The organism is Shewanella glacialimarina (assembly GCF_020511155.1).
GTDB classification, from domain to species: domain Bacteria; phylum Pseudomonadota; class Gammaproteobacteria; order Enterobacterales; family Shewanellaceae; genus Shewanella; species Shewanella glacialimarina.
Map to the genome: position 1 here is coordinate 4260001 of NZ_CP041216.1, position 57273 is coordinate 4317273.

Below are 57273 nucleotides of genomic sequence, written 5' to 3' on the forward strand. Positions count from 1 at the left end.
ACGCTGTTAACAAAACAAAGAGCGGTTTGAAAAGTCTTTATATACTGGACTGAGGTTATTTATTACGTTTTAGTAATTCATCAAGCTGCTGTTTATCTTCAGCTGACATCTCGGCATGGGCATATTTTACATTTCTCTGGCGGCGAATAAGTATCGCGCCAACAATGAAGCCTATAAATAGCAGCGCAAAAGGACCAATCCAAAGAACATATGTTTTTGGATCAAGTCGCGGATTATAAAGTACAAAGTCACCATAACGACTTGTCATGAACTCTACAATTTGCTCATCTGACTTACCATCATCAACCATCTTATAAACTTCTAATCGCAAATCTTGCGCGACTGGCGAATTAGAATCGACTAAGTTTTGGTTTTGACATTGTGGGCAACGCAACTCATGTGCGAGTGAAATAGCACGCTTTTGATTACTGGGTGTTTTGAATTCATAGGTATCTACTGGTGTAGCATGGACCACTACACTAGATAACAAACCAATAACTAACGCGAACGATAAATTAACTAATTTCATTACGCAGCTCCATCCGCTTTAGCTTCAGCTTGTAGCTGCTGAACCATTGGATATAAGGTATCTTGCCAAATATTTTGATCAATTGGGCCTGCATAGCGAAATCGTATAATGCCATTATGATCAATGATAAATGTTTCTGGCGCACCATATACCCCGAGATCCAAACCTAAACGACCATCTTTATCATAAAAGTTGATTGTATATGGGTCCCCTTCGCGCTGTAGCTCTTTTATTGCCAGTGCTCGCTCGTCGCGATAATTAATACCATATATAGGCATAATATTACGACGAGACAACATAGTTAAAAAAGGATGTTCATATTTACATGCAGGACACCAGGTGGCCCACACGTTTAATAATGAAACTTGACCTTTTAAATCAGCTTCAGTCAACAGTTCACCAGGGGTTTCAAGTCTCTCAAGTTGGAAAGCCGGTACCGGCTTCCCTTCTAATGCTGAATCCAGCTTTTGTGGATTAAGGAATAAACCTTGATATAAGAATATTCCCATCACCAAAAATAAGGCTAGAGGTATAAACAGCACCAACTTTTTCATAAATTCTCCGTTTTTAAGCTGTCGCTAACTTTTCTTTTGCTTTGTCGTTCACTTCGGCAGCCGTGCTCTTTACGCGATAACGCTTATCTGATGCAGCAAGGAAACCACCAATCATCATAAAGATTGATCCGAACCATAACCAACGTACAAAAGGTTTGTAGTTTAGACGTACAGCAAACTCGGTCGCACTGATTGGGTCACCCATGGTGACATATAAGTCACGGAATAAACCCCAATCGATACCGGCTTCTGTCATGTCCATTGTACGAACATTGTATTGACGACGATCCGGTTTTAATAAGGTAATGTATTGATCATCTTGATAGATTTCTATTTGACCTTGTTGTGCTGTGTAGTTTGGACCAACGACATTCTTAGTTTCAAGATACTTGAATGTGTAACCCGCTAACTCTTGACTGATTCCTGGCCCCATGCGAACACTTTTCTCTATTGAGTAGTTCGATACCATAGTAGCACCAACAATTGAGACGGCAATACCTAAGTGGGCCATGATCATTCCAAGTTGGCTACGCCCAATACGGGTTAAACTGATGCTGCCATCTGTTCCTTTAACCATATTGTATGCAGCGCGGAATGTCGATAATGTCACCCATGTTGCCGCAGTAATGCCAAGTACAACCCATATATTGAATTCGCCGCCCATGAGGAAAGGTACAGACAAACCGATCACTGCTGCAACCATTGCAGGCACAAGCAATTGACGCTTGATCTCGCCTTGCTTTGATTTCTTCCAGCGAATGATTGGACCAATACCCATAAAGCCAAACAGTACTAACACGATTGGAACGAATACCGCGTTGAAATATGGAGGTCCTACAGAAATTTTACCCATACCAAGCGCATCTATAAGCAACGGATATAAGGTTCCAAGTAGAACGGTACCTGCAGCTACGGTTAATAGTACGTTACAAACCAACAACATGGTTTCTTTAGACTTGAGTTCAAATCGAGCAGGACTGCTCATTTCGCTGGCACGGAAAGCAAACAGAGTTAAAGAGCCACCAACGGCAATTGCCAGTAGAAGCAGAATAAACATACCACGGCTTGGATCTGCTGCAAATGAATGCACCGATGTGAGTACGCCGGAACGCACAATAAAGGTGCCCAGTAAGCTTAATGAGAAAGCAAAGATTGATAGCAAAACAGTCCAATTACGGAATGCACCACGCTTTTCAGTTACCACTAAAGAGTGAACCAATGCTGTACCTATTAGCCAAGGCATAAAGGAAGCATTTTCAACTGGATCCCAGAACCACCAACCACCCCAGCCTAATTCATAGTATGCCCACCAAGAGCCTAGTGAGATACCGCCAGTTAAGAATACCCAAGCAGCCAACGTCCAAGGACGAGACCAACGAGCCCAGGCTGAATCTAAACTACCACTCATTAGTGCAGCAATAGCGAAGGCAAAGCTTACCGAGAAACCTACATAACCAAGATACAACATTGGTGGGTGGAAGATTAGTCCCACATCTTGCAACATTGGATTTAAGTCGCGCCCTTCCATTGGTATTGGAAATATACGTTCAAATGGACTGGAGGTTAGAACCATAAATAAGGTAAAACCAACAATAATCATTGCTAGTACTGCTAATACCCTCGCAGTAAAGACTTCTTCTAAGCCTTTACTGAACATGGCTACAGCTGTCGCCCAAACTGACAATGAGAATACCCAGAATAATAATGAACCTTCATGACCGCCCCATACTGCAGCAATTTTAAAGAAGATGGGTAATTGTGAATTTGAATGATGTGCAACATAGGCGACTGAGAAGTCATCAACCGCAAAGCTGTAGCCCAATATAACTACTGAAACTAGAATAAAGAAAAACATACCGTATGCAAGAGGCCAGGCATATCTCACTAAATATGCATCTTTCTTGGCAGCACCTATTAATGGAACACTGGCTAATAACATGGCAAATGCCAAACCTATTATCAGTGAAAAATGTCCAATTTCTGGAATCATGGGTATTCCTTAGTTATAAAAACATTGATTTGATATCGACAAACCACGTTAATGCAGGTGATGAGCATACGTTACTATACTCACATTAGCTTAAGCGAATTTTAAATCATTTTAGAGCTTGCCAGCTCACATGTCTGCCACTTTCGTGCAAAACTGGGTTACTTGTCTCATTATCGGTACGCAGTAAGATCAAAAGTCTCTAATCACAATCACACAGCGATAAGACTAACAAAATGATCTAAAGTTTCTACCATTTAATGTGATCAATTTAAATTGTGAACCAGTGCTCAACTCTCAAGATTGAGCTTTATATCTTCCTTATATTACTATTCAATTAATAATCTTTACGTATAATCGTGTAATCAAGCTCAGCGGAACCCCCGCTTTTCTATAAACTAAAAGTGAATATTGAAACGATGACCACATTTTGGATTCTTATCGCGCTTGTCCTTATTATCGGTTTAATGATGATTTGGGTACCTCATTTTCGTCAGACAAAGTTACTTCAAGCTGAAGAGTCTGGCGTCCGTAAACAAACTAACCTTGAACTTTTTAATGAACGTTTAGGCATTCTTGAGAAAGAATTACAAAACGATTTACATGATCAGAATGAATTTGACGCATTAAAGCAGGAACTAGAAATTAGTTTATTGCAGGATATGAAGCATAAGGGTGATGACTCACTTGCTGCTGCAAAACCAAAAGGTATTTTATGGCCCTCTTTGATGACCATAGTAGTGTTGGGACTAACAGGTTACTTCTATCAGCAGCTTGGTGCGTATAATGAACTGGCAAATCCGCCACAAGCTAATAATCCGCATCAAGGCATGAGTAATGAACAAATTATGGCTCAGCGTGTGCAGATGATGGAGGCAGATGTTCAACAAGCTCCTGAAAACAGCCAAGCATGGTTTAGCCTAGGTCATGCTTATATTTCAGCAAACCAATATAATAAAGCTGTTGCTGCATTCGATAAAGTCATGGAATTAGTCGGAACCCACGCTGAATTACTAGGCCCTAAAGCAACGGCGATGTATTACCAGGCAGGTCAGAAGCTCACGCCAGATATTCAGGCTATTATTGAGCAGTCATTAGCTTTGGATGCACAAGATCCATCTACATTATTACTTGTCGGAATGGACGCCTTTTTTAATGCTCAATATCAAGATGCAATTAATGCATGGCAAGCTATTTTAGATAGTGACCGTAGTGATGTTGACCGCACAGCATTAATGAATGCTATTCAGTCTGCTAAAATGAGTATGCAATCAGATACGGGAGCCATGCCAAATGATGATGCCCACAGTGCTGTTAAAAATAGCGCCACTGAAGCAGGTACAACAATTGCAAAAACTGTCAGTGTTATGGTCGAAGTTGCACCGGAATTAGCATCTAAGGTTGGGCCAAATGATCAAGTATTTATTTTTGCTCGCGCAACTCAAGGACCAAAAGTGCCTTTAGCGGCGACTAAAGTCAATGCTAGCGATTTACCACTGACCATTACCTTAGATGATAGTACTTCTATGGGAGGCGATGTAAAATTAAGTGGTGCTAGCGAGGTTGAGATTATTGCCGTGCTATCTAAACATGGCAGCGTCAAACCACAAGCGGGTGACATGAAAGGTATTGTGGATGCTGTTAAGGTTGGCGGTAAAACCACGCTGGTATTGAACACAATAGTTCAATAACTTAGATATTAAGGAAAACTTATTAGGTTCTACTTAATATAAGATTTTACGACAAATTTGCTTGCAGGCATCCATAAAAAAACCGGCTATTAGGCCGGTTTTTATATTCTTAAAGAAGTATTACTTAGACATGAACTCAATAGCGTTCTTGTAATCTTCGTCAGAACAGTCAGTACACATACCACCTGGTGGCATTGCATTTAAACCTGTCTTAACAGAGTTTACTAGCGCATCAACACCTTTAGCTAAACGAGGTTCCCAAGCAGCAACATCGTGAGATTTAGGCGCACCGGCCACACCCATGCTGTGACATACTTGACATGCCTTGTTATATACAGCTTCACCTTCTTGAGCAAATACATTCGCAGACAAAGTTAAGGCAGCTACTGCAGTCATTGCTAACAATTTTTTCATGTTCAACGTTCCTAATTGCAAATAAATACAAAGCTCAACACTGCCTGTTATTTTTAGAAGGCAGACTATTTTTAGCTCTACTAGGTTACTACATACTGCAAAAAATCTCACCTTTTTGTGATAACAATCTCACCTTGGCATTCAAACCAGCCAATATTAACCAGTTCAAGTAATATATTAGCAAATGTTGAAAAAACTCGCATTTTATTAATTTTATTGGAACTATATCAAATTGCGAGCACTTAATGGTAGCTAAAGGTAACTGCATAATACTGTTTATGTTAATATCTTTTTAGTCTTTATTCGTCGATTAAATAGAGGGTTCAGTGACAAAAATAACATCATCCACTCCCTTGATCAGTGCAAACAACCTAACATGCATTCGCGAAGAGCGTTTATTATTTGACGAGCTTAGCTTTGATATCATGTCTGGGGATATCGTTCAAATTGAAGGTCCAAATGGCTCCGGAAAAACAAGCTTATTGCGTATTTTAGCAGGCTTATCCCGTCCTTATTCAGGGGATGTACTGTACTTAAAACACAACATCATTCGATCGCGTGATGAGTTTAATGAAAATTTACTTTATTTAGGGCACCTAGCCGGCGTTAAAAGTGAATTAACCGCAGAAGAAAATCTTAACTTCAATTTAAGAATCAGTGGTTATGATGACTATAGAACGTCTGACATTTTAGCCAAAGTAAACTTAAGCGGGTTTGAAGAAGCATTAGCAGGACATCTATCTGCAGGGCAACACCGTAGAACAGCGTTAGCAAGGTTATGGCATACCAATTGTAAAATATGGATATTAGATGAGCCTTTTACCGCTATCGATAAAAAAGGTGTTGAAGAGCTAGAGCAACTCTTTTTAGAGCATGCTAATAGCGGTGGATGTGTAATTATCACAACTCATCAAGATATGAGTTTAATTGCTGAGCCTAATCTTCGTAAAATCACTCTCGATTATCGTTTTGTATAAGGCTCAATAATGAACAGAGGTATTAGCTACAGCAGCGCGTTTGTGACCTTGTTAAAACGTGATTTGAAAATTGCGGTTAGACATCGTGGTGACATATTTAACCCACTGTTATTTTTTATTATGGTGGTAACTCTATTCCCACTAGGAATTGGACCAGAACCCCAAGTACTAACACGTGTAGCTCCAGGCATAATATGGGTAGCAGCTCTACTGGCATCAATGCTGTCACTGGAAAGGCTCTTTAAAGCGGATTACAGCGACGGTAGCTTAGAGCAAATGTTACTTAGTCCTCAGCCGCTAGCGATTATGGTATTGGCTAAGGTCTTAGCTCATTGGATTTTAACGGGTGTGCCATTAATACTCGTGTCACCATTGTTGGCGGTATTGCTTCATTTAGAAGGTAATAGTTATGTTGCTTTAATGGCTACCTTAGCGTTGGGAACACCGGTTCTGTCACTATTAGGCGCAATTGGTGTGGCTCTTACTGTTGGGCTCAGTAAAGGTGGTGTATTACTAACCCTATTAATATTGCCTTTATATATACCAGTGTTGATTTTTGCTACAAGTGCTATCGATGCTGCAGGGATGAATTTACCTTATGATGGTCAGCTAGCAATTATTGCCGCTATGCTGGTTGGTTCGTTAATCATGGCACCATTCGCAATTGGCGCCTCCTTACGTGTGAGTACAAATTAATATGTGGAATAAGATGTGGAAATGGCTTAATTCATATGCAGACCCTGAGCGGTCTTACAATCTAGCTGGAAAAATGCTGCCCTGGTTTGCATGTTTAGCAATTGCAATGATAGGCGTTGGTACGACATGGGGCTTGCTATACGCACCAATGGATTACCAGCAAGGTGATAGCTTCAGAATAATATATATACATGTTCCAGCTGCATCCATGTCAATGGCAGCCTACATGGGGATGGCAACCGCTTCATTCATAGGTATCGTCTGGCAGATTAAAGCCGCCGATTGGGCTGCTGCATCTATTGCGCCTATTGGTGCAGTGATTACTTTTATCGCATTATTTACTGGCGCTGCATGGGGAAAACCTATGTGGGGTACATGGTGGGTTTGGGATGCTCGTTTAACTTCAGAACTAGTACTATTATTCCTTTACTTGGGTGTTATTGCACTTTACGCCTCATTTGAGGACAAAGTATTGGCAGGAAGAGCTGCAGGCATATTGGCCATTGTTGGGGTAATCAATATTCCAATTATCAAGTATTCAGTTGAATGGTGGAGCAGCTTACATCAACCTGCCACAATCAAGATTACAGAAAAATCTACAATGACTGGAGATATGCTCTATCCACTACTTATCAATATTGCTGGATTTGGCATGATGATAGGAGCATTAACCATAGTAAGATATAGAGCAGAAGTATTGGCACGTAACGGAATGCGTCCTTGGGTTCGTGATTTAGCTAACGCGGAGGCGACAAAATAATGCAATTCGATACATTAGCAGAATTTTTAGATATGGGCGGCTATGCGTTCTTTGTATGGTTAGCTTACGGTGTAACATTTGGCAGTTTGGCTATTTTGATCATTCATAGTCTTAGCCAACGGAAAAAAGTTCTTATTGAGATATCTAAAAAGATTATCAGAGAAGAACGATTAAAAGAATCGAGAGGTAATAAATCGTGAACCCAAGACGTAAAAAAAGACTCACACTGGCAGTAGCTTTAATCGCAGGTGTCGCAGGTGTCGCTTCACTTTTACTGTACGCGTTAAATACCAATTTGAACTTGTTTTATACACCATATGAAATTGTACATGGTAAGAATGACACTGGAGTTAAGCCAGAGATTGGACAGCGTATTCGCGTAGGCGGCATGGTCACTGTTGGCTCTATGATACGCGACCCAAGCAGTTTACATGTGGAATTCGCGGTACATGACTCAGTAGGTGGCGAAATCATTGTGACATTTGACGATCTTCTTCCAGATTTATTCCGCGAAGGCCAGGGAATAGTCGCTCAAGGCGTATTAGTGGAATCAGGTAAGCTGGAAGCAACTGAAGTACTTGCAAAGCATGATGAAAATTATATGCCACCAGAAGTTGCTGAAGCGATGGGACAAACCCACAAAAAACTAGATTACCCAGAAGGCGCAGAGCCAAAGGGCTATAAATATCAGTAATTTTTATTGAGAAACTATAAATTCAAAGCCTATAAATTAATAGAGTTGAAATAGATATTGGTTCTTATAACTAGATAAATAATCTCTTTGAATAAAAAGACTGAATCCAAAAGATTCGGTCTTTTTTATATTCGTATAAAAAATTATTGGTCAAGTTAAATTTGCCGCGGTTTTAGTGCGATTCAAATATAAACGGTCTGACTCATTTGGCGTTACGTCAGTGTAATATTTGAACAACTTCCACAACGACTCAAATTTTGTTTGTAGTGATCGAGCTGAAGAGGCATTAACTTAAAGCTTTTATGTCGCAAGCATTGGTAGCTGTTATTCATCCTATTCTTTAGCACAGGTGACTCGAATACTATATTCGAATCTTTAGTCATCAATTCTCAATCTGGCGAACAAGACAATCCTCATCGACTTATTTGCGAGTAAGTGGAACTAAGGTAACCGCAAAATAAGCATAATTATTACAGTTCCAAATAGACACCAGAAAGCCAAATCATAATTTAATTTCATAAAATAAAGACAAATTATCGATTTAGCATGTTTGAGAGTGCAACAAACGCTTATGCAGCGTTCCGATGAGCATGCTGAAGCTACTGAAAGCTTACTAAACTGTACATTTTCATTAGATTACACACTTGATAACAACTGATATTAACCCGTTGTTAGTTACTAAAGACTACTGTGAACGTAAAAAATTGCAGATAATGCTAAGTAGAATAAAACAAGGGATAAGAAAGCTGAAAAGTGGATATAAAAAAACCGAGCCTAGGCTCGGTTTTTAATAAGTAATTAAAGATTAATTACTCTGCGGCTTCAACTTCAACAGCTTCAGCAGCTTCAGGACGACCTACTAACTCGATGTAAGCCATTGGGGCTTTATCACCGGTACGAAGACCGCACTTAAGAATACGAGTGTAACCACCAGGACGTTCCTGGAAGCGTGGACCCAATTCAGTAAATAACTTACCTACAACTTCAGCGTCGCGGGTACGAGCGAAAGCTAAACGGCGATTTGCAACGCTGTCTACTTTAGCTAATGTTATTAGAGGTTCAACTACGCGACGCAATTCTTTCGCTTTTGCTACAGTTGTCTTGATTATCTCATGACGAACTAGTGAGCATGCCATGTTACGGAACATAGCTTGGCGATGACTGCTGTTACGATTTAGTTGACGACCACTCTTACGATGGCGCATGACTAATCCTTATAACCTTAATCTGTACTAACCTGAGACTTATAGGTCGTCTGCTAAACTAGCTGGAGGCCAGTTTTCAAGACGCATACCTAACGACAGTCCGCGAGATGCTAAAACGTCCTTAATTTCAGTAAGAGATTTCTTACCTAAGTTAGGGGTTTTCAACAACTCAACTTCAGTGCGTTGTACCAGATCACCGATGTAATGAATCGCTTCGGCTTTCAAACAGTTAGCCGAACGTACAGTTAGCTCTAAATCGTCGACAGGACGCAACAATATCGGATCGAATTCCGGTTTATCATCTTCCTCAGGCTTAGCTGCAGGCTCACGTAAATCAACAAAGGCATCTAGCTGTTCGGCTAAAATAGTTGCTGAGCGACGAATTGCCTCCTCAGGATCGATAGTACCATTAGTGGTCATATCGATTACAAGCTTATCTAAGTCTGTGCGCTGTTCTACACGCGCAGCTTCAACATTGTATGCAATGCGAGCTACAGGTGAGAAAGACGCATCAACCAACAGGCGACCAATTGGACGATCGTCGTCTTCGGTTTGTGCACGAGCCGAAGCAGGTACATAACCACGACCACGTTCAACACGGATACGCATGCTGATGTCATTATTACCAGTCAAATGACAGATAATATGATCAGGATTCATGATGGTAACATCGCCATCATGCGTGATATCTGCTGCTGTAACAGGGCCTGTGCCGGACTTACTTAACGTAAGCATAGCCTCGTCTTTACCCTCGATAGTTACCGCTAAACCTTTAAGATTTAACAATATCTCAAGGATATCTTCTTGTACGCCTTCCTTACTGCTGTATTCGTGCAGTACGCCATCAATCTCGACTTCTGTAACAGCACAGCCGGGCATAGATGACAATAGGATGCGACGCAACGCGTTACCTAAGGTATGGCCAAAACCACGTTCTAGCGGTTCTAGTGTAACTTTGGCGCGAGTTGAATTAACCTGCTCAATTTCAACGAGACGCGGTTTAAGAAATTCTGTAACAGAACCCTGCATTGTGTCCTCTCTTGTTTGTTAGCTTTACTTAGAGTAAAGCTCGACGATCAGCTGTTCGTTAATATCCGCAGACAAATCGCTACGTTCTGGTAGACGCTTGAAAGCACCTTCCATTTTCGCATTGTCGACTTCTACCCATGTAGGCTTTTCGCGTTGACCAGCCACTTCTAAAGCCGCTTTAATACGAGCTTGAGTGCGTGATTTTTCACGGATGCTTACAACATCATTCGCAGACACTTTGAATGACGGAATGTTAACTACACGACCGTTAACCATAATAGATTTATGGCTTACTAGCTGACGTGATTCTGCACGAGTAGAACCGAAACCCATACGATAAACTACGTTATCTAGGCGGACTTCTAAAAGTTGTAACAAGTTTTCACCTGTATTACCTTTTAAACGTGCAGCTTCTTTGTAGTAGTTACGGAATTGCTTTTCTAACACACCGTAAATACGACGAACTTTTTGTTTCTCGCGTAACTGAGTACCATACTCAGACAAACGTGGCTTACGTGCGCCATGTTGTCCAGGTGCAGTTTCCAGCTTACACTTTGATTCGATTGCTCTCACACCGCTTTTTAAGAAAAGGTCTGTACCTTCTCGGCGGCTGAGCTTGAGCTTAGGACCCAAGTATCTTGCCATGATCTTTCTCCAACTATCCTATAACGTAGTGTTATACACGACGTTTTTTAGGTGGACGACAACCATTGTGAGGGATAGGTGTCACATCAGTAATATTGGTTATTTTATAACCAACTGCGTTCAGTGCGCGAATCGCTGATTCACGTCCTGGACCTGGACCCTTCACAAAAACTTCAAGGTTTTTAACACCATAATCTTGCGCAGCAATACCTGCACGCTCTGCCGCAACCTGTGCAGCAAACGGGGTCGATTTACGTGAACCACGAAAACCAGAACCACCTGAGGTAGCCCAAGATAAAGCATTACCTTGACGATCGGTAATGGTTACGATTGTGTTGTTGAAAGACGCATGGATATGAGCCATGCCATCTGCAACCTGTTTACGTACGCGCTTACGCGGAGAACGTGACGGAACTTTAGCCATTTTGGTTTACCTTCCCGTTACTTTCTGATTGGTTTACGTGGACCTTTACGCGTACGCGCATTGGTCTTAGTACGTTGCCCACGAAGTGGCAGGCTACGACGATGGCGGAGACCACGATAACAACCAAGATCCATAAGACGCTTGATGTTCATTGAAATCTCACGACGTAAGTCACCTTCTACAGCATATTTGGCGACTTCTTCGCGTAGGATATCTATTTGAGCTTCGCTCAATTCCTTGATCTTAGCATCTTCAGCAATTGAAGTAGCAGCACAGATTGCTCTTGCGCTTGTACGTCCAATACCAAAAATAGCAGTCAATGCGATGACTGTATGCTTTTGATCAGGAATGTTAATGCCAGCGATACGGGCCACTATGCACTCCTTAAATGTTAAAGGCTATCTGCGAAAAGCCCGAAAGGATACTCGACAGACAACAAATTTGCAAACAATATTTTTAGTCAGCCCATTATTGGGCTGACCAACTTCTTACTTAGCCTTGACGCTGTTTGTGTTTAGGTTCAACACATATAACGCGAACAACACCACTACGCTTGACGATCTTGCAATTACGGCAGATCTTCTTCACGGAAGCTCGAACTTTCATTTCATCACTCCGTAAAAGCTAACTTATTTTCCAAAGCGATCTAAATTCGCTTTGTTGACTAGATTAGCTTTCTTCATCACAGACTCATACTGATGAGACATCATATGGGTCTGAACCTGAGCCATGAAGTCCATGATCACGACTACTATAATTAGTAGCGAAGTACCGCCAAAATAGAACTGTACTTTCCACGCAATTAACATGAACTCCGGAATTAAGCAGATAAAGGTAATATACAACGCACCCGCTAAGGTTAAACGTGTCATTACTTTATCAATGTAACGCGAAGTCTGTTCACCGGGACGAATCCCAGGAATGAATGCACCACTCTTTTTCAAATTATCAGCTGTTTCGCGTGGATTAAAAACCAACGCAGTATAGAAGAAACAGAAAAAGATAATTGCTGTCGCATACAATAATGAATACAGCGGTTGTCCAGGGGACACAGCTAAAGCGAAATCGCTTAGCCATGACATAGACTCATTTTGTCCAAACCACTGAGCCAGTGTGCCTGGAAACAAAATAATGCTGGATGCAAATATTGGTGGAATTACACCTGCCATATTTACTTTAAGTGGTAAATGAGTGCTTTGTGCAGCAAAAACCTTACGGCCTTGTTGACGTTTAGCATAGTTAACAACGATTCGACGCTGTCCACGTTCCACAAACACTACAAAATAAGTTACAGCAAATACAATAACCGCGAGCAACAGTAGTACCAATACATTCAAGTCACCTTGACGCGCCTGCTCGGCTGTTGAGCCGATAGCCGATGGTAATCCTGCAACAATACCTGCGAAAATTAATATCGAGATACCATTACCAATACCACGTTCGGTAATCTGTTCGCCTAACCACATCAGGAACATAGTTCCTGTGACTAAACTTACAACAGCAACAAAGTAAAAACCAAATCCAATATTGGCCACGAGGCCAGGAACTAAATTCGGTAAACCTGTCGCGATACCGATAGATTGCAATGTACCCAGTACAAGTGTGCCATATCTAGTATATTGACTTATCTTTTTACGCCCTGACTCGCCTTCTTTTTTCAATTCAGCAAGTGCAGGATGCACAACAGTCAATAACTGCATAATAATCGATGCCGAAATATACGGCATGATACCTAATGCGAAGATAGAGGCACGCTCTAAAGCACCACCCGAGAACATGTTAAACATGCCAAGGATGGTATCTTTTTGCTGAGCAAAAAGCTCTGCTAATACAGCTGCGTCAATACCAGGAATTGGTACAAACGAACCGGCTCTAAAGACGATAATCGCACCAATCACGAACAGAAGGCGAGTTTTCAGTTCAGATAAACCACCTTTCGCGCTTTTTAAATCAAGTCCTGGTTTTGCCATCGACGTATTATTCCTCGATCTTGCCACCGGCAGCTTCAATAGCTGCACGTGCACCTTTGGTTACCTTTAGACCTTTTACAGTCACAGGGCGCTCAATGGTACCTGAAAGAACGATTTTCGCAAACTGGATATTGCGAGTAATAACGTTCGCAGCTTTCAGAGTGTTTAAATCGATGACATCACCGTTAACTTTTGCTAGTTCGAGTAAACGAACTTCAGCTGAAACCAAAGCTTTGCGAGATGTAAAGCCGAACTTAGGTAAACGGATTTTAAGAGGCATTTGACCGCCTTCAAAACCTACACGCACACCGCCGCCAGAACGAGACTTTTGTCCCTTATGACCACGACCTGCTGTTTTACCTAAACCTGAACCAATACCTCGGCCAACACGCTTAGGAGCAGATTTAGAACCTGCTGCTGGAGATAGAGTATTTAGACGCATTATCCTAATTCCTCCACCGAAACCATGTAGTAAACCTTGTTAATCATACCGCGAACTGAAGGAGTATCTTCAAGCTCAACTGTATGACCAATACGGCGCAGACCTAAACCTGTTAGGGTAGCTCGGTGTTTTGGTAAACGACCGATACTGCTTTTGGTCTGTGTTACTTTAACTGTTTTAGTAGCCATGGTGCATTATCCCCGAATTTCGTCAACATTCAGGCCACGTTTAGCAGCGATTTGAGCAGGTGACTTCATGTGCACCAACGCATCGACTGTAGCGCGAACGATGTTGATCGGGTTAGTAGAACCGTATGCTTTTGACAGAACGTTATGAACGCCTGCTACTTCCAATACGGCACGCATTGCGCCACCGGCAATAATACCGGTACCTTGTGATGCAGGTTGCATGTACACAAGTGATCCAGTATGACGACCTTTAACTGGGTGATGCAGAGTACCTGCATTCAACTCAACGGTCACAATGTTACGACGCGCTTTTTCCATAGCTTTTTGAATCGCTGCTGGAACTTCACGTGCTTTACCATAGCCATAGCCAATCTTACCGTTACCGTCACCCACTACTGTTAGTGCTGTGAAGCTAAAGATACGACCGCCCTTAACTACTTTAGAAACACGATTAACTGCAATCAATTTTTCTTGCAAATCGTCTTTTTGCTGAGCTTCTAATTTAGCCATTTATAACCCCTTAGAACTTCAGGCCAGCTTCACGAGCAGCGTCTGCTAATGCAGCCACACGTCCGTGATACTTGAAACCAGAACGGTCGAACGCAACAGTAGCCACGCCCTTCTCGATCGCACGCTCAGCAACTAGTTTACCAATTGCTTTGGCCGCATCTACGTTTCCGGTACTCTTTAGTTGCTCTTTAACTGTTTTTTCAACAGTTGAAGCGGCAGCTAACACCTGAGCTTCAGGACTAATAACCTGAGCATAAATGTGACGCGGTGTACGATGTACAACCAGACGATTCACGCCTAGCTCTTGGATCTTCTTACGTGCACGAGTAGCGCGACGTAAGCGAGATGTTTTCTTATCCATATCGCGTTACCTACTTCTTCTTAGCCTCTTTACGGCGTACAACTTCGTCGTCATAGCGAACACCTTTACCTTTATAAGGCTCTGGTGGACGGTAACCACGAATGTTTGCAGCAACTTGACCAACCAACTGTTTATCAACGCCTGTTAGGACGATTTCAGTTTGGCTAGGACATTCTACTGTCACGCCTGCGGGTAGCTTGTGTACTAATGGATGTGAGAAACCTAATGTTAAGTCCAAGTCACTACCAGCGATCTTCGCACGGTAACCTACACCAACAAGTTTAAGTTTTTTCACAAAACCTTGAGATACACCAACAACCATATTGTTTACTAGTGCACGTGCAGTACCTGCCTGTGCCCAAGCTTTTTCAAAGCCTTCGACAGGTAGAAACTTAACTTGTGCATCTTCGATAACAACATTTACCGCATTGTTGATTACTCGAGTCAGACTTCCTTTACTGCCTTTGACAGTTAAAGTCTGTTCGTTTAAAGTCACCTCTACGTCAGCAGGGATAGTGACTGGTGCTTTTGCAACACGAGACATTACTAACTCCTTACGCTACGTAGCAGATAACCTCGCCACCCGAGCCAAATTGGCGGGCGGCACGATCAGTCATCAAGCCTTTAGAAGTGGACACAATTGCGATACCCAGACCGCCCATAACCTTTGGAAGTTCGTCTTTACCTTTGTAAATACGAAGACCAGGACGGCTTACGCGCTGGATAGTCTCAACGACTGGTTTGCCTTGAAAGTACTTTAATGTAATTTCTAATTCAGGCTTAGCTTCATCTGCTACGGCGTAGTCAGTAATGAAACCTTCATCTTTAAGTAATTTCGCAATTGCTACTTTTAACTTAGCTGAAGGCATCTTTACAGATACGTGGTTAGCAGCTTGGCCGTTACGAATACGGGTTAACATATCCGCAATAGGATCTTGCATGCTCATATTAGCTTACTCCGTACAAGTGCTTACCAGCTGGCCTTACGTAGGCCAGGAACTTCACCGCGCATGGTTGCTTCACGTAATTTAATACGGCTTAAGCCGAATTTACGTAAGAAGCCATGTGGGCGACCAGTTTGATTACAGCGATTGCGTTGACGCGATGCGCTTGAATCACGTGGTAGTGCTTGCAACTTAAGTACCGCATCCCAACGATCTTCTTCCGAAGTCTCTGGGCTGCTGATAGTAGCTTTAAGTGCTAGACGCTTTTCAGCATACTTAGCTACGAGCTGTGCACGTTTTGCTTCACGTGCTTTCATAGAAGTTTTAGCCATTATGCTACCCTTATTTCTTAAATGGGAAGTTAAAAGCGGTCAACAAAGCACGACCTTCTTCATCATTTTTCGCAGTAGTAGTGATAACAATATCCATACCACGAATCTTATCGATTTTATCGTAATCGATCTCAGGGAAGATGATCTGTTCTTTCACACCCATTGCGTAATTACCACGACCGTCAAACGCTTTAGCGCTTAAGCCACGGAAATCACGAATACGTGGGATTGCAATGTCAACTAGACGCTCTAAAAATTCCCACATGCGCTCACCGCGCAGGGTAACTTTACAGCCTATAGGGTAGCCTTCACGGATTTTAAAGCCAGCAACTGATTTACGAGCAACAGTTACAATTGGCTTTTGGCCAGCGATTGCAGTCATGTCACGAAGCGCATGCTCCATAACTTTCTTATCTGCAACAGCTTCACCAACACCCATATTAAGGGTGATTTTATCAATCCGAGGGACTTGCATGACACTGCTATAACCGAACTTTTTAGCTAGTTCAGCGATCACAGTCTCTTGATATTTATCATGCAGTTTCGCCATCGTTTACTCCAAATTACTTAACGAGTTCGCTGTTCGATTTATAAAAACGGACTTTTTTGTCGTTTTCAAATCGGAAACCAACACGATCTGCCTTGCCTGTGGCTTGGTTAAAGATCGCTACGTTTGATGTTTGCATCGGTGCTTCTTTCTCGATAACGCCGCCAGCTACGCCCAATTGTGGGTTTGGCTTTTGGTGTTTCTTAACGAGATTGATGCCTTCAACAATTAATTTACCAGTAGGTAGAACTTGAGAAACCTTACCGCGTTTACCCTTGTCTTTACCTGCTAATACAATCACTTCGTCTTCACGACGGATTTTTGCTGCCATTTTGAAAGCTCCTTACAGTACTTCAGGTGCCAGAGAGACAATCTTCATAAATTGCTCAGTACGCAATTCACGTGTCACTGGTCCAAAGATACGAGTACCAATCGGTGCAAGGTTTGCGTTAAGCAATACCGCTGCATTCCGATCGAAGCGAATGACAGAACCGTCTGGACGACGTACGCCTTTCTTAGTACGGACTACCACCGCGTTATATACATCACCTTTCTTCGCTTTAGCGCGAGGAATCGCTTCTTTAACAGAAACTTTGATAATGTCGCCGATACCGGCATAACGACGATGAGAGCCACCCAAGACCTTAATACACTGAACTCTACGTGCGCCACTATTACATGCGACGTCTAGAGTCGATTGCATTTGGATCATTTTAAGTGCTCCGCTATCGTTACTACACAAATCCCAATATTGGGACAATATTTAGCCAAAAATGAGGATAGTTTTACTCAATTTTGGCGCGCAAGTATAACACCACAATATCGGATTGCATAGTAAAAAAACAAACGGCTCCAAAATAAGGAGCCGTTTAGATTAACCTAACATAAAATTAGGCTTTGGTTACTACTTCAGCTAGGGTCCAAGACTTAGTCTTAGATAGAGGACGACACTGACTAATAGTCACTATGTCACCTTCATTACACTGATTAGTTTCGTCATGTGCATGGATCTTAGTAGTACGCTTGATGTACTTCCCATAAATAGGATGTTTCACTTGGCGCTCAATAGCAACAGTAATAGATTTTTCCATTTTGTTGCTAATTACTTTACCTTGCAAAGTACGGATTTTATCAGACATTACGCACCTGCCTTAGAAGTAATAATGGTCTTAACACGTGCAATGTTACGACGCACTAGTTTCAACTGATTCGTTTGAGTCAATTGACCAGTAGCGTGTTGCATACGCAGGTTAAACTGCTCACGCAGCAGACCAAGTAATTCAGCGTTAAGTTCTTCAACGCTCTTTTCTCTTAGTTCGCTCGCTTTCATTACATCACCGTCTTAGTTACGAAGGTAGTCTTCAGAGGTAGTTTAGCTGATGCCAAAGCGAAGGCTTCACGAGCCAACGATTCAGGTACACCACCCATCTCATAAAGAACCTTACCAGGTTGAATCTGACATACCCAGTATTCAACGTTACCTTTACCTTTACCCATACGCACTTCAAGAGGCTTAGAGGTAATTGGTTTGTCAGGGAAAACTCGAATCCAAATTTGTCCTTGACGTTTAACATGACGTGTCATGGCACGACGTGCAGATTCGATTTGACGAGCAGTTAAACGGCCACGGCCGACTGCTTTCAAACCGAAAGTACCAAAGCTAACTTCAGTACCGTTCGCTAGACCGCGGTTGCGGCCTTTGAACATCTTGCGAAACTTCATACGTTTAGGTTGCAGCATTAAAGTTTCTCCTATTTACCACGAGGCTTACGCTTAGGTTGCTGCTTTGGCTCTTCAATAGCAGGCATCATACCGTCTAGAACTTCGCCTTTGAAGATCCAAACTTTAATACCAATCACACCATATTGCGTGTGACTTTCAGCTGTTGAATAGTCGATATCAGCACGTAAAGTATGTAAAGGTACACGACCTTCACGATACCATTCTGCACGTGCGATTTCAGCACCACCTAAACGGCCGCTAACTTGAACCTTGATGCCTTGAGCACCAATACGCATTGCGTTTTGAACCGCGCGCTTCATAGCACGACGGAACATAACACGGCGCTCTAATTGCTGTGCAATACTGTCAGCAACAAGCTTAGCGTCTAATTCAGGCTTACGGATTTCAGCGATGTTGATTTGAGCAGTAGTGCCTGTGATTTTAGACACATATGCACGTAGTACTTCAACGTCTTCACCTTTCTTACCAATCACAACACCTGGACGGGCAGTGTGAATAGTAACGCGGATGCTTTTCGCTGGGCGTTCAATGACAATCTTAGATACTGATGCGGCCTTTAACTTTTCAGTTAAATATTGACGCACTTCCCAGTCGCTGTTCAGATTATTTGCATAGTCTGATCCATCTGCGTACCAGGTAGAGATCCAAGGCTTAGTGATACCCAAACGGATACCATTAGGATGTACTTTCTGTCCCATTGCTCTCTTCTCCTAGCGATCTGATACAACCACAGTAATGTGGCTGGTACGCTTCATGATACGATCAGCGCGACCTTTGGCACGTGGCATGATACGCTTCATAGTTGGGCCTTCATCTACGAAGACGGCTCCAACTTTAAGCTCATCAATATCCGCACCTTCGTTGTGTTCGGCGTTTGCTATAGCTGAGTCAAGTACTTTTTTAACTAGTACGGCGGCTTTCTTGGGGCTGAATGTCAAAATCTCGAGTGCCTTAGAAACAGGCAATCCGCGAATTTGATCAGCAACTAGACGGGCCTTCTGCGCAGACGTACGAGCAAAACGATGTTTAGCTAAAACTTCCATCTTATTCCTCCCGTATTAACGCTTCTTCGCTTTCTTATCTGCAGCATGGCCGCGATAAGTGCGAGTTGGTGAAAATTCACCAAGCTTGTGGCCGATCATTTCGTCAGTTACGAACACAGGTACGTGCTGACGACCATTATGGACAGCGATGGTCAACCCAATCATATTAGGGATGATCATTGAGCGGCGAGACCAAGTTTTAATTGGCTTTTTATCTCCCGCTTCCATCGCTTTCTCTACCTTCTTCAGCAAGTGCAGGTCAATGAAGGGACCTTTCTTGAGAGAACGTGGCATGGCGAATCCTCTTACTATTTATTACGACGACGTACGATGTACTTGTCAGTGCGCTTATTACTACGAGTTTTGTAACCCTTAGTTGGCACACCCCATGGACTCACTGGATGGCGTCCACCAGAAGTACGGCCTTCACCACCACCATGTGGATGGTCTACTGGGTTCATTGCAACACCACGCACTGTTGGGCGTACGCCTCTCCAGCGCTTAGCACCTGCTTTACCTAATTGGCGTAGCATGTGTTCGGCATTTCCAACTTCACCAAATGTCGCGCGGCAATCAACTGGAACTTTACGCATTTCGCCAGAGCGAAGACGTAGAGTTGCATATGCGCCATCACGAGCAACAACTTGTACATAGGCACCAGCTGAACGAGCGATTTGAGCACCTTTACCAGGCTTCATTTCTACTGCGTGAACAACTGAACCAACAGGAATGTTGCGTAACGGTTTAGCGTTACCAGTTTTGATTTCAGCATCATTACCAGATTGGATTGGATCGCCAGATTTCATGCCTTTAGCAGCAAGAATATAACGACGCTCACCATCTGCGTATAATACTAAAGCAATGTGCGCAGTACGGTTTGGATCGTACTCAATACGCTCAACTTTTCCTGGAATTCCATCTTTATCGCGTTTGAAGTCGATTAGACGGTAATGTTGCTTGTGACCACCACCGATGTGACGGACAGTGATACGGCCAGTATTGTTACGGCCACCACTTTTAGTTTTTCTCGCCAACAGGCCAGCAAAAGGTTTACCCTTATGCAGATCCGTATTCACCACTTTAACTACGTGGCGACGACCTGGAGAGGTTGGCTTACACTTAATAACTGCCATGATAATTCTCCTTTGCTTACTCAGCGCCGCCGACGAAATCGATGTCAGCACCAGCAGCTAAAGTAACATAAGCTTTTTTCCAATCGCTGCGACGGCCAGTACGGGCGCCAGTACGTTTGGTTTTACCTTTGTTAACTAAAGTGCGAACTGTATCTACTTCAACTTCAAATAGCTTCGCTACTGCAGCTTTGATCTCTGCTTTAGTCGCATCGATTGCTACGCGGAAAACTACAGTGTTGTTTTTCTCTGCAACAACAGTACTCTTTTCAGAGATGTGCGGAGCAAGAATAACTTTTAGCAAACGTTCTTCGGTGATCATGCTAGCATCTCCTCAATTTGCTTCACTGCATCAGCAGTAACAAGAACAGTGTTAAACGCAATTAGACTTACTGGGTCTAGACCCGCAACGTCACGTACGTCAACTTTGTATAAGTTGCGAGCTGCTAAGAATAAATTCTCATCAACTTCTGCAGTAACAATTAGAACATCTTGTAAGTTCATTGCTGCTAATTTAGCTTTCAGCTCTTTAGTTTTAGGAGCTTCAACACTAAATGATTCAACAACAACTAGACGCTCTTGACGTACCAATTCCGAAAATATGCTACGAAGAGCACCACGGTACATCTTTTTGTTAACTTTTTGGCTGTGATCTTGAGTTTTAGCAGCGAATGTTACGCCACCGCCACGCCAGATCGGGCCTTTAACACTACCGGCACGAGCACGGCCAGTGCCTTTTTGGCGCCAAGGCTTTTTGCCTGAGCCAATAACTTCCGCGCGCGTCTTTTGGGCACGAGTGCCTTGACGTGCGTTTGCAGCGTAAGCTACAACTACCTGATGAACCAATGCCTCGTTAAAGTCACGGCCGAAGGTAGTTTCGGAAACTTCAAGAGCGCTCTGCGCGTCTTTCAATACCAATTCCATTACTATCTCCTCAGACCTTAAGCTTTAACTGCTGGCTTGATAATCAAGTCACCATTGGTAGCGCCTGGAACAGCGCCGCGTACTAATATCAAGTTACGCTCTGCATCAACACGTACAACGTGTAAATTTTGAGTAGTTACTTGTTCAGCACCCATATGGCCTGACATCTTCTTGCCTTTGAATACACGACCGGGCGTTTGGTTCTGACCGATAGAACCATTCGAGCGGTGAGCCAAAGAGTTACCGTGAGTCATATCTTGGGTACGGAAGTTCCAACGCTTGACGCCGCCTTGGAAACCTTTACCTTTTGATTGACCGGTAACGTCTACTTTCGCCACTTCTGCGAAAATATCAACATTAAGCTCAGCACCAACTTCAATGCCTTCGCCTTCACCATCTGCTAGACGCACTTCCCATAAACCACGACCGGCAACTACGCCGCCCTTGGCAAAATGACCTGCTTCTGCTTTAGTGATGCGATTGGCTTTTTTGGTACCTGTAGTTAACTGTAGTGCACGGTAGCCGTCAGTTTCTAAAGTTTTCACTTGAGTAACACGGTTGCCAGCTACTTCAATAACTGTTACTGGGATTGACGTACCATCTTCAGTGAAGATGCGAGTCATACCCACTTTACGACCAATAAGACCGATAGCCATCTCTCAAACCTCTTCTAAGGATCTCAATTAACCTAAGCTAATCTGAACGTCGACACCAGCCGCAAGATCTAAACGCATAAGCGCGTCTACTGTCTTTTCTGTTGGCTCTACGATGTCAACTAAGCGCTTGTGTGTACGAATTTCATACTGATCACGAGCATCTTTGTTAACGTGCGGAGAGATCAAAACGGTATAACGCTCTTTGCGTGTAGGTAGTGGAATAGGACCACGGACCTGCGCGCCTGTACGCTTAGCAGTTTCAACGATTTCCGCTGTAGACTGATCAATTAAACGATGATCAAAGCCTTTCAAGCGGATACGGATTCTTTGGTTCTGCATTGACCAGAGCTCCTAAAATGGACACATAAAAAATCACCCTCTTGCTACTTCCTGATCGGAAATGCAGAGCGAGATGATTTAACCGTTCGACTCCCAATCGGAGTCGCTATGAATATGAAAAGCCTAATCGACTCTTCTTTCGCTCACTGCACTAGTGCAGCGAGTGGGCAATTATACAGATCTGGTTTATAAGATCAAGGCCCTTTGTGCGTTATATTAAAATAAGTCTACACAATTCGTTGCGCAGCATTTTACACAATTATTGTCAAAATACTAGTAAATTTTTTACAAAAAAAAAGGAAGCCTAAGCTTCCTTTTTCAGTGTTAACTAAATTCGCAATTAAGCAATAATTTTAGCTACAACACCAGCACCAACTGTACGGCCACCTTCACGGATAGCGAAACGTAAACCGTCGTCCATCGCGATTGGGTAAATCAAAGTAACAACCATCTTGATGTTGTCACCAGGCATTACCATTTCTACACCTTCCGGCAATTCAATAGTACCAGTTACGTCCGTTGTACGGAAGTAGAACTGTGGACGGTATCCTTTGAAGAATGGAGTGTGACGTCCGCCTTCTTCTTTTGATAACACGTATACTTCTGATTCGAAAGTAGTGTGTGGGTTGATTGAACCAGGCTTAGCTAGTACTTGGCCACGTTCTACGTCATCACGCTTAGTACCACGTAATAACACACCACAGTTCTCGCCAGCACGACCTTCGTCAAGTAGCTTACGGAACATTTCTACACCAGTACAAGTTGTTTTAGTAGTGTCTTTAACACCTACAATTTCAACTTCGTCTGATACGCGTACAATACCACGCTCAACACGACCAGTTACCACTGTACCACGACCTGAAATCGAGAATACGTCTTCGATTGGTAGTAGGAATGGCTTATCGATGTCACGCTCTGGCTCTGGAATATAAGTATCTAAAGCTTCAGCTAGTTCAAGAATTTTAGCTTCCCATTCCGGCTGGCCTTCTAGTGCCTTAAGCGCAGAACCTTGGATAACTGGTAAGTCATCGCCTGGGAAGTCGTATTCTGAAAGAAGTTCACGAACTTCCATCTCTACTAATTCTAGTAATTCTTCGTCATCTACCATGTCACATTTGTTCATGAATACGATGATGAAAGGTACGCCAACCTGACGTGAAAGCAGGATGTGCTCACGAGTCTGTGGCATTGGGCCGTCTGTAGCAGCTACTACTAAGATTGCGCCGTCCATCTGTGCAGCACCAGTGATCATGTTTTTAACATAATCCGCGTGACCTGGACAGTCTACGTGTGCGTAGTGACGAACTGGTGTGTCATATTCGATGTGAGAAGTATTAATTGTAATACCGCGCTCACGCTCTTCTGGAGCGTTATCGATTTGAGCGAAGTTTTTAACTTCACCACCATAAGTCTTAGCTAACACAGCAGAAATAGCTGCAGTTAAAGTTGTTTTACCATGGTCAACGTGACCGATGGTGCCTACGTTTACGTGAGGCTTTTTACGTTCAAATTTAGCTTTTGCCACGATATATTCCTTTCTTTTCAGAAGTGCTCGTTTAATTCGAGCAATATAACATTTATGCCGTAACCAATATTAGTTACGAGATTCTATAATCGCTTTTGCAATGTTTTGTGGTGCATCTGCGTACTTCAAGAACTCCATAGAGTAAGAAGCACGGCCCTGAGATGCTGAACGCAAATCAGTCGCATAACCAAACATTTCAGATAGAGGGACTACGGCTTGGATAAGTTTAACACCAGCGATGCCATCTTCCATACCTTCAATTATGCCACGACGGCGGTTTAAGTCACCTACTACGTCGCCCATATAATTTTCAGGTGTAGTCACTTCTACTTTCATACAAGGTTCGAGCAACACGGGGGTAGCTTCTAGCGCACCCTTTTTGAAGCCCATAGAACCCGCAATCTTAAACGCCATCTCATTCGAATCCACATCATGATATGAACCATCGAATAAAGTGACCTTTACGTCAAGTACAGGGTAGCCAGCTAAAACGCCGTTCTTCATCTGTTCTTGAATACCTTTGTCAACGGCAGGAATAAATTCACGAGGAACTGTACCACCTACAATTTCATTGACAAATTCATAGCCTTCACCTTCTTCACGGGGATCAATTCTTAGCCATACATGACCAAATTGACCTCGCCCACCGGATTGGCGTATAAACTTACCTTCTACTTCAACACTGGAACGAATAGTCTCACGATAGGCAACCTGTGGTTTACCTACGTTACACTCAACACCAAATTCACGTCGCATACGATCTACGATAATGTCTAAGTGTAGCTCACCCATTCCAGATATCAGTATTTGAGCTGAATCATCATCGGTTTCGACCTTGAATGATGGATCTTCCGCTGCTAATTTTTGCAACGCAATGCCCATTTTATCTTGGTCTGCTTTTGAACGAGGCTCAACAGCAATGGTAATTACTGGTTCTGGGAACTCCATGCGCTCTAGAATCACTTTATGATCTATATCGCAAAGAGTATCACCGGTTGTGACATCTTTTAAACCAATTGCCGCAGCTATATCACCAGCGCGCACTTCTTTTAACTCAGAGCGATCATTTGCGTGCATTTGCACCATACGACCAATTCGTTCACGTTTCTGTTTAACAGAATTGTAAACGGCTGCACCTGATTGAAGTACACCGGAATATACGCGGATAAAGGTAAGTGTTCCAACAAATGGATCAGTTGCTATCTTAAAAGCTAATGCCGCAAAAGGGGCATTATCATCAGATGGACGTTCTACTTCTTGCTCGTCTTCATCAATACCTTTAATTGCAGGTACATCAACTGGCGCAGGCAAGAAATCGACCACCGCATCCAATACTGCCTGAACACCTTTGTTCTTAAATGCCGAACCGCAGGTTGCTAAGACAATTTCATTATTGATAGTGCGCTGACGCAATGCATGCTTAATCTCAATTTCTGATAGCTCACCTGTTTCCAAGTATTTATCCATCAGTTCATCAGAGGCTTCAGCAGCGGCTTCCATAAGGTACTCACGCATATCTGCCGCCTTAGCAACAAGATGTGCTGGAATTTCTTCATAAGTGAATGTCATCCCTTGGTCTTCTTCAGACCAATTGATGGCTTTCATCTTAATCAAATCAATAACCCCTTTAAAATCCTCTTCTGTACCAATATTCATTTGAATAGGTACACAAGTGGCTCCAAGACGATTACGGATTTGTTTGATAACACGGTCAAAGTCAGCACCTGTACGATCCATCTTGTTAACAAATACAATGCGCGGAACGCGATATTTGTCAGCTTGACGCCATACGGTTTCTGATTGAGGTTCAACGCCTGATGAGCCACAGAAGACAACAACTGCACCATCTAACACACGTAATGAACGCTCAACTTCAATAGTGAAATCAACGTGACCTGGGGTATCGATGATATTAATACGGTGTTCAGTGAACTGAGCATCCATACCACGCCAGAAAGTGGTAACAGCAGCCGAGGTAATTGTAATACCACGCTCTTGCTCTTGTACCATCCAGTCCGTTGTGGCGGCGCCGTCATGCACCTCACCAATTTTATGAGACAGACCGGTATAGAACAAAACACGTTCAGTTGTGGTAGTTTTACCTGCGTCCACATGAGCGACGATGCCGATATTTCGGTAACGCTCAATTGGGGTTGTACGAGCCACGATTATACCCTCTCAACTAAAGCAAAATTTGCTTTAGACAATATCAACAATATGGAGCGGGCTAATGCCCGCTCCATTATATTACCAACGGTAATGAGCAAACGCTTTGTTAGCTTCTGCCATGCGGTGAACGTCTTCACGTTTCTTAACCGCAGTACCTTTGTTTTCAGACGCATCTAGCATTTCACCTGCTAGACGTAGAGCCATAGATTTTTCACCACGTTTGCGAGCAGCTTCAACTAACCAGCGCATCGCTAGTGCGTTACGACGCACTGGACGAACTTCACATGGTACTTGATAAGTAGAACCACCAACGCGACGAGATTTAACTTCGACTGATGGACGTACGTTATCAAGAGCTGCTTCAAGGATTGATAAATGATCTTCGCTTTTCTTTTCAGCGACAACATCTAACGCCTTGTAGATAATTTTTTCTGCAGTCGACTTTTTGCCGTCTTGCATAATGACGTTGATGAACTTAGCCAACAACTCACTGTGAAACTTTGGATCTGGTAGGATTTTACGTTGTCCTACAACGCGACGTCTTGGCATATTAATTCTCCGTATGCTTCAGGTATTTCCAAAACTGGAATGTTAAATAATACTAGCTTGGCCTTACTTCTAACGGGATACGTTAAGACTTAGGACGCTTAGCACCGTATTTAGAACGGCCTTGGCGACGTGTAGTCACGCCTGCACAATCTAATGCGCCACGAACAGTGTGGTAACGCACACCAGGTAAGTCTTTAACACGACCACCACGGATTAGGATTACACTATGCTCTTGCAAGTTATGGCCTTCACCACCGATGTACGAAGTTACTTCGAAACCGTTAGTAAGACGCACACGAGCTACTTTACGTAGGGCAGAGTTAGGTTTTTTTGGTGTTGTAGTGTACACACGAGTACAAACACCACGTTTTTGTGGGCACGCATTCAACGCAGGCACATTAGTCTTTTCGACTTTTGGCGCACGTGGCTTACGTACCAACTGGTTTACAGTTGCCATGTATAGCTCCGACAGTTGAATTACTCAACAATTAGGTGTGAAAAATCTATATCCCACAATGGTGGGACGCGGAATTTTAGAAAGGTAATGCCAATCTGTCAAGAAATAGCCAACTTTTGATCGAAATTCGAATAAAAAAGGCGCCAAAGGCGCCTTTTTTAACATTTTCGCAACTTAATTTTAGCTTCCTGCCAAATTAAGTAAGTCTGCTAAGTTCTGTTCAGCTTCGCTTGCGGTCACTTTTGGTGCTTCAACCTTGCCACCAGAAGCGGCTGCTTTAGCACGTTCTTCGTTACGAGTCTTGTGATAAGCATAACCAGTACCCGCTGGGATCAAACGACCTACGATTACGTTTTCTTTCAGACCACGTAATGGATCGCTCTTGCCACCGACGGCTGCTTCAGTTAGAACACGAGTCGTTTCTTGGAACGATGCTGCAGAGATGAATGATTCGGTAGCCAAAGAAGCTTTGGTAATACCTAATAAATCACGCTCAAACAATGCCGGCATCTTGCCTTGCGCTTCGAGTTCGCGGTTAGCGATCTTAACGCGAGCCACTTCAGCTTGCTCACCTTCTAAGAAATCAGTGTCGCCTGAAGATGTGATAATACACTTACGTAGCATCTGACGAATGATCACTTCGATATGCTTATCGTTGATCTTCACACCCTGGAGGCGATAAACGTCCTGTACTTCGTTAACGATGTAGTTTGCTACATGATGTATACCACGAAGACGTAAGATGTCGTGTGCCGCTTCAGGGCCGTCAGCAATAACTTCACCACGTTCGACTTTTTCACCTTCGAACACGTTCAAGTTACGCCACTTAGGGATCATTTCTTCATAATGTTCACTGCCATCTGCAGGAGTGATCACTAGACGACGTTTACCCTTAGTTTCCTTACCGAACGAAATCGTACCAGAGATTTCTGCAAGAATTGCAGGCTCTTTTGGCTTACGCGCTTCGAATAAATCAGCAACACGTGGAAGACCACCGGTGATGTCGCGTGTTTTAGACGATTCCTGCGGAATACGTGCTAATGCGTCACCAACGTTAATTTTCGCGTTATCATCTTTTGCTACGATCGCATTACCCGGTAAGAAGTATTGAGCTGGTACTTCAGTACCAGGGATCATTAAGTCATTACCATTAGCATCCACTAAGCGGATTGCTGGGCGCATTTCTTTACCCGCCGAAGTACGTGCGCCAACGTCAAGTACAACAACAGAAGAAAGACCTGTTAACTCATCTGTTTGACGTGTCATGGTTACGCCGTCGATCATATCAACGAACTTAACTGTACCGGCAACTTCAGAAATAATTGGATGCGTATGTGGATCCCAGTTAGCAATTATATCGCCAGCTGACACTTCAGTATCTTCCAGTTTTTCTAAAACTGTACCGTAAGGCACTTTGTAACGTTCTTTCTCACGACCAAGCTCATCGATGATTGCTAGCTCAGAAGAACGAGAAACAATTACAAGCTTGCCGTCAATGTTAGAAACATGCTTAGCATTGTGTAACTTCAGAGAACCCGAGTTCTTAACTTGAACGTTGTTTTCAGCAGAAGCTCGAGATGCCGCACCACCAATGTGGAACGTACGCATTGTTAACTGTGTACCTGGTTCACCAATTGACTGTGCTGCAACAACACCAATGGCTTCACCGTGGTTAATGATATGGCCACGAGCCAGATCACGACCGTAACATGCCGCACAAACACCAAAGTCAGTATCACATGTAATTACAGAGCGTACGATAACTTCATCGATGCTGTGCTCTTCTAATGTGTCACACCATGCTTCATCTAATAGTGTGTTACGAGGCGCTAATACTTCTTCAGTACCTGGCTTCATCACATCAATTGCGACAACACGGCCCAATACGCGTTCACGTAATGGCTCAACAACATCACCACCTTCAATAAGCGGCTTCATTGTTAAACCGTGTTCAACACCACAATCATCTTCAATAACCACTAAATCTTGTGCAACGTCAACAAGACGACGAGTTAGATAACCCGAGTTAGCTGTTTTCAATGCGGTATCGGCAAGACCTTTACGCGCACCGTGAGTAGAAATAAAGTACTGAAGTACGTTTAGGCCTTCACGGAAGTTAGCCGTAATTGGGGTTTCGATAATTGAGCCATCAGGCTTAGCCATCAAACCACGCATACCCGCTAGCTGACGGATCTGTGCAGCACTACCACGAGCGCCCGAGTCAGCCATCATATAGATGCTGTTGAACGAAGCTTGTTGCTCTGGCACGCCATCACGGTTAATCACTGTCTCAATTGACAGGTTTTCCATCATAGCTTTCGATACTTTTTCGTTGGCAGATGCCCAGATATCGATAACTTTGTTGTAACGTTCACCCGCAGTCACAAGACCAGACTGGAACTGCTCTTGAATTTCAAGCACTTCAGCTTCAGCGTCTGCAACTAAGGTATATTTCTCGTCAGGAATAACCATGTCATCGATACCTACAGAGGCACCAGAGATGGTTGCAAAACGGAAACCGGTATACATTAACTGGTCAGCAAAGATAACAGTATCTTTAAGACCTAGTTGACGATAACAAGTGTTCAACAATTTAGAAATCTGCTTCTTACCCATGTTTTGGTTAACCAAATCATATGATAAGCCTTCTGGCAGAATTAACGATAAAAGTGCACGGCCGACTGTGGTATCAACGATACGAGTCGCTTTAGTTCTTTCACCATCTTCAGCAATAGTAGTTTCAGTTATACGTACTTTAACGCGTGCATGTATCTCTGCAGCACCAGTAGCATATGCTTTCTCTACTTCTGACACATCAGCGAATGCCATACCTTCACCGCGGCCATTAATGCATTCGCGGCTAGTGTAGTACAAACCTAATACAACGTCTTGAGACGGCGTAATTACTGGCTCACCGTTAGCAGGTGACAGAATGTTGTTGGTAGACATCATTAGCGCACGAGCTTCTAATTGAGCTTCAAGCGTTAATGGTACGTGTACCGCCATTTGGTCACCGTCGAAGTCAGCGTTATACGCCGCACAAACTAACGGATGTAATTGAATCGCTTTACCTTCAATCAGAACAGGTTCAAAGGCTTGAATACCGAGTCTGTGAAGTGTTGGTGCACGGTTAAGCATGACTGGATGTTCACGAATCACTTCGTCTAATACATCCCATACTTCAGCCTGTTCACGCTCAACCATTTTCTTAGCAGCTTTAATAGTCGTTGCTAAACCACGACCTTCTAACTTGCCATAGATGAATGGTTTGAATAGCTCAAGTGCCATCTTCTTAGGAAGACCACACTGGTGCAAACGTAAAGTAGGACCTACGGTAATTACCGAACGGCCTGAATAGTCAACACGCTTACCTAGTAAGTTTTGACGGAAACGACCTTGCTTACCTTTGATCATATCAGCCAAAGATTTTAAAGGACGTTTGTTAGAACCGGTAATAGCACGACCGCGACGACCGTTATCTAATAGCGCATCAACTGACTCTTGCAACATACGTTTTTCGTTACGTACGATAATGTCAGGCGCAGCTAAATCTAACAGACGCTTCAAACGGTTGTTACGGTTAATCACACGACGGTATAGATCGTTAAGATCAGATGTCGCGAAACGACCACCATCTAACGGCACTAATGGACGTAGATCAGGTGGAAGAACCGGTAATACTTTTAAGATCATCCACTCTGGTTTGTTACCAGATGTGAAGAATGCTTCCATCAATTTCAAACGCTTAGTCACTTTTTTGCGACGAGTTTCTGAATTGATTGATGGTAATTCTTCGCGCATTTGCTCGATTTGTTGCTCAAGATCGATAGCACGTAGCAATTCTAAAACTGCCTCAGCACCCATCTTAGCTTCGAACTCATCGCCGTACTCTTCTAACGCATCTAAATACGTTTCTTCAGTCAGCATTTGGCCGCGCTCAAGCGTGGTCATGCCAGGCTCGATCACTACAAATGATTCAAAGTATAGAACACGCTCAATATCACGTAACGTCATATCTAGCATTAAGCCGATACGAGACGGTAATGATTTTAAGAACCAAATGTGGGCAACTGGGCTAGCCAGTTCAATGTGACCCATGCGCTCACGACGCACTTTAGTCTGGGTAACTTCTACGCCACACTTTTCACAAATGACACCACGATGCTTCAAACGCTTGTATTTACCACACAAACATTCGTAATCTTTAACCGGACCAAAGATACGCGCACAGAACAAACCTTCACGTTCAGGTTTGAATGTACGGTAGTTAATCGTTTCTGGTTTTTTAACTTCACCAAATGACCAAGAGCGGATTAGATCAGGCGAAGCCAATCCAATTTTAATTCCGCTAAATTCTTCAGTCTTGCTTTGCTGTTTAAGAAACTTTAATAAGTCTTTCACGTTTCTCTCCTGAAGGAGTTAAACCAGGTGCTTTGCTGATGCAAAGCACCCTTGGTTACCAAACATTGCTTAAGTGCGATGCTTACCCTTGATCCAGCTCGATATTAATACCGAGTGAACGAATTTCTTTCAACAATACGTTGAAAGATTCAGGCATGCCTGGCTGCATCTGATGGTTACCGTCGACGATGTTTTTATACATCTGAGTACGACCGTTAACGTCATCTGACTTAACCGTTAGCATTTCCTGCAGAGTATATGCTGCACCGTATGCTTCAAGTGCCCACACTTCCATCTCACCGAAACGTTGACCACCGAATTGAGCTTTACCGCCCAATGGTTGTTGAGTCACTAAGCTGTACGAACCGGTTGAACGGGCGTGCATCTTGTCATCAACTAAGTGGTTCAGTTTAAGCATATACATATAACCAACGGTTACTTTACGCTCAAACTCGTTACCGGTACGGCCGTCACATAATGTTAACTGACCAGACTCAGGTAAGCCTGCAAGAGCAAGCATCTGCTTGATCTCTTTCTCTTTAGCACCATCGAAAGCGGGTGTTGCTATTGGGATACCACCTTTAAGGTGAGTCGCCAAACGCACAACTTCATCATCAGTAAACGAGTCGATATCAACGCGCTGTAACACGTCATCGCCTAACTCATAAACTTGTTTGATGTAATCACGAAGTACGGCAATTTCACGTTGCTCTTCAAGCATAGCGGTAATCTTATTACCAATGCCTTTCGCAGCAGCACCCATGTGGACTTCTAATACCTGACCGATGTTCATACGCGATGGTACGCCCAATGGGTTAAGTACGATGTCTACTGGATTACCTTCTTCATCATATGGCATATCTTCGACTGGACAAATCTTCGAGATAACACCTTTGTTACCATGACGACCAGCCATTTTATCACCAGGCTGGATAGTACGCTTAACCGCTAAGTAAACCTTAACAATTTTAAGTACGCCAGGTGCTAAATCATCACCTTGAGTGATCTTACGACGCTTAGTTTCAAACTTCTTATCAAAGTCAGCGCGCAGCTCTTCGTGCTGTTCAGCTAACTGTTCAAGTTCAGTCTGTTTTGCTTCATCGTCAATCACTTGGATTAGCAAGTCTTTACGTGGTAACTCAGCTAACTTAGCTTCAGAGAAACCGGCAGCCAATAACAAGTTACGCGCACGGCCTAATACACCGTCTTCAAGGATCTTGAACTCTTCGCCTAAGTCTTTACGAGCTTGGCGAACATGCATGTCTTCGATTTCAAGAGCACGCTTGTCTTTTTCAACGCCGTCACGGGTAAATACCTGGACGTCGATGATGGTGCCTTTCACTGAGTTAGGAACACGTAGTGAGCTGTCCTTAACATCTGAAGCTTTCTCACCAAAAATAGCTCGGAGTAGTTTCTCTTCTGGAGTTAATTGTGTTTCACCCTTAGGTGTCACTTTACCCACAAGAATATCGCCGCCCTTCACTTCTGCACCAATATAAACGATACCAGATTCATCTAATTTAGATAAAGCAGACTCGCCTACGTTTGGAATATCAGCTGTGATTTCTTCGCTACCCAATTTAGTATCACGAGCAATACAAGAAAGCTCTTGGATATGGATAGTAGTGAAACGATCTTCTTGCGCAACGCGCTCAGAAATTAAGATCGAATCTTCGAAGTTATAACCATTCCAAGGCATGAACGCGATGCGCATGTTTTGACCTAGGGCCAATTCGCCAAGATCCGTAGAAGGACCATCAGCTAACACATCACCACGAACCACTGGATCACCAGCAAAACAACAAGGACGTTGGTTAATACAGGTATTTTGGTTTGAACGGGTATATTTTGTTAGGTTATAAATGTCGATACCCGCTTCGCCTGCGCGGAGCTCGTCTTCATTTACTTTAACAACGATACGGCTAGCATCAACATAGTCAACCACACCGCCACGCTTAGCCACAACCACAACACCAGAGTCAACAGCAAGAGTACGTTCAATACCGGTACCTACTAACGGCTTATCAGCACGCAGTGTAGGAACGGCTTGACGTTGCATGTTTGCACCCATCAATGCACGGTTAGCATCATCGTGTTCTAAGAACGGAATTAATGACGCTGCAACAGAAATAATCTGTTGTGGCGAAACGTCCATGTACTGAACGTCAGCAGCACGCATAAAGGTAGATTCACCTTTATGACGACATGCAATTTGGTCTTCAACCATACGGCCAGCAGCATCAACTTCGATGTTAGCCTGTGCAATAACGTAACGACCTTCTTCGATTGCTGATAAGTATTCAACCTCATCAGTAATCACACCCTCTACCACTTTACGGTATGGCGTTTCTAGGAAGCCGTACGAGTTTGTACGAGCAAAACTGGCTAGCGAGTTGATTAGACCAATGTTTGGCCCCTCAGGGGTCTCAATTGGACATAAACGACCATAGTGAGTTGGATGTACGTCACGGACTTCAAAGCCTGCGCGTTCACGGGTCAAACCACCAGGACCAAGGGCAGAAATACGACGTTTATGCGTCACCTCTGACAATGGATTGTTTTGGTCCATAAACTGTGACAACTGTGAAGAACCGAAAAACTCTTTCACTGCCGCAGAAATTGGCTTAGCGTTAATTAAGTCTTGCGGCATTAATTCGTTTAAATCGCCTAAAGATAGACGTTCACGAACCGCACGCTCAACACGGACTAGACCAACACGGAATTGGTTTTCAGCCATCTCACCTACGCTACGAATACGACGGTTACCTAAGTGGTCAATATCGTCGACTTCATCGTAACCGTTACGGATTTCGATGATTTTCTTCATAACACAAACGATGTCTTCTTTCGATAGAACGCCTGAACCTTCATCTTCAGCAATCTCAAGACGACGGTTAAACTTCATACGACCTACTTTTGATAAGTCATAACGTTCTTCACTGAAGAATAGGTTTTGGAATAAACCTTCAGCAGCATCTTTGGTTGGTGGCTCGCCAGGACGCATCATACGGTAGATTTCAACTAGCGCTTCTAAGCGGTTAGTTGTTGAATCTATGCGCAGTGTATCTGCGATATAAGCACCATGATCAAGATCATTGATAAATAACGTATCAATTTCTTTAATGCCGGCTAATGACAAATTAGCTAAATCTTCTAAAGAGATTTCGCTGTTTGCTGTCACTAATACTTCACCAGTATCTTCATCGATATAATCTTGTGCAGCATACTTACCAACAATATAATCCACTGGCACTTCAAGCTCAGTGGTGTTGGTTTTTTCAAGTTGCTTAATATGGCGCGCAGTAATACGACGGCCAGCTTCAACTAACAGACTGCCTTCAGCATCTTTAATGTCATAGCTAGCTGTCTCACCGCGTAAGCGATCAGGAACTAATGACATCACTAAAGAATCTTTCTTAATCTTGAACTGAATACGCTCAAAGAATAAGTCTAGGATGTCTTGAGTAGAAAAATCTAACGCACGTAGCATGATAGTCGCAGGTAATTTACGACGACGGTCAATACGGACGAATAATGCGTCTTTAGGATCGAATTCAAAGTCAAGCCATGAACCACGGTAAGGAATAATACGTGCGTTATAAAGCACTTTACCGGAAGAGTGGGTTTTACCACGGTCATGATCAAAGAATACGCCAGGACTACGGTGTAACTGAGACACAATAACACGCTCAGTACCGTTGATAACGAACGTACCGTTATCAGTCATCAATGGGATATCACCCATGTAGACTTCTTGTTCTTTGATATCTTTTACTGTGCCAGCTGCAGCTTCACGATCAAACAACACCATGCGTAATTTAACGCGTAGTGGAGCTGAATAAGTGACACCACGGATCTGACATTCTTTCACATCAAAAACTGGCTCGCCTAGTTTGTAGCTGACATATTGCAGCTCAGAATAACCAGAAAAGCTCTTGATAGGAAAAACGCTACGAAATGCCGCTTCAAAACCGCGTTCACCCGTAGGATCTTGATCGGTGAACTTCTTAAAAGAGTCTAACTGGATAGACAATAGATAAGGGATGTCCAAAACCTTTGGACGCTTACCAAAATCTTTGCGAATACGCTTCTTTTCAGAATAGGAGTAAACCATGGGTTTCCTCTACTTACTAATGTGACCAAGACTGAAATATATTAATTTTTTAATATAAATCAGCGCGTTTGCCCGTCACCGTTGTCGCAAGAACCTAACCAGTAATCTCTGCTAGGAACTGCTAAAACTGGCGATAAACGGTGAATAAAAAATCGCCTGCGCATAAAGCGCAAAAAAGGCCGACGGTTAAAAAACCGCCAGCCTTCACCCAATTGCTTGGGTGAGTAAGTTAATTAAAACTTACTTAACTTCAACAGATGCGCCAGCAGCTTCTAATTCAGCTTTAAGTGCAGCAGCTTCTTCTTTAGAGATAGCTTCTTTAACAGCAATCGGTGAAGATTCAGACATAGTCTTAGCTTCTTTCAGGCCTAGACCTGTAGCGCTACGTAGTGCTTTAATAACAGCAACTTTGTTTTCGCCGTGTGAAGTAAGAATTACGTCGAATTCTGTTTGCTCTTCAGCAACAGCAGCATCGCCGCCACCAGAAACTACTGCAGCTGCAGCAGAAACGCCGAATTTTTCTTCCATTGCTTCGATTAGTTCAACAACTTCCATTACAGACATTGCTGCGAAAGCTTCTAAGATTTGGTCTTTAGTGATAGACATTAGAAATATTTCCTATTGTTCTGAATTCAATTTTATTAAGCGGCCAACTTATAATTAAGCGGCTTCTTGTTTTTGATCGCGAAGGGCGGCCAATGTACGTACGAACTTGCCAGCAGATGCTTCTTTCATAGTCATCATTAACTGAGCTAGTGCTTCGTCGTATGTTGGTAGTTTCGCTAAACGATCAATATCAGCTGCAGGGATAAACATCCCTTCGAAAGCTGCACCTTTAACTTCAAACTTTGCTTGCTCTTTAGCGAAATCTTTTAAAAGACGCGCTGCAGCACCTGGGTGCTCTAGAGAGAAAGCGATTAAAGTTGGGCCAGTAAACGTTTCTGCAAGGCATTCAAATGAAGTACCTTCAACAGCACGCTTAGCTAAAGTGTTACGTACTACGCGTACATAAACACCATTAGCACGAGCTGCTTTACGCAGAACGGTCATGGCACTTACAGTTACACCGCGTGAATCGGCGACAACTGCAGAAAGTGCACCTTTGGCAGCTTCGTTGACTTCAGCAACAATTGCCTTTTTGTCTTCGAGTCTTAATGCCATTAGGCTTTACTCCTGGATTCTACCTAGGGAAATCCCTAGTATTTACCAAACCAAATACAATATGTAGATGGCTACTTACGGTGCAGATTTTCCAGTAAAAAAATTTAGCTGGGGCCTGACACCGTCTACGCAGGAAATTAAGTAAATCTTACGATAAACACCTGCGGTCTTGGACGGAAACTCGCTTTGTACCCGAAATACCTTAACGTATTAAGTTAATATCAAGCAAAAGGAGCTTCAACCCACAATTTGCGCGCATTATAGACTAATGTGCGCTAATTGTAAAATTACTTAATGTCTTCCAAGCTAGCTTGGTCAACTGCAACACCTGCACCCATAGTGGTAGAGATGCTGACTTTTTTCACGTAAATGCCTTTAGCAACTGCAGGCTTAGCCTTTTTCAGTGCTGACACTAACGCTTCTAAGTTTTCTTTTAACTGTTCAGTCGTGAAATCCACTTTACCGATAGTAGTGTGGATAATACCGTTCTTGTCGTTGCGGTAACGAACTTGACCAGCTTTAGCATTCTTCACTGCTTCTGCAACGTTAGGCGTTACAGTACCAGTTTTAGGGTTAGGCATTAAACCACGTGGGCCTAAGATTTGACCTAACATACCAACAACGCGCATTGCGTCTGGTGATGCGATAACAACGTCAAAGTTCATTTCGCCAGCTTTAATTTGAGCCGCTAGGTCGTCCATACCCACAAGTTCAGCACCCGCAGCTTTAGCCGCTTCAGCGTTTGCACCTTGAGTGAATACAGCAACACGAACGTCACGACCAGTACCGTGTGGAAGTACAGTAGCACCACGCACGTTTTGATCTGATTTACGAGGATCGATACCAAGGTTAACAGCTACGTCAACACTTTCTACGAATTTAGCTGTTGCTAATTCTTTTAAAAGTGCTACTGCTTCGTTGATGTCATACTGCTTAGTACCATCAACTTTTTCGCGAATTACGCGAGCGCGTTTACTTAGCTTTGCCATTATATTAGTCCTCTACTACCAAACCCATTGAACGTGCAGTACCTTCAATTGAGCGAGTCATCGCTTCAATATCAGCACCAGTCATATCAGCCGCTTTAGATTCAGCAATTTCCTGAACAGCGCTACGCTTGATAGTTCCTACTTTCTGTGTATTAGGACGGCCTGAACCTGATTTCAAACCTGCTGCTTTAAGCAGTAGGAAAGATGCAGGTGGAGTCTTAGTTTCAAAAGTGAAAGAACGGTCACTGTATACAGTGATAACAACAGGAATTGGCATACCTTTTTCGAACTTTTCAGTACGAGCGTTGAATGCTTTACAGAATTCCATGATGTTCACACCTTTTTGACCTAAAGCAGGACCAACTGGTGGAGACGGGTTTGCAGCACCGGCTGCTACTTGTAGCTTAATATAAGCTTCAATCTTCTTTGCCATGTCGACATTTCCTCTATTTGGGTTCAAACGCATCTTGGCGACATGCCAATTTGCTCCCCCTGAAACAACGGGTGCGAATTATACAAAAATCCACACCCGCAAACAATCAATATTTTGTGGTTATTTTAATCAGCTTTTTTCAACTTGATGAAAATCAAGTTCAACAGGTGTTGAGCGACCAAAAATCATCACAGAAACTTTAACGCGATTCTTCTCATAATCGACTTCTTCGATAGTTCCGTTAAAGTCAGCAAATGGTCCGTCACACACACGAACCACTTCACCTGGCTCATAAATAACACGGTGTGTCGGCGAAGTAACAGTGTCTTGTAAACGCTGTAATATGTTATTAGCTTCTTTCTCTGAAATCGGCGCAGGACGATCTGATGTTCCACCAATAAAGCCCATTACACGAGGAATGCTCTTTACTAAGTGCCAACTATCATCATTCATTTCCATTTGGACTAACACATAGCCCGGAAAGAATTTACGCTCACTTTTACGACGTTGACCTGCACGCATTTCAACGACTTCTTCTGTTGGCACTAAAATCTCGCCGAAGTAATCTTCCATACTGTGCATTTTGATATGTTCAAGTAGTGTTTTAAGTACACGACCTTCATAACCTGAAAAGGCTTGAATAACATACCATCTTTTCTTCGCTTCTGTAGCTTCAGTCATGTTTAAATGCCTATACGCCTGTAATTAAATTCACAACTCGCAATAAGATTGCGTCTAATCCCCAAAGGATCAATGCAACAACACCTGTTGCAGCAAGAACAATAAACGTTGTGGTAAGAGCTTCTTGGCGAGTTGGCCAGATCACTTTACGCACTTCAATATGTGCTTCGCGAGCAAATGAAAGTGCTTGCTTACCTTTAACGGTTTGAAATGCTATGAAGCCAGCAATTGCAAAAGTGACAATTACACCAGCAACACGGGCCACTACACTGGCTTCTGCAAAAAATTGGTTAGCTATAACTGCTGCTAAAACTAGCAATACAGCCACGCTCCACTTCACGATATCCAGAGAATTACCCTGGCTTTCAGTACTTGTTGTCATCTGTTAATTCCGTTACTCAATACGACCTGAGCTTAGCAACAGTGAACTGCCACTACATTCCCGAGTTACCCCAGAAACTATCACAGCACAGGGTCAAAAATCGGTCATAGATTGTATTCTGATTCAGCTCTATTCGCAACATGACTGGTGGTCTTATGCGAATAAATCAGTAAAAAACTTGCATTTTATCTTAACGCAGGCAGCCAAAACAAAAAAGGAAGCCTAAGCTTCCTTTTTCAGTGTTAACTAAATTCGCAATTAAGCAATAATTTTAGCTACAACACCAGCACCAACTGTACGGCCACCTTCACGGATAGCGAAACGTAAACCGTCGTCCATCGCGATTGGGTAAATCAAAGTAACAACCATCTTGATGTTGTCACCAGGCATTACCATTTCTACACCTTCCGGCAATTCAATAGTACCAGTTACGTCCGTTGTACGGAAGTAGAACTGTGGACGGTATCCTTTGAAGAATGGAGTGTGACGTCCGCCTTCTTCTTTTGATAACACGTATACTTCTGATTCGAAAGTAGTGTGTGGGTTGATTGAACCAGGCTTAGCTAGTACTTGGCCACGTTCTACGTCATCACGCTTAGTACCACGTAATAACACACCACAGTTCTCGCCAGCACGACCTTCGTCAAGTAGCTTACGGAACATTTCTACACCAGTACAAGTTGTTTTAGTAGTGTCTTTAACACCTACAATTTCAACTTCGTCTGATACGCGTACAATACCACGCTCAACACGACCAGTTACCACTGTACCACGACCTGAAATCGAGAATACGTCTTCGATTGGTAGTAGGAATGGCTTATCGATGTCACGCTCTGGCTCTGGAATATAAGTATCTAAAGCTTCAGCTAGTTCAAGAATTTTAGCTTCCCATTCCGGCTGGCCTTCTAGTGCCTTAAGCGCAGAACCTTGGATAACTGGTAAGTCATCGCCTGGGAAGTCGTATTCTGAAAGAAGTTCACGAACTTCCATCTCTACTAATTCTAGTAATTCTTCGTCATCTACCATGTCACATTTGTTCATGAATACGATGATGAAAGGTACGCCAACCTGACGTGAAAGCAGGATGTGCTCACGAGTCTGTGGCATTGGGCCGTCTGTAGCAGCTACTACTAAGATTGCGCCGTCCATCTGTGCAGCACCAGTGATCATGTTTTTAACATAATCCGCGTGACCTGGACAGTCTACGTGTGCGTAGTGACGAACTGGTGTGTCATATTCGATGTGAGAAGTATTAATTGTAATACCGCGCTCACGCTCTTCTGGAGCGTTATCGATTTGAGCGAAGTTTTTAACTTCACCACCATAAGTCTTAGCTAACACAGCAGAAATAGCTGCAGTTAAAGTTGTTTTACCATGGTCAACGTGACCGATGGTGCCTACGTTTACGTGGGGCTTCTTACGTTCAAATTTAGCTTTTGCCATGGTATAGCCTCAATCCAATAGTTTGGTGATGAAAACACACACATAATAAAAATCCGATGCATATAAATATGACATCGAATCGTTTTTTAGTCAGGCGATTATTTTTTGTAGGATGTTGCTGATAAGCATGGTTGTAAGACCGACTAACCCTGACAAAAGGTCTGCTCAATTAATTGAGCTGTATCAGCGAACAATTGGAGCGGATGGCGGGAATCGAACCCGCGTTATCAGCTTGGAAGGCTGGAGTAATACCATTATACGACATCCGCGCAACCTACATAGGCTACCTAACTACCTAAAAAATGGTGGAGGGAGAAGGATTCGAACCTTCGAAGGCTGAGCCGTCAGATTTACAGTCTGATCCCTTTGGCCACTCGGGAACCCCTCCAGAAAAATGGTGCCGGCACCAAGAGTCGAACTCGGGACCTACTGATTACAAGTCAGTTGCTCTACCAACTGAGCTATGCCGGCGCATCATTTCGGGAACGGATATTAGGTAAATGTGACGCTAAGTGCAATAGAAAAATTATAAAAAAGCTAAATAAAGTCTCAATTGTCGTTTTTTTATTCGGGACGAGGTAAATATAGCCAAATTTTAACCATTATTTTTATTCGGTCAGATAATTGAATCTTAAAGTATTGTTCCAGTATTACGGATCGTGTAATGTGCCAGACCCAGTATAAAGTTGGTTTATTAATGAAAAACTGCATTCAACAAGCGCTGTACCTCTCCTTCGAACGCCATAAATGGTCGGAGTTGCGCAATTCTGTTCCCTTAACATTAAGCCAAGAAGAACTTGAAAGCTTAAGAGGCATGAATGAAAAGTTATCATTAGATGAAGTAACCGATATTTATTTACCACTAAGCCGCCTACTGAACCTTATTGTAGGAGCAAAGCAGCAACGCGGAATGATAGTGGATAAGTTTTTAGAACAAAGCACTTCGCGATCACCCTATATTATCAGTATAGCTGGTAGTGTTGCGGTTGGGAAAAGTACCACTGCGCGTATCCTGCAAACCTTATTACAACGCTGGCCAGAACATCCAAAAGTTGATTTAGTCACAACCGATGGTTTCCTCTACCCTCTCGCTGATTTAAAGCGCAAGGGATTACTCCAGCGTAAAGGCTTTCCTGAAAGTTATGACATGAAAATGTTAGTTGACTTCATATCCGCGGTGAAAACTGGTGAGCCGCGTGTTTTAGCACCTTTATATTCCCATGTGACCTATGATAGATGTCATGATCAGCATCAAGTGATAGAACAACCGGATATTATTATACTTGAAGGGTTAAATGTTTTACAAACTGGTTTAGATTCCCCCATTGATATAAGACGACCCTTTGTATCTGACTTTGTCGACTTTTCAATATATGTTGATGCAGAAGAGCATTTATTAAAAGAATGGTATCAGCAGCGATTTTTACAATTTCGAAAAGGAGCATTTAGCGACCCATTATCTTTTTTTCATCACTACGCAGCATTGTCTGATAGTGAGGCTAATGGTATTTCAGCTAACATTTGGGACACGATTAATGGCCCAAATTTAAACCTTAACATTCAACCGACCCGAGAACGTGCAAATTTGATCCTCAAAAAAGGTGAAAACCATTTAATGGATAATGTTTTACTGAGAAAGTAGCCTTTAGTTCACACGCGCTAATTAGGCGCGTCTTAAACTTATTTCACCGCCAATAAACATTTTTAGGCCTTCATTAGTGTCTATTAAAACCCCTCCTTGCTGGTCTATTCCCTTATAGATTCCTTCAACCTCATTGGGTGCCATCAGCAACTTGACTGGCTTATCAGTAAATAAGTCATACTGCTGCCAAAAATCAACAAATGGTTTCAAACCCTGCTTGTCAAAAAGTTGGATATCACTTTTTAAATGTTGATGTAGTTTTGCTAATAGCATGGTTTTATCAGGTAATTCGTTTTGGCTAGTTAAATCACTCCATGGCTGGTCGATTAGCTCGCCTTGTACAACCGACATACTCATATTAATACCAAAGCCAATCACCAATTCAGTTTGTTGTGTATTGGTTTGAGCCACTTCAATTAAAATACCTGCCAGCTTTTTACCCTCTAAATAAATATCATTAGGCCATTTAAGCCCAAGACCAGTCACTCCCATCTCAGTTAACGCTTTGACAATTGAGCAGGCTATAACGAGACTTAATCCCATAGCTTTGGTTGCATCACTGTCAAAGCGCCAAAATAGGGATGCATAAAGGTGGTTACCGTAGGGAGACTGCCACTGTCTACCACGCCTGCCTCGGCCGGCGGATTGATATTCAGCAATACAGATATCGCCAGACTTAAGGTCTTCATGGTGGCTTAACAAAAAGCTATTAGTGCTATTTATTTCATCAAAATAAAAGCATCTGTTGTCTATCTGGTTAATCAATCGATTCTCATCAACTAACGCAATTTGATTGGCTAGCTTATAACCTTTGCCTTTGACAGTAAAAATCTCGACACCATACTCTGATAATGAGTCAATATGCTGATTAACCGCCATTCGAGTCAATCCAATTTGGCTGGCTATTTTTTCCCCTGAAATAAAATAATCTGCACTTAATAAGGACAGTATTGAACGTTTACGCGACCAATGTTCATTCATGATAAAACGACCTCTCCAAATTGCGCCATCATTCTAGGTTCAGTTTCTAGGGATATTTCAAATCGCTGCTCAATAACATCGATAACATGTAACGCGAGTTGACAGATGTCATTCCCCGTTGCATTCGCAGAGTTGACGAGCACTAGTGCTTGCAGTTGATGAACCGATGCACCGCCGATAGAAAACCCTTTAAGCCCAGCATTTTCGATTAACCAGCCTGCGGCTAGTTTTACTAGACCATTTTCTAAGTTGTAGCCGATTATTTGTGGAAATTTATCTTTTAAAGTTTCAAATTTATCAGTGTTAATAATTGGGTTTTTAAAAAAACTGCCTACATTTCCTAATACTGCTGGATCTGGTAATTTTGACTGTCTTATTTGACAAACCAAGTCAAAGAGCTGTTTCGGGCTAACGTTCGCAGAGTCTAACGAGCTTAACGGAGAGTAATCTAACTGCGGATCCCAAACTTTAGTTAACTTAATTTTGACCGCTGTAATGACAGCTTTGTGTTTAAGTTGTTGTTTGAAAATAGACTCTCTGTAATCAAATTGACAATTTTCAGCACTAATTTCAAACAATTGTGATGAATCAAGATCGAGGAACTCGACAGAATGGCAAACCTGACTAAATTCCACCCCGTAAGCACCGATATTTTGGATCGGTGCAGCACCAACAGTTCCAGGTATTAACGCTAAGTTTTCAATACCGTAGAAATTATGTTCTACGCAATACGCCACCAGCTCATGCCAACTCTCACCAGCTTCAACAGTAAGCAGTACCTCATCCCCTTCTTGTTCTACAGCAATCCCTTTAGTTGCAATTTTAACCACAGATCCAGCAAAGTCTTCTGTGAAAACAACATTGCTGCCACCACCGAGTATCATTAACGCTTTATCTGAGTGATATAAGGATAGACAAGTCTCGATAAGAGACGCTTTAGAATCTACGACAAGTAGTTCATCACAAGACTGTTCTAGTCCAAGGGTATTGTGTTTAAGTAGAGATACTGACATATAGGTAACATGGTAAATACAAGATGATTTATTGTAACAGGTATCGTGCAAATCAAAAAAACCAAAATACTTAGCACAACGAACAAATGCTTTATTGTTAATTTTATTAATTTTAAACGTAAAACCCAGATATACATTACCATGAGACTCGCTTAACACAATTTTGTAGGAGTCGTTCAACTACCCAGTAAACATGTGTATTGTCGTAATTTTATATTTATTTTACCCCGTAAGATGAGTGCTCAACGATCGACTTTATCGCTTAAGCTGGGCTATTTATTACTAGAGTGGTATTATCCCGCCCCCTTGCTCGCCGCGCCCCATTAAAAGGTGATGGCTGAACAAGATATAATCATAATAAATCTCTGTACACGTTGTGGGCGCTAGCATACCCAGAACCAATAAAATTGCGGGTTCCCTCACCCCGCCTAATCTCAATAAAAAGGCCACAAGATGTTAACACTTACTCAGACGCAAACGCGCCGTGCGCTGCTATTTTTAGTCAGCTTTCATATACTGATAATTTGCGCCAGCAATTACCTGGTCCAGTTACCGTTCCAAGTATTCGGCTATCACACCACCTGGGGAGCATTTAGCTTTCCTTTTGTGTATTTAGCCACGGACCTCACTGTGCGTATATTTGGCCAGCAAGCTGCAAGACAAATCATTTTTAAAGCCATGTTTCCAGCTTTAATCGTGTCATATTTAATTGGCGTACTATTTCATCAAGGTCAATTTCAACAATTCGGCGCCTTACTCGAAGCCAATACTTTTGTATTCCGCATCGCCTTTGCAAGCTTCATTGCTTATCTTATTGGTCAATTAATGGATATCACGGTATTCGCCCAGTTAAGAAAAGCCCGTGCATGGTGGATAGCCCCTGCAGCGTCAACCTTAATTGGTAACTTAGTCGACACTTTAGTCTTTTTCAGTGTGGCATTTTATGCCTCTACCGATACTTTTATGGCGCAACACTGGCCAGAAATAGCGACCATAGATTATGGTTTTAAATTGATTGTCAGTTTGGGATTATTTTTACCCGCTTACGGGGTGTTATTGCGGGTATTACAAGATAAATTATTAAGTACGCATCAACATTCAAGACGCATTTTATAACCCTATTTGATAATAGAATAATAAGCGTGATGGTATCGGCTATCGCGCTTTTTTATTGTCTTAAAGTTGGTAAATGAAGTGTAAAGAATAAAAAAAGAGTTTATTTAACTTGCAAACGATAATGAGAATGATTATTATTCATTTGCGTTCCAAAGCTCAGTAATGATTTTAAAGATTCATCACCTTTATTGTTACGCTGAGTTCGCAAGCACGACATTGCTCACACTCTTTGTGGCCGGATTAATCATCCGGCTTTTTTTTGCTTAAAATTCATCAGCAAATACATTTGGACGGCAACTTGAGTTCAAGATAAACCACAGCCTCTAACGTCTATCATGCTAATCATCAAATCTCATATAATCGCCAGTGACTCACGCCTGCCTTACCGCTTAGACAAACTGCAGTCCCTCGAAAGGGTTATTGGTTTGTTCATCTTTGGCCCTATGGTAAAGACCAATGATAAATACTGTACCCTTACCTTCGGTTGATTTCACCTCAATAGTACCGCCTAAGCGCTTTATAATACCGTAGCTTAACGATAAACCTAAACCTGTACCGTCTTTACGTGTGGTGTAAAATGGGTCGAATATACGGCTTAATTGTTCTGAGTTAATCCCCACACCTTCATCTTCAACTTCAATCTTTACCCCTATAGGTTCATCACCTTCAAGCCAGTCTTGGGTTCGAATCCAAATTTTGCCTTTACCATTATCATTCCTAGCTTCAATAGCATGGGCGGCATTAACGACTAAGTTAATTAGCACTTGTTGTAATTGCGGTCGATTAACCTCAACTGGACAACTTGCATTAAGCGCTTTAACTAGAACAACCTCTTGCTTTTGTATTGAGTGACGCACCAACACTAAAACTTCTTCAACAATCGGGGTCATCTGATGCATTTCGATGGGGGCATTAAATTCACCAGGGCGACTGTACTGCAATAAGCTACGAATAATAGTGCTTATACGTCCCACTTGCTGGATCACGAGATCAATCTCTTCTGATACTTGCTCAGCTTGATCACCTAATTCATACTTTAATAACTCCATATTACCTAGAATCACAGCGGTAGGATTATTAATTTCATGGGCAATACCCGCCGTTAACTCACCTAATGCGGTTAGTTTTTCATTGGTAACCAATTGCTGACGAGTTTCATTCAGTAATTCGACATTACGTTGTAATTCTTCGGTTTTATCTTGCAAGCTTTTAGTGCGCTGCTCCACCTTTAATTCGAGTTGCTCTGCTGCGGCTTGAATCTGTAAATTTCGTCTTTGCAGTAAGTCCAACATACTGTCGAACTGTTCAGCTAAATGGGCCAGTTCATTATCACGATCTAAACCTAGCTCACCTATACGAACATTACGCCCTGATTGTACCGCCTTAACCACCTGATGAATGCGTTCAATAGGCTTTAATAAACTGTAAGCACCACGATAAACCAGTAAGCCTGAGCCAAATAATACCAGCATTAAGATACTGCCTAACTCAATAATATTAAGTAGATAAATATTAATAAAAGGCGCTTCAGAAAAACCGGTATACACCATACCCACTCGTTTGCCATAGATATCAAGCAAAGGGGCGTAGGCGGAAATGTACCAGTCATTAAACACAAATGCCCTATCAACCCAAGTTTGTCCATCCACTAGTACTTTTTGCTTCACCTCTTCTGATACTAAGGTGCCTAGCGCGCGATTTTTTTCAGAATATTGTGATGACGAGGCATTCATTGGCACGTTAGTACTTACTCGAACATTGTCTAAAAAAACAGTTACTGTACCTATTGAATGTGCGGGTAAAGTCCCTTTGTCATAAACAAGGTTACTAATGTGATCGACAATAACGGTATCTTTGTTGAATAAATTGCCACCATCAAGATACCAATTCACTGAAGAGTCTGAATTTATTATTGGCAGTACACTTCTACTCACTAAGCCGCGATGTTCCTGCTGCTTTCTTGGTGCTAACGCTCTTTGAGTAGGTTTAAGATCAATCGTCGCATATTGTGCTAATTGTGGGTCTATCTCTTTTAAACGTTCAGAAGTCAACACCATTACCCCTGAAGCCGGATTGCGAGGTTTGTGACGCAATAAAGCACTTAAGTCGGGGTTTTTTTCAACTTGTTCTACACTTATGATCCGTAAAAAGTCTAAGTTAAATTGCTGTTGAGTTTGCGTTAATACTTCTGCAATAGTCTGCAGCGCTTGTTGATTATTTTTATCTTGTTGGAGTTGACTAAACGCAGTTTGAAAGGCCCATGAATTTGCCAGATGAACAAGCTGTTGCTCTTGACGGATTTGAACCTGTTGCAGTGTATTTTCGGCAACAGCTAAATCAGCTTTAACCTTCATAAATAACTGTTGACTGGTATAACTAATATTCCAGTAAATAGTAATAAATACTAGGCTTATTAATGTCATTAAGATCGGCAATAGTGTCAGAATTAATAGCCGATAACGCACCTTAGCCTGCATTTGCTGCCAACTGATATCGAATATTCGTTTGAAAAGTGACACGATTAACCTTCCTCTTGATCCTCGCAGCTATCTTGCCCGAACCAATCTTTGTACTTCCTGTCTAATGTTTTTCGCGATACGCCCAAATCTCTTGCCGCTGCGGATTTATTGCCGTCATGGGAGTCAACCACCTGTGTTACATGCTGTTTTTCAACATCTTTTAATGTCCAGCTTAAGGGGTAGCCGTAATTATCTACTGTTTCTGCCTGTTCAGCTTTTTTCCAATACTCTGCAGGAGGTTTACCTAATAAAATACATCGCTCAATCATATTCTTAAGCTCACGGATATTACCTGGCCATTCATGTTGCTTTAATACTTGTAAATCTTCATGGCTCCATAGAACTGGTTTAATGCCCAAGTCTTGTGATATCTGTACCGTAAAATGATGGGTTAATTCCACCACATCTTCAGGACGAGCCCGTAAAGGTGGAATTAAAATATTAAGCACATTTAAACGGTAATATAGATCCCGACGAAAATGGCCTTGGTCAACTTCTTCAATTAACAATCTGTTAGTGGCCGCCACAACCCGCACATCAATAGCAACTTCTTTCTCGCTACCCACAGGGCGAATTGCACGTTGCTCTAACACTCTTAGCAATGCCGTTTGCATGTTCATCGGCATTTCGCCAATCTCATCTAAAAAAATAGTCCCACCGGAAGCAAAACTAAATAACCCTTCCCGAGACGCTTTAGCCCCGGTAAATGATCCAGCTATATGACCAAAGAGCTCACTGGCTAATAGTTCTGGAGCTATAGCACCACAGTTTACCGGCACAAATGGCCCTTTACGGCCGCTTAGCAGATGTAACTGACGTGCGACTAATTCTTTACCTGTACCTGACTCGCCTTCAATTAACACCACTGCATTGGTTGGAGCAACACGCTCTATCACTTGCTTTACTTCGTTAATAGCATCACTACTGCCAATGATAGTAGAAGATTGACCATGGGACAGCTCACGTTTTAGCATAAAGTTTTCACGCTCTAGTAAACGCTTTTCAATACAACGATCGACTGCTGTCATCATTTGTTCAAGATGAAACGGCTTCATGATGAAGTCTGATGCGCCCGCTCGTAATGCTCTAATCGCTACATCCATATCAGCATAACCCGTCATAAAAATAATATCGGACTGACGGTCTGTATCATCCAATGCCTCATGCCATTCGATGCCTGAACGATCGGGTAATCGAATATCAACGATTAACAAATCAAAATGACCTTGGCTACGGAGTTGCTCGGCCTCTGTAATACTTGATGCGGTTTCGACTAAAGCAAATTTTTTCAACATGGCTTTAGTTAAAAAGCTGCGCATTCCTGGTTCATCGTCAACGATTAGAACCGACATGCTGGTGTTAGCGCTTACAGCGATGCTCATAATTACTCCGATTGGACATTTTGGCTCAACTTAGCATTACTTTAGCACTCAATAATACAAACTAGGTCAAGATGAACCACCAAAAAGTGACCTTGGGACAATTTGTCATAGGTGTTTTTTACCACCGTGGGATCTGGTTCACAAATTAAGGCTTTGCCGTGAACTGAATTTGCACATTATGCAATTGGCATTTAACTTGCTTATAGAGCGGACAGTATTAACGGTTACTAAACCGAGACTTACAACCTCCAGTAATGGATTATGCAATTTCATCGTAGTTTAAAAGGATAATTTAATGTTGAAGAAAATCGCCTGTATTACGGCCTTATTTGGCGTGTGGGGTAGCTTGGTTTTTAGTCCATTATTACAAGCAGATGAGCATGATAATCATAGCGTAATAAAATTAGCAACGACCACCAGCACTGAAAACTCTGGTTTATTAAGCGCATTATTACCTACGTTTGAAAAGCAATCAGGTTACTCGGTACAGGTCATCGCTACAGGTACTGGCCAAGCAATTAAACTTGCCAGCCAAGGCGATGTTGATATCGTAATGACCCATGCTCCTGCTGCTGAAGCAAAATTTGTCGCTGATGGTTATGGCATTCAACCCCGCGGTATTATGGAAAACGATTTTGTGGTCTTAGGACCTAAAAATGATCCTGCTGGCGTACACGATGCTAAAAGCGTTATCCAGGCATTTGATCGTATCGCTACCAAACCAAGCACGTTTATCTCCCGCGGCGATAACTCTGGCACACACATGAAAGAATTGGAGATTTGGCAACAAACTAACGTCAAGCCGGATTTTGCAGGCTATACTTCGGTTGGTCAAGGTATGGGAAAAACCTTATTAATGGCGAATGAATTGCAAGCTTATACGCTAACAGACCGTGGGACATTTGTGGCGTACAAAGCCAAACTGGACTTGACCATTAGTTTTGAAGGCGGCGCTGAATTAGCCAACCCTTATCAAGTGATGTTAATTAACCCGACAAAATATCCTGAGCTGAATCATCAAGGTGCACAAGCATTAAGTGACTGGTTAATCAGCCCTACTGCACAAAAAATGATTAATGAGTTCACCGTGCAAGGAGAGAAATTGTTTAAGGCAACTTATCAATAATGAGTGAAGGCTGGTTAGCCCTTTTGCAGCAAGCGTTCAGCTTGCTGCTCTCTTTTGACCCCGATGTGTGGTCAATTATTCATGTGTCTTTTTCCGTCTCGTTGGCGGCGCTGCTTATCACCCTGATTCCATCCATCATGCTGGGCTTTTTACTTGCTTTTACTCATTTCCCTGGCCGTTGGATTGTCACTAACTTAGTGCAAACTTTACAATCAATTCCTACGGTTGTTATTGGATTATTAGTGTACTTATTACTCACCCGCAACGGTGTTATGGGTGATTTAAAATGGTTGTTTAGCCAAAATGGGATGATTTTAGGTCAGATGCTAATTTGCGCCCCAGTGCTAGTGGCCTTGTCACAAGCTGCATTTACCAGCGTAGACCGCCGTGCATGGGAAACATCACGCACATTGGGTGCGAACTGGTTACATGCTATTTGGACTGTATGTCGAGAATTACGTGCGGCATTATTGCTTGCTGTTATAGCAGCATTTAGTCGAATTTTAACTGAAGTAGGATGCTCTATGATGGTCGGTGGCAATATTATGAATGTCACCCGCAATATTCCTACGGCTATTGCTTTGGAAACCAGCAAAGGCGACTTTGCTCAGGCTATTGCACTTGGATTAGTGTTACTCATTCTGGCATTAGTGCTGAATTTTTCTTTAGGCTCATTACGGGGTAAAGCCCTGCCAAGGAGTCATTAATGCTATCCAAAAAGCAGCTAACTAGCTCAACAATGACAGCAACTAAAGCAACTAAAGCAACTAAAGCAACTATAAATGCTACTGACATAGTGATGCGATTTGATCAAAAAATACTTTTTACCGTGAGTACATTGAGCTTTACCCAAGGAGATGTGATTTATTTACAAGGTGATAATGGCTCTGGTAAATCTACCTTAATGAAGATTCTGGCTGGATTAATATCTCCCTCGCAAGGATGCATTAATAGCCAAGGCTTTAGTAAACCGGCTTGGTGGCAACAGGGCTCTTTATTGGGTAAAGCGGTATATTTGCATCAACATCCCTACTTATTTGATGGCAGTGTTCAATACAATTTAACCTACGGGTTAACGGCAAGACAAGCTCGCTCACAAGCCATACAGCAGCGACTATTTCAGGCAATAAAAATGGCTCAACTTACCGACTTGATGCACCATTGTGCCAGTGAGTTGTCTGGTGGTGAACGCCAGCGATTAGCGATTGCAAGGGCATGGATCTGTCAGCCTAAATTGCTCATGCTAGATGAGCCCATTTCAAATATGGACAAGCATTCTCAACGCCTTGTGCTTGCCATGATAAACCAGCTTAAATCAGAAGGGACTGGCTTACTGATTAGTAGCCATCAAACCTGTGGTTTGACCGCGTTATGCCAACAACATTGGCATATTAAGCAACATGTTATACACACAAGCCAATATGTGCCTAATTTAGATACTCAACAAGATTACTCTGTTATGGAATCACACTATGTCATTGCCAAGTAAACACCAACCTACTATTGATGCTGTTATTCTTGCCGGCGGAATGGCTAGGCGTATGGGCGGAGAAGATAAAGGCTTAATCGAGTTAAACAGCCAGCCGATGATTAGCCATACAATTAATCGATTAGCACCACGAGTGCAGCGCATTATGATCAACGCCAATCGTAATCAACAGCGTTATAGCGAGTTTGGCTACCCTGTGATAAATGATATTGACTCCGGCTACTTAGGCCCTTTAGCAGGCATGATCACCGCTATGGGTCATACTCAAGCAGACTTATTATTAGTAGTGCCCTGTGACTGCCCATTATTACCGCAGGATTTAGCCAGTAGAATGCTAGCAACCATGCAGCAAACAGGCGCAGACATTATTGTGGCGAGTGATGGCCAACGTGAACAACCAGTGGTGTTATTACTTAAGCCAAGTTTACGCGACTCAATGAAAGCGTTTTTAGATGCCGGTGAGCGTAAAATCGATTTTTGGTACGCCAAGCATCACTATGAAGTGACCAGCTTTGCTGATCAGCCTAACGCCTTTATCAATGTGAATACCCCAGAACAAAAACAACAACTTGCCGAGCAACTTGCTGCACCATTAGTCGAGTAACAAGCCAAGTTATGTGTAAAAACTAGCATAGTCTTTCAATTAGAGGTCATTATGTCTTCCGTTTTTAATAATCCACTGTCGATCCCTGTTCTTGGTTTTTGTGCATACAGTGGTACCGGCAAAACCACACTACTGAAACAGCTAATTCCTGAACTTAATCGTCGTGGACTTCGCTTAGCGGTAATTAAACATGCCCATCACAATTTTGATGTCGACATTCCCGGTAAAGACAGTTACGAAATGCGCAAAGCAGGCGCTAAGCAAGTACTTGTTGCCTCCCATGTCCGCTGGGCGTTAATGACAGAGGATGCATTAGAGACAGATCCGAGTTTAGCTCACCTGCTAAAACAAATTGAAACCGATAAAGTCGATATTGTTTTAGTCGAAGGTTTTAAAAAACTGGCATTGCCAAAAATTGAATTACATCGCGCTTCCCATGGCAAACCTTTAATTCATACCCATGACGACAATATTGTTGCAATTGCCTGCTGCGAAGACACACAAACACCGGCAGAACTGACTCGGTTAGACATCAACAATATCGCTCAAATTGCCGATTTTGTAATGCAATACCAACAAAGCTGGCAAGCTAAATCTGTCACTTTGCCAATTGATCTCTTAACCGCACAAAAACCTAGTGATGGCCAACAAGGTCTTTCGGTTGCGCAAGGCATTAATCATATTCTTAGCCAGGTTACGCCACTTGTTGGAGCCGAGTTAGTCGACTTAGACGAATTGGATAAGCGTGTTTTAGCCACTAATTGTATTTCTCCAGTCAATGTCCCACAGCAAACTAATTCAGCAATGGACGGTTACGGTTTTGCATATAGCGATGTGGCTACTGACAAACCACTCACCATAGTAGCAGAAGTACTCGCTGGCCATGGCTATGACAAGGTCGTAAAACCGGGAGAAGCTGTAAGAATTATGACTGGCGCGCCCACCCCACAAGGTGTTGATACCATTCAGCCTAGGGAATTATGTGATACTCAAGATAACCTATTAACACTATTAGAAACCACTAGCATTAAGCAAGGTCAGCATGTGCGTTTAGCCGGTGAAGATATTGCTATTAATGAGGTGGCCCTAGTTAAAGGTAAGCGTTTAGGTGCGGCTGAGATAGGTTTATTAGCCTCTTTAGGGGTTCATCAAGCATCAGTGGTTAAAGCACCAACAGTGGCAGTGTTTTCAACGGGTGATGAAGTGAGTCAACCAGGTGACGTTCTTAAACCAAATTGTATTTACGACTCTAACCGTTACACAATCAAAGCAATGGCAAGAAAGTTAGGTTGCAAAATTATCGACTTAGGTATTATTGAAGATAATGAGCAGGCACTTACAGCCGCTTTACTTCAGGCATCCGAGCAAGCAGACATTGTGATTAGCTCTGGTGGTGTATCGGTGGGAAATGCTGATTACATTAAAATCGTACTGGCTAAAATTGGTCAAATTAACTTTTGGCGTATCAATATGCGTCCTGGCCGCCCCCTTGCTGTAGGGAAAATCAATAACAGCTTGTTCTTTGGCTTACCGGGTAATCCAGTGGCTGTTATGGTTACATTTTTACAATTCGTTGAACCTGCATTACGTAAGCTAGCGGGCGAACATTCATTGGCTGATGAACAACGGTGGCAACCAAGCTATATGCCAGCGATTGCCGATGAGTTTTTGCGCAGTAAAACAGGCCGAACTGAATTTCTACGCGGGGTTTATCATATTGCCGCAGACGGACAAGTCCATGTTATCTCAAGCGGTGCTCAAGGCTCTGGCATGTTGAGTTCGATGGTTACCGCCAACTGTTTAATTGTAATTGGTGAGGCAGACGAACATATCGCCAAGGGCGAGCGTGTTTTTATTCAGCAACTTTAACTCACGTTTTAGAAAAATATGTAGGGAAAAGATGAGTCAAATTGTAGATAGCTCAGATAGCCAAGCAGGATATTGATGATTGTCTGTGACTGACCGCTATGACTTTGTTACCTATTGTATGAATGAGGACACTGATTTATTTACCGCGTGAGCTAGATACCCATAACAACAAATAGCTCACCTATCTAGAAACTAGCCAAAGCAATAATGAAAGCGTGCAGATATTTCGATTTATCAGTGCCACAGTTGGTTACTTCTATTAACCTGACTTTACCTCACTGAGGATAGTTAGTATTTCTCACCATAGATGATAAACTCAAATAACGTTTCATTATCCTATTGAGCTTATGGCTTTATCACGTAAAAAATGGAATACCATTATTATCCTCGTCACAGCAATGATGATTGCTGTACTGAGCTTTATTAATAGTAAAACCGAACAGGTACCAGCTGATGCAATGCCATTGTTTGACAGCACCTTGCCGTTAAAGCAACTGCACATCAATAATCAATGGCTTGCTGACTCTATAGGTCAATGGCAGTGCTCAGATGACGTCCTTAACTGCTTGCAGTGGACTGAAGCTTGGCAAAACATTGCTATATCTGCATTACAAGTTGAACCGATACATACCTCTGAACCTATCAAGGTCACCTTTGCCATTGCCAATATTGACGAGCCCCAAGTGTGGTTGTTATTCACAGAGGAGGGGTTATTGCAATCACCCGGATTCAATTGGTATAAAATTCCCCCAAGCTTACGCGCTGATCTATTGCCCATCGTCAACGTACAATCTCGCTGAGCATCAAAGTGAATAATTGTAGATGACCTACCATAAGAGAGATTGCTAAGCCATGCCAGAATTACCAGAAGTAGAGGTTACTCGCCAGGGTGTCAGCCCTTTCCTTGTAGATCAAACTGTTGACCAGTTGATTGTACGCAATGGCTCATTACGCTGGCCTGTCCCTGATGTTGCGCAAAACATTGTTGGACAAACCATTAACAGCGTTCGTCGCCGCGCTAAATATTTACTCATAGATACCGATGCTGGCATTACCATTGTACATTTAGGCATGTCTGGCAGTTTACGCATTTTGCCACGTAACACAGCGCCTGAAAAACATGACCACATCGATTTAATACTCAATAACGGCCGAATGCTACGCTATAACGACCCTCGCCGCTTTGGTGCTTGGTTATGGTATGAACTACCCGAAGATGCCCATCCATTATTATCTAAGCTTGGGCCTGAACCACTCAGTGACTCCTTCAATACTATCCAACTGCAAACTGCGTTAGCCGGTAAGAAAAAGGCCATTAAACTGTGTTTGATGGACAATCACATTGTCGTCGGGGTCGGTAATATTTATGCCAATGAAGCATTATTTGCTGCGGGTATTCACCCACAAACAGCGGCTGGCAACATTGACATTGAACGCTTAACCATCTTAGTTAATGAGGTGAAATTAATTCTAGCTCACGCCATCAAGCAAGGTGGCACGACGCTTAAAGACTTCACTAATGCCGATGGTAAACCAGGTTACTTTGCCCAGAAACTGCATGTGTATGGTCGCGGCGGTCAAACCTGCACTGCCTGTGGTAACTTATTGAGTGAGATAAAGTTAGGCCAACGTACTACGGTTTTTTGTGGAGTATGCCAGCCTCGGTAAGTTAAACCTTTAGCAACAAGCATTAGCCTCATAAGCTAGAATACAAAAAGGGAGCCGAAGCTCCCTTTGTCAAACACGTTACCACTAAACCATTTAGTCTTTAAAAACGATATTCATAGCTACCAAATACCGTACCATTGGTTTCATTATCTTTAATCTCAAACTTCGAGTTAGAAACTGTGCCACCAAAGGTCACCATTCCCAACAATATTGGCATACGGTAAGACACTTCTAACATTAACACGTCTTCTTTAGGTGGTTGGGGCGCCCATTCATTATTAATATTTTGGCCGTCATTATTTAACTGAGCATAACGTAAAATAGAGGTCAGGCCATGGCTGTCCTTAAACTGGCCAATTAATCCTAAAGCATACACTTTAGCATCACTGTCATAAGTGCTCCCCAAGGCTCGACCATAATAACGTGAACCAGTTTTATAGGTACTATGTTCGTAAAAACAATTAAAGGCATTTTGATCTGTACCACACGCTACCATGGTGTCGGTATATTCAAAAAACAATTTGTATTGCTGACTATCAAAAGCAAAACGGGTATCAACCCCCATCATCATGGCGCAATCAGCAAGGTTCCAGGGGGCTGAGCCACTTGAATCTTCGCAGGTACGCTCTAAATACAAACCAACGGGTACCGTAAACCAAGAATCAGAATAACGCGCATCAAAGCCCGCCATCTGATTACCAATTTTTGTATTTAATGATGGGTCACAGGTCGCATCACCGGTCGCACATTCAGTACCACCACTGATAGCATCAAAGAAGGTCGAAAAACCACACTCTTCACCTTCTCCGCAAAACATGGTTGTCCA

Annotated in this window: 65 protein-coding genes and 3 tRNA genes (1 of these 68 only partly in view); 15 read left to right on the forward strand and 53 right to left on the reverse strand. The window is 42.6% G+C overall.

The annotated features are described in order from the left end of the window. Positions 1-55: 55 nt before the first annotated feature. From nrfF to FJ709_RS18615, 3 genes are read right to left on the reverse strand one after another with little or no spacing between them, the layout of a single operon-like run. Positions 56-529: a heme lyase NrfEFG subunit NrfF gene (gene nrfF / locus FJ709_RS18605; protein WP_226411952.1), complete on the reverse strand. Its 474-nt coding sequence runs from the start codon at positions 527-529 to the stop codon at positions 56-58. Continuing rightward, a complete protein-coding gene (locus FJ709_RS18610) occupies positions 529-1083 on the reverse strand; it encodes a DsbE family thiol:disulfide interchange protein (RefSeq protein ID WP_226411954.1) in 555 nt (184 codons plus the stop codon). Before FJ709_RS18610 ends, nrfF begins: the two co-directional genes overlap by 1 nt. A gap of 13 nt (positions 1084-1096) precedes the next feature. Next, positions 1097-3073 (reverse strand): heme lyase CcmF/NrfE family subunit, encoded by a 1977-nt coding sequence (locus tag FJ709_RS18615; protein WP_226411956.1) that lies wholly within the window; start codon positions 3071-3073, stop codon positions 1097-1099. A 416-nt stretch (positions 3074-3489) separates the two neighbouring features. Here FJ709_RS18615 and ccmI point away from each other — a divergent pair, with 416 nt between their 5' ends. After that, positions 3490-4761 carry a c-type cytochrome biogenesis protein CcmI gene (gene ccmI, locus FJ709_RS18620; protein ID WP_226411958.1) on the forward strand — a complete coding sequence of 424 codons (1272 nt, stop codon included), beginning with the start codon at positions 3490-3492 and terminating at the stop codon, positions 4759-4761. A 120-nt stretch (positions 4762-4881) separates the two neighbouring features. On the opposite strand, the gene FJ709_RS18625 is transcribed toward ccmI, so the two are convergent. Beyond that, positions 4882-5175, reverse strand: a complete 294-nt coding sequence (locus FJ709_RS18625; protein WP_226411960.1) for a c-type cytochrome — start codon at positions 5173-5175, stop codon at positions 4882-4884. Positions 5176-5501: 326 nt separating this feature from the next. Here FJ709_RS18625 and ccmA point away from each other — a divergent pair, with 326 nt between their 5' ends. The 5 genes from ccmA to ccmE are packed head-to-tail and all read left to right on the forward strand — an operon-like array spanning position 5502 to position 8302. Next, positions 5502-6152, forward strand: coding sequence for a cytochrome c biogenesis heme-transporting ATPase CcmA (gene ccmA, locus FJ709_RS18630; protein ID WP_226411962.1), 651 nt, complete (start codon positions 5502-5504; stop codon positions 6150-6152). A gap of 9 nt (positions 6153-6161) precedes the next feature. Beyond that, positions 6162-6848 carry a heme exporter protein CcmB gene (gene ccmB / locus FJ709_RS18635; protein WP_226411964.1) on the forward strand — a complete coding sequence of 229 codons (687 nt, stop codon included), beginning with the start codon at positions 6162-6164 and terminating at the stop codon, positions 6846-6848. Positions 6849-6861: 13 nt separating this feature from the next. Continuing rightward, positions 6862-7608 (forward strand): heme ABC transporter permease, encoded by a 747-nt coding sequence (locus FJ709_RS18640; protein WP_226411966.1) that lies wholly within the window; start codon positions 6862-6864, stop codon positions 7606-7608. Next, complete coding sequence (ccmD, locus tag FJ709_RS18645) at positions 7608-7808, forward strand: heme exporter protein CcmD (protein WP_226411968.1); 201 nt, start codon at positions 7608-7610, stop codon at positions 7806-7808. The genes FJ709_RS18640 and ccmD overlap by 1 nt, the downstream gene beginning before the upstream one ends. Then, on the forward strand, positions 7805-8302 hold the full coding sequence (gene ccmE / locus FJ709_RS18650) for a cytochrome c maturation protein CcmE (RefSeq protein ID WP_226411970.1): 498 nt from the start codon (positions 7805-7807) through the stop codon (positions 8300-8302). The genes ccmD and ccmE overlap by 4 nt, the downstream gene beginning before the upstream one ends. 809 nt (positions 8303-9111) lie before the next feature. Here the strand turns inward: ccmE and rplQ are convergent. The 44 genes from rplQ to FJ709_RS18870 all read right to left on the reverse strand — a co-directional run bounded on the left by rplQ (position 9112) and on the right by FJ709_RS18870 (position 41509). Beyond that, positions 9112-9507 (reverse strand): 50S ribosomal protein L17, encoded by a 396-nt coding sequence (gene rplQ / locus FJ709_RS18655; protein ID WP_226411972.1) that lies wholly within the window; start codon positions 9505-9507, stop codon positions 9112-9114. A gap of 39 nt (positions 9508-9546) precedes the next feature. Continuing rightward, the gene (locus tag FJ709_RS18660) at positions 9547-10536 is read right to left on the reverse strand and encodes a DNA-directed RNA polymerase subunit alpha (protein ID WP_188843792.1); all 990 of its coding nucleotides are present in this window, start codon (positions 10534-10536) and stop codon (positions 9547-9549) included. Between the two features lie 24 nt (positions 10537-10560). Further along, the gene (rpsD, locus tag FJ709_RS18665; protein ID WP_226411974.1) at positions 10561-11181 is read right to left on the reverse strand and encodes a 30S ribosomal protein S4; all 621 of its coding nucleotides are present in this window, start codon (positions 11179-11181) and stop codon (positions 10561-10563) included. Positions 11182-11212: 31 nt separating this feature from the next. After that, positions 11213-11605: a 30S ribosomal protein S11 gene (gene rpsK / locus FJ709_RS18670; RefSeq protein ID WP_011635661.1), complete on the reverse strand. Its 393-nt coding sequence runs from the start codon at positions 11603-11605 to the stop codon at positions 11213-11215. 17 nt (positions 11606-11622) lie between these two features. Continuing rightward, a complete protein-coding gene (gene rpsM / locus FJ709_RS18675; protein WP_226411976.1) occupies positions 11623-11979 on the reverse strand; it encodes a 30S ribosomal protein S13 in 357 nt (118 codons plus the stop codon). Positions 11980-12097: 118 nt separating this feature from the next. After that, positions 12098-12211, reverse strand: a complete 114-nt coding sequence (rpmJ, locus tag FJ709_RS18680; protein ID WP_006083579.1) for a 50S ribosomal protein L36 — start codon at positions 12209-12211, stop codon at positions 12098-12100. A 23-nt stretch (positions 12212-12234) separates the two neighbouring features. After that, a complete protein-coding gene (gene secY, locus FJ709_RS18685; protein WP_226411977.1) occupies positions 12235-13575 on the reverse strand; it encodes a preprotein translocase subunit SecY in 1341 nt (446 codons plus the stop codon). A gap of 7 nt (positions 13576-13582) precedes the next feature. Next, on the reverse strand, positions 13583-14017 hold the full coding sequence (rplO, locus tag FJ709_RS18690) for a 50S ribosomal protein L15 (protein ID WP_226411978.1): 435 nt from the start codon (positions 14015-14017) through the stop codon (positions 13583-13585). Next, the gene (rpmD, locus tag FJ709_RS18695; protein ID WP_226411979.1) at positions 14017-14205 is read right to left on the reverse strand and encodes a 50S ribosomal protein L30; all 189 of its coding nucleotides are present in this window, start codon (positions 14203-14205) and stop codon (positions 14017-14019) included. The genes rplO and rpmD overlap by 1 nt, the downstream gene beginning before the upstream one ends. A gap of 6 nt (positions 14206-14211) precedes the next feature. Next, positions 14212-14715, reverse strand: a complete 504-nt coding sequence (rpsE, locus tag FJ709_RS18700; RefSeq protein WP_076502247.1) for a 30S ribosomal protein S5 — start codon at positions 14713-14715, stop codon at positions 14212-14214. 10 nt (positions 14716-14725) lie between these two features. Beyond that, positions 14726-15076 (reverse strand): 50S ribosomal protein L18, encoded by a 351-nt coding sequence (gene rplR / locus FJ709_RS18705; protein WP_188843805.1) that lies wholly within the window; start codon positions 15074-15076, stop codon positions 14726-14728. A 10-nt stretch (positions 15077-15086) separates the two neighbouring features. Next, positions 15087-15620, reverse strand: coding sequence for a 50S ribosomal protein L6 (gene rplF, locus FJ709_RS18710; RefSeq protein ID WP_226411980.1), 534 nt, complete (start codon positions 15618-15620; stop codon positions 15087-15089). Between the two features lie 10 nt (positions 15621-15630). Further along, positions 15631-16023, reverse strand: coding sequence for a 30S ribosomal protein S8 (rpsH, locus tag FJ709_RS18715; protein ID WP_188959299.1), 393 nt, complete (start codon positions 16021-16023; stop codon positions 15631-15633). Between the two features lie 23 nt (positions 16024-16046). Further along, positions 16047-16352 carry a 30S ribosomal protein S14 gene (gene rpsN / locus FJ709_RS18720; protein ID WP_226411981.1) on the reverse strand — a complete coding sequence of 102 codons (306 nt, stop codon included), beginning with the start codon at positions 16350-16352 and terminating at the stop codon, positions 16047-16049. A gap of 10 nt (positions 16353-16362) precedes the next feature. Further along, positions 16363-16902, reverse strand: coding sequence for a 50S ribosomal protein L5 (gene rplE / locus FJ709_RS18725; protein WP_226411982.1), 540 nt, complete (start codon positions 16900-16902; stop codon positions 16363-16365). Positions 16903-16915: 13 nt separating this feature from the next. Beyond that, positions 16916-17230 carry a 50S ribosomal protein L24 gene (gene rplX / locus FJ709_RS18730; RefSeq protein WP_226411983.1) on the reverse strand — a complete coding sequence of 105 codons (315 nt, stop codon included), beginning with the start codon at positions 17228-17230 and terminating at the stop codon, positions 16916-16918. 12 nt (positions 17231-17242) lie between these two features. Beyond that, the gene (rplN, locus tag FJ709_RS18735) at positions 17243-17611 is read right to left on the reverse strand and encodes a 50S ribosomal protein L14 (protein ID WP_011494644.1); all 369 of its coding nucleotides are present in this window, start codon (positions 17609-17611) and stop codon (positions 17243-17245) included. Positions 17612-17789: 178 nt separating this feature from the next. Then, the gene (gene rpsQ, locus FJ709_RS18740) at positions 17790-18038 is read right to left on the reverse strand and encodes a 30S ribosomal protein S17 (protein ID WP_188922997.1); all 249 of its coding nucleotides are present in this window, start codon (positions 18036-18038) and stop codon (positions 17790-17792) included. Next, positions 18038-18229, reverse strand: coding sequence for a 50S ribosomal protein L29 (rpmC, locus tag FJ709_RS18745; protein WP_006083592.1), 192 nt, complete (start codon positions 18227-18229; stop codon positions 18038-18040). The genes rpsQ and rpmC overlap by 1 nt, the downstream gene beginning before the upstream one ends. Further along, on the reverse strand, positions 18229-18639 hold the full coding sequence (gene rplP / locus FJ709_RS18750) for a 50S ribosomal protein L16 (protein ID WP_124017689.1): 411 nt from the start codon (positions 18637-18639) through the stop codon (positions 18229-18231). Before rplP ends, rpmC begins: the two co-directional genes overlap by 1 nt. Before the next feature lie 11 nt (positions 18640-18650). Next, a complete protein-coding gene (gene rpsC / locus FJ709_RS18755; protein WP_226411984.1) occupies positions 18651-19340 on the reverse strand; it encodes a 30S ribosomal protein S3 in 690 nt (229 codons plus the stop codon). 12 nt (positions 19341-19352) lie between these two features. Continuing rightward, positions 19353-19685: a 50S ribosomal protein L22 gene (gene rplV / locus FJ709_RS18760; RefSeq protein WP_160056441.1), complete on the reverse strand. Its 333-nt coding sequence runs from the start codon at positions 19683-19685 to the stop codon at positions 19353-19355. Positions 19686-19700: 15 nt separating this feature from the next. Continuing rightward, the gene (gene rpsS / locus FJ709_RS18765) at positions 19701-19979 is read right to left on the reverse strand and encodes a 30S ribosomal protein S19 (RefSeq protein ID WP_006083596.1); all 279 of its coding nucleotides are present in this window, start codon (positions 19977-19979) and stop codon (positions 19701-19703) included. 14 nt (positions 19980-19993) lie between these two features. Further along, positions 19994-20818 carry a 50S ribosomal protein L2 gene (rplB, locus tag FJ709_RS18770; RefSeq protein WP_226411985.1) on the reverse strand — a complete coding sequence of 275 codons (825 nt, stop codon included), beginning with the start codon at positions 20816-20818 and terminating at the stop codon, positions 19994-19996. Positions 20819-20834: 16 nt separating this feature from the next. Next, positions 20835-21137, reverse strand: coding sequence for a 50S ribosomal protein L23 (rplW, locus tag FJ709_RS18775; protein ID WP_226411987.1), 303 nt, complete (start codon positions 21135-21137; stop codon positions 20835-20837). Further along, positions 21134-21739 (reverse strand): 50S ribosomal protein L4, encoded by a 606-nt coding sequence (gene rplD, locus FJ709_RS18780; protein WP_226411989.1) that lies wholly within the window; start codon positions 21737-21739, stop codon positions 21134-21136. The genes rplW and rplD overlap by 4 nt, the downstream gene beginning before the upstream one ends. A gap of 17 nt (positions 21740-21756) precedes the next feature. Then, positions 21757-22395 carry a 50S ribosomal protein L3 gene (gene rplC, locus FJ709_RS18785; RefSeq protein ID WP_226411991.1) on the reverse strand — a complete coding sequence of 213 codons (639 nt, stop codon included), beginning with the start codon at positions 22393-22395 and terminating at the stop codon, positions 21757-21759. Positions 22396-22422: 27 nt separating this feature from the next. Beyond that, positions 22423-22734 (reverse strand): 30S ribosomal protein S10, encoded by a 312-nt coding sequence (gene rpsJ, locus FJ709_RS18790; protein ID WP_011635639.1) that lies wholly within the window; start codon positions 22732-22734, stop codon positions 22423-22425. A gap of 340 nt (positions 22735-23074) precedes the next feature. Next, the gene (gene tuf, locus FJ709_RS18795; RefSeq protein ID WP_226411993.1) at positions 23075-24259 is read right to left on the reverse strand and encodes an elongation factor Tu; all 1185 of its coding nucleotides are present in this window, start codon (positions 24257-24259) and stop codon (positions 23075-23077) included. A 69-nt stretch (positions 24260-24328) separates the two neighbouring features. Then, a complete protein-coding gene (gene fusA / locus FJ709_RS18800; RefSeq protein WP_226411995.1) occupies positions 24329-26425 on the reverse strand; it encodes an elongation factor G in 2097 nt (698 codons plus the stop codon). 81 nt (positions 26426-26506) lie between these two features. Further along, on the reverse strand, positions 26507-26977 hold the full coding sequence (rpsG, locus tag FJ709_RS18805) for a 30S ribosomal protein S7 (protein ID WP_226411997.1): 471 nt from the start codon (positions 26975-26977) through the stop codon (positions 26507-26509). 82 nt (positions 26978-27059) lie between these two features. Next, the gene (gene rpsL / locus FJ709_RS18810) at positions 27060-27434 is read right to left on the reverse strand and encodes a 30S ribosomal protein S12 (protein ID WP_025823559.1); all 375 of its coding nucleotides are present in this window, start codon (positions 27432-27434) and stop codon (positions 27060-27062) included. A 180-nt stretch (positions 27435-27614) separates the two neighbouring features. Then, positions 27615-31835, reverse strand: a complete 4221-nt coding sequence (gene rpoC, locus FJ709_RS18815) for a DNA-directed RNA polymerase subunit beta' (RefSeq protein WP_226411999.1) — start codon at positions 31833-31835, stop codon at positions 27615-27617. A gap of 82 nt (positions 31836-31917) precedes the next feature. Then, on the reverse strand, positions 31918-35949 hold the full coding sequence (gene rpoB / locus FJ709_RS18820) for a DNA-directed RNA polymerase subunit beta (protein WP_226412001.1): 4032 nt from the start codon (positions 35947-35949) through the stop codon (positions 31918-31920). A gap of 240 nt (positions 35950-36189) precedes the next feature. After that, positions 36190-36555, reverse strand: a complete 366-nt coding sequence (rplL, locus tag FJ709_RS18825) for a 50S ribosomal protein L7/L12 (RefSeq protein ID WP_226412003.1) — start codon at positions 36553-36555, stop codon at positions 36190-36192. Positions 36556-36609: 54 nt separating this feature from the next. Beyond that, positions 36610-37110, reverse strand: a complete 501-nt coding sequence (gene rplJ, locus FJ709_RS18830) for a 50S ribosomal protein L10 (RefSeq protein ID WP_226412005.1) — start codon at positions 37108-37110, stop codon at positions 36610-36612. 287 nt (positions 37111-37397) lie between these two features. After that, on the reverse strand, positions 37398-38099 hold the full coding sequence (gene rplA / locus FJ709_RS18835; RefSeq protein WP_226412007.1) for a 50S ribosomal protein L1: 702 nt from the start codon (positions 38097-38099) through the stop codon (positions 37398-37400). Between the two features lie 4 nt (positions 38100-38103). Next, positions 38104-38532: a 50S ribosomal protein L11 gene (gene rplK, locus FJ709_RS18840; protein ID WP_182771917.1), complete on the reverse strand. Its 429-nt coding sequence runs from the start codon at positions 38530-38532 to the stop codon at positions 38104-38106. A 129-nt stretch (positions 38533-38661) separates the two neighbouring features. Further along, positions 38662-39213, reverse strand: coding sequence for a transcription termination/antitermination protein NusG (nusG, locus tag FJ709_RS18845; protein WP_226412009.1), 552 nt, complete (start codon positions 39211-39213; stop codon positions 38662-38664). 10 nt (positions 39214-39223) lie between these two features. Next, positions 39224-39595, reverse strand: a complete 372-nt coding sequence (gene secE, locus FJ709_RS18850) for a preprotein translocase subunit SecE (RefSeq protein ID WP_226412011.1) — start codon at positions 39593-39595, stop codon at positions 39224-39226. A 258-nt stretch (positions 39596-39853) separates the two neighbouring features. Continuing rightward, positions 39854-41038, reverse strand: coding sequence for an elongation factor Tu (gene tuf / locus FJ709_RS18855; protein ID WP_226411993.1), 1185 nt, complete (start codon positions 41036-41038; stop codon positions 39854-39856). Between the two features lie 195 nt (positions 41039-41233). Continuing rightward, a tRNA-Gly gene (locus FJ709_RS18860) sits at positions 41234-41307 on the reverse strand. 34 nt (positions 41308-41341) lie between these two features. Further along, positions 41342-41426 (reverse strand) — tRNA-Tyr (locus FJ709_RS18865). 7 nt (positions 41427-41433) lie between these two features. Next, positions 41434-41509, reverse strand: a tRNA-Thr gene (locus FJ709_RS18870). A gap of 226 nt (positions 41510-41735) precedes the next feature. Here FJ709_RS18870 and coaA point away from each other — a divergent pair. Next, positions 41736-42680 carry a type I pantothenate kinase gene (coaA, locus tag FJ709_RS18875; RefSeq protein ID WP_226416055.1) on the forward strand — a complete coding sequence of 315 codons (945 nt, stop codon included), beginning with the start codon at positions 41736-41738 and terminating at the stop codon, positions 42678-42680. Between the two features lie 21 nt (positions 42681-42701). Here the strand turns inward: coaA and birA are convergent, their stop codons facing one another. Together birA and murB are read right to left on the reverse strand one after the other, a co-directional pair. Further along, entirely contained in the window at positions 42702-43661 is a 960-nt protein-coding gene (gene birA, locus FJ709_RS18880; RefSeq protein ID WP_226412013.1) for a bifunctional biotin--[acetyl-CoA-carboxylase] ligase/biotin operon repressor BirA, read from the reverse strand. Beyond that, complete coding sequence (gene murB / locus FJ709_RS18885) at positions 43658-44674, reverse strand: UDP-N-acetylmuramate dehydrogenase (protein WP_226412015.1); 1017 nt, start codon at positions 44672-44674, stop codon at positions 43658-43660. The genes birA and murB overlap by 4 nt, the downstream gene beginning before the upstream one ends. A 453-nt stretch (positions 44675-45127) precedes the next feature. Between murB and FJ709_RS18890 the strand changes: the two genes are divergently transcribed. Then, positions 45128-45790 carry a 7-cyano-7-deazaguanine/7-aminomethyl-7-deazaguanine transporter gene (locus FJ709_RS18890; protein ID WP_226412017.1) on the forward strand — a complete coding sequence of 221 codons (663 nt, stop codon included), beginning with the start codon at positions 45128-45130 and terminating at the stop codon, positions 45788-45790. A 389-nt stretch (positions 45791-46179) separates the two neighbouring features. Here FJ709_RS18890 and FJ709_RS18895 read toward each other — a convergent pair whose 3' ends face one another. Both FJ709_RS18895 and FJ709_RS18900 read right to left on the reverse strand, forming a co-directional pair. Then, positions 46180-48309, reverse strand: a complete 2130-nt coding sequence (locus FJ709_RS18895) for a sensor histidine kinase (RefSeq protein ID WP_450103975.1) — start codon at positions 48307-48309, stop codon at positions 46180-46182. A gap of 2 nt (positions 48310-48311) precedes the next feature. Next, a complete protein-coding gene (locus FJ709_RS18900; RefSeq protein ID WP_226412019.1) occupies positions 48312-49691 on the reverse strand; it encodes a sigma-54-dependent transcriptional regulator in 1380 nt (459 codons plus the stop codon). A gap of 295 nt (positions 49692-49986) precedes the next feature. Here FJ709_RS18900 and FJ709_RS18905 point away from each other — a divergent pair, with 295 nt between their 5' ends. The 7 genes from FJ709_RS18905 (at position 49987) to mutM (ending at position 56447) form a co-directional block, all read left to right on the forward strand. Next, on the forward strand, positions 49987-50817 hold the full coding sequence (locus FJ709_RS18905) for a substrate-binding domain-containing protein (RefSeq protein ID WP_226412021.1): 831 nt from the start codon (positions 49987-49989) through the stop codon (positions 50815-50817). Continuing rightward, positions 50817-51524 (forward strand): ABC transporter permease, encoded by a 708-nt coding sequence (locus FJ709_RS18910; RefSeq protein ID WP_226412023.1) that lies wholly within the window; start codon positions 50817-50819, stop codon positions 51522-51524. The genes FJ709_RS18905 and FJ709_RS18910 overlap by 1 nt, the downstream gene beginning before the upstream one ends. A gap of 32 nt (positions 51525-51556) precedes the next feature. Beyond that, positions 51557-52306, forward strand: coding sequence for an ABC transporter ATP-binding protein (locus FJ709_RS18915; protein WP_404830066.1), 750 nt, complete (start codon positions 51557-51559; stop codon positions 52304-52306). Continuing rightward, positions 52290-52910 carry a molybdenum cofactor guanylyltransferase MobA gene (gene mobA, locus FJ709_RS18920; RefSeq protein ID WP_226412025.1) on the forward strand — a complete coding sequence of 207 codons (621 nt, stop codon included), beginning with the start codon at positions 52290-52292 and terminating at the stop codon, positions 52908-52910. The genes FJ709_RS18915 and mobA overlap by 17 nt, the downstream gene beginning before the upstream one ends. 51 nt (positions 52911-52961) lie before the next feature. Next, entirely contained in the window at positions 52962-54779 is a 1818-nt protein-coding gene (locus tag FJ709_RS18925) for a bifunctional molybdopterin-guanine dinucleotide biosynthesis adaptor protein MobB/molybdopterin molybdotransferase MoeA (protein ID WP_226412027.1), read from the forward strand. Positions 54780-55126: 347 nt separating this feature from the next. After that, on the forward strand, positions 55127-55579 hold the full coding sequence (locus FJ709_RS18930; RefSeq protein ID WP_226412029.1) for a hypothetical protein: 453 nt from the start codon (positions 55127-55129) through the stop codon (positions 55577-55579). Between the two features lie 52 nt (positions 55580-55631). Then, the gene (gene mutM / locus FJ709_RS18935; RefSeq protein ID WP_226412031.1) at positions 55632-56447 is read left to right on the forward strand and encodes a bifunctional DNA-formamidopyrimidine glycosylase/DNA-(apurinic or apyrimidinic site) lyase; all 816 of its coding nucleotides are present in this window, start codon (positions 55632-55634) and stop codon (positions 56445-56447) included. A gap of 100 nt (positions 56448-56547) precedes the next feature. Here the strand turns inward: mutM and FJ709_RS18940 are convergent, their stop codons facing one another. Continuing rightward, positions 56548-57273, reverse strand: the 3' portion of a protein-coding gene (locus FJ709_RS18940; RefSeq protein WP_226412033.1) for a capsule assembly Wzi family protein. Its footprint extends 729 nt past the window's final position; only the last 726 of its 1455 coding nucleotides appear in the window; its start codon lies beyond the right edge, outside the window; its stop codon occupies positions 56548-56550.

What these genes read in the sequence shown, in the direction of transcription:
- nrfF (WP_226411952.1), bottom strand. Translation starts at nt 529, where the DNA reads ATGAAATTAGTTAATTTATCGTTCGCGTTAGTTATTGGTTTGTTATCT.
- FJ709_RS18610 (WP_226411954.1), bottom strand. Translation starts at nt 1,083, where the DNA reads ATGAAAAAGTTGGTGCTGTTTATACCTCTAGCCTTATTTTTGGTGATG.
- FJ709_RS18615 (WP_226411956.1), bottom strand. Translation starts at nt 3,073, where the DNA reads ATGATTCCAGAAATTGGACATTTTTCACTGATAATAGGTTTGGCATTT.
- ccmI (WP_226411958.1), top strand. Translation starts at nt 3,490, where the DNA reads ATGACCACATTTTGGATTCTTATCGCGCTTGTCCTTATTATCGGTTTA.
- FJ709_RS18625 (WP_226411960.1), bottom strand. Translation starts at nt 5,175, where the DNA reads ATGAAAAAATTGTTAGCAATGACTGCAGTAGCTGCCTTAACTTTGTCT.
- ccmB (WP_226411964.1), top strand. Translation starts at nt 6,162, where the DNA reads ATGAACAGAGGTATTAGCTACAGCAGCGCGTTTGTGACCTTGTTAAAA.
- FJ709_RS18640 (WP_226411966.1), top strand. Translation starts at nt 6,862, where the DNA reads ATGTGGAAATGGCTTAATTCATATGCAGACCCTGAGCGGTCTTACAAT.
- ccmD (WP_226411968.1), top strand. Translation starts at nt 7,608, where the DNA reads ATGCAATTCGATACATTAGCAGAATTTTTAGATATGGGCGGCTATGCG.
- rplQ (WP_226411972.1), bottom strand. Translation starts at nt 9,507, where the DNA reads ATGCGCCATCGTAAGAGTGGTCGTCAACTAAATCGTAACAGCAGTCAT.
- FJ709_RS18660 (WP_188843792.1), bottom strand. Translation starts at nt 10,536, where the DNA reads ATGCAGGGTTCTGTTACAGAATTTCTTAAACCGCGTCTCGTTGAAATT.
- rpsD (WP_226411974.1), bottom strand. Translation starts at nt 11,181, where the DNA reads ATGGCAAGATACTTGGGTCCTAAGCTCAAGCTCAGCCGCCGAGAAGGT.
- rpsK (WP_011635661.1), bottom strand. Translation starts at nt 11,605, where the DNA reads ATGGCTAAAGTTCCGTCACGTTCTCCGCGTAAGCGCGTACGTAAACAG.
- rpmJ (WP_006083579.1), bottom strand. Translation starts at nt 12,211, where the DNA reads ATGAAAGTTCGAGCTTCCGTGAAGAAGATCTGCCGTAATTGCAAGATC.
- secY (WP_226411977.1), bottom strand. Translation starts at nt 13,575, where the DNA reads ATGGCAAAACCAGGACTTGATTTAAAAAGCGCGAAAGGTGGTTTATCT.
- rplO (WP_226411978.1), bottom strand. Translation starts at nt 14,017, where the DNA reads ATGCGTCTAAATACTCTATCTCCAGCAGCAGGTTCTAAATCTGCTCCT.
- rpmD (WP_226411979.1), bottom strand. Translation starts at nt 14,205, where the DNA reads ATGGCTACTAAAACAGTTAAAGTAACACAGACCAAAAGCAGTATCGGT.
- rpsE (WP_076502247.1), bottom strand. Translation starts at nt 14,715, where the DNA reads ATGGCTAAATTAGAAGCTCAGCAAAAAGACGATTTGCAAGAAAAATTG.
- rplR (WP_188843805.1), bottom strand. Translation starts at nt 15,076, where the DNA reads ATGGATAAGAAAACATCTCGCTTACGTCGCGCTACTCGTGCACGTAAG.
- rplF (WP_226411980.1), bottom strand. Translation starts at nt 15,620, where the DNA reads ATGTCTCGTGTTGCAAAAGCACCAGTCACTATCCCTGCTGACGTAGAG.
- rpsH (WP_188959299.1), bottom strand. Translation starts at nt 16,023, where the DNA reads ATGAGCATGCAAGATCCTATTGCGGATATGTTAACCCGTATTCGTAAC.
- rpsN (WP_226411981.1), bottom strand. Translation starts at nt 16,352, where the DNA reads ATGGCTAAAACTTCTATGAAAGCACGTGAAGCAAAACGTGCACAGCTC.
- rplE (WP_226411982.1), bottom strand. Translation starts at nt 16,902, where the DNA reads ATGGCGAAACTGCATGATAAATATCAAGAGACTGTGATCGCTGAACTA.
- rplX (WP_226411983.1), bottom strand. Translation starts at nt 17,230, where the DNA reads ATGGCAGCAAAAATCCGTCGTGAAGACGAAGTGATTGTATTAGCAGGT.
- rplN (WP_011494644.1), bottom strand. Translation starts at nt 17,611, where the DNA reads ATGATCCAAATGCAATCGACTCTAGACGTCGCATGTAATAGTGGCGCA.
- rpsQ (WP_188922997.1), bottom strand. Translation starts at nt 18,038, where the DNA reads ATGTCTGATAAAATCCGTACTTTGCAAGGTAAAGTAATTAGCAACAAA.
- rpmC (WP_006083592.1), bottom strand. Translation starts at nt 18,229, where the DNA reads ATGAAAGCGAGCGAACTAAGAGAAAAGAGCGTTGAAGAACTTAACGCT.
- rplP (WP_124017689.1), bottom strand. Translation starts at nt 18,639, where the DNA reads ATGCTGCAACCTAAACGTATGAAGTTTCGCAAGATGTTCAAAGGCCGC.
- rpsC (WP_226411984.1), bottom strand. Translation starts at nt 19,340, where the DNA reads ATGGGACAGAAAGTACATCCTAATGGTATCCGTTTGGGTATCACTAAG.
- rplV (WP_160056441.1), bottom strand. Translation starts at nt 19,685, where the DNA reads ATGGAAGTTTTAGCTAAACATCGTTTTGCTCGTACGTCTGCGCAGAAG.
- rpsS (WP_006083596.1), bottom strand. Translation starts at nt 19,979, where the DNA reads ATGCCACGTTCTCTCAAGAAAGGTCCCTTCATTGACCTGCACTTGCTG.
- rplB (WP_226411985.1), bottom strand. Translation starts at nt 20,818, where the DNA reads ATGGCAGTTATTAAGTGTAAGCCAACCTCTCCAGGTCGTCGCCACGTA.
- rplW (WP_226411987.1), bottom strand. Translation starts at nt 21,137, where the DNA reads ATGATCACCGAAGAACGTTTGCTAAAAGTTATTCTTGCTCCGCACATC.
- rplD (WP_226411989.1), bottom strand. Translation starts at nt 21,739, where the DNA reads ATGGAATTGGTATTGAAAGACGCGCAGAGCGCTCTTGAAGTTTCCGAA.
- rplC (WP_226411991.1), bottom strand. Translation starts at nt 22,395, where the DNA reads ATGGCTATCGGTCTTATTGGTCGTAAAGTGGGTATGACTCGCATCTTC.
- rpsJ (WP_011635639.1), bottom strand. Translation starts at nt 22,734, where the DNA reads ATGCAGAACCAAAGAATCCGTATCCGCTTGAAAGGCTTTGATCATCGT.
- rpsG (WP_226411997.1), bottom strand. Translation starts at nt 26,977, where the DNA reads ATGCCAAGACGTCGCGTTGTAGGACAACGTAAAATCCTACCAGATCCA.
- rpsL (WP_025823559.1), bottom strand. Translation starts at nt 27,434, where the DNA reads ATGGCAACTGTAAACCAGTTGGTACGTAAGCCACGTGCGCCAAAAGTC.
- rpoB (WP_226412001.1), bottom strand. Translation starts at nt 35,949, where the DNA reads ATGGTTTACTCCTATTCTGAAAAGAAGCGTATTCGCAAAGATTTTGGT.
- rplL (WP_226412003.1), bottom strand. Translation starts at nt 36,555, where the DNA reads ATGTCTATCACTAAAGACCAAATCTTAGAAGCTTTCGCAGCAATGTCT.
- rplJ (WP_226412005.1), bottom strand. Translation starts at nt 37,110, where the DNA reads ATGGCATTAAGACTCGAAGACAAAAAGGCAATTGTTGCTGAAGTCAAC.
- rplA (WP_226412007.1), bottom strand. Translation starts at nt 38,099, where the DNA reads ATGGCAAAGCTAAGTAAACGCGCTCGCGTAATTCGCGAAAAAGTTGAT.
- rplK (WP_182771917.1), bottom strand. Translation starts at nt 38,532, where the DNA reads ATGGCAAAGAAGATTGAAGCTTATATTAAGCTACAAGTAGCAGCCGGT.
- nusG (WP_226412009.1), bottom strand. Translation starts at nt 39,213, where the DNA reads ATGACTGAAGCTACAGAAGCGAAGAAAAGATGGTATGTTATTCAAGCC.
- secE (WP_226412011.1), bottom strand. Translation starts at nt 39,595, where the DNA reads ATGACAACAAGTACTGAAAGCCAGGGTAATTCTCTGGATATCGTGAAG.
- tuf (WP_226411993.1), bottom strand. Translation starts at nt 41,038, where the DNA reads ATGGCAAAAGCTAAATTTGAACGTAAGAAGCCCCACGTAAACGTAGGC.
- coaA (WP_226416055.1), top strand. Translation starts at nt 41,736, where the DNA reads ATGAAAAACTGCATTCAACAAGCGCTGTACCTCTCCTTCGAACGCCAT.
- birA (WP_226412013.1), bottom strand. Translation starts at nt 43,661, where the DNA reads ATGAATGAACATTGGTCGCGTAAACGTTCAATACTGTCCTTATTAAGT.
- murB (WP_226412015.1), bottom strand. Translation starts at nt 44,674, where the DNA reads ATGTCAGTATCTCTACTTAAACACAATACCCTTGGACTAGAACAGTCT.
- FJ709_RS18890 (WP_226412017.1), top strand. Translation starts at nt 45,128, where the DNA reads ATGTTAACACTTACTCAGACGCAAACGCGCCGTGCGCTGCTATTTTTA.
- FJ709_RS18900 (WP_226412019.1), bottom strand. Translation starts at nt 49,691, where the DNA reads ATGAGCATCGCTGTAAGCGCTAACACCAGCATGTCGGTTCTAATCGTT.
- FJ709_RS18905 (WP_226412021.1), top strand. Translation starts at nt 49,987, where the DNA reads ATGTTGAAGAAAATCGCCTGTATTACGGCCTTATTTGGCGTGTGGGGT.
- FJ709_RS18910 (WP_226412023.1), top strand. Translation starts at nt 50,817, where the DNA reads ATGAGTGAAGGCTGGTTAGCCCTTTTGCAGCAAGCGTTCAGCTTGCTG.
- FJ709_RS18915 (WP_404830066.1), top strand. Translation starts at nt 51,557, where the DNA reads ATGACAGCAACTAAAGCAACTAAAGCAACTAAAGCAACTATAAATGCT.
- mobA (WP_226412025.1), top strand. Translation starts at nt 52,290, where the DNA reads ATGTCATTGCCAAGTAAACACCAACCTACTATTGATGCTGTTATTCTT.
- FJ709_RS18925 (WP_226412027.1), top strand. Translation starts at nt 52,962, where the DNA reads ATGTCTTCCGTTTTTAATAATCCACTGTCGATCCCTGTTCTTGGTTTT.
- FJ709_RS18930 (WP_226412029.1), top strand. Translation starts at nt 55,127, where the DNA reads ATGGCTTTATCACGTAAAAAATGGAATACCATTATTATCCTCGTCACA.
- mutM (WP_226412031.1), top strand. Translation starts at nt 55,632, where the DNA reads ATGCCAGAATTACCAGAAGTAGAGGTTACTCGCCAGGGTGTCAGCCCT.